General features: G+C 50.3%; 53 protein-coding genes and 1 riboswitch (2 of these 54 only partly in view). Of the genes, 42 read left to right on the top strand and 11 right to left on the bottom strand.

Annotated features, from left to right (window positions below):
* Positions 1 to 7, top strand: a riboswitch (TPP riboswitch); it begins 115 nt to the left of the window's first position.
* Positions 8 to 119: 112 nt separating this feature from the next.
* The 10 genes from thiC to B3007_RS11810 all read left to right on the top strand — a co-directional run bounded on the left by thiC (position 120) and on the right by B3007_RS11810 (position 9,654).
* Positions 120 to 1,937, top strand: coding sequence for a phosphomethylpyrimidine synthase ThiC (gene thiC / locus B3007_RS11765; RefSeq protein ID WP_301377384.1), 1,818 nt, complete (start codon positions 120 to 122; stop codon positions 1,935 to 1,937).
* A 3-nt stretch (positions 1,938 to 1,940) separates the two neighbouring features.
* The gene (gene thiO, locus B3007_RS11770; protein ID WP_301377382.1) at positions 1,941 to 3,095 is read left to right on the top strand and encodes a glycine oxidase ThiO; all 1,155 of its coding nucleotides are present in this window, start codon (positions 1,941 to 1,943) and stop codon (positions 3,093 to 3,095) included.
* Positions 3,092 to 3,304, top strand: coding sequence for a sulfur carrier protein ThiS (thiS, locus tag B3007_RS11775; RefSeq protein WP_076516169.1), 213 nt, complete (start codon positions 3,092 to 3,094; stop codon positions 3,302 to 3,304). Before thiO ends, thiS begins: the two co-directional genes overlap by 4 nt.
* Positions 3,297 to 4,115, top strand: a complete 819-nt coding sequence (locus tag B3007_RS11780; protein WP_301377380.1) for a thiazole synthase — start codon at positions 3,297 to 3,299, stop codon at positions 4,113 to 4,115. Before thiS ends, B3007_RS11780 begins: the two co-directional genes overlap by 8 nt.
* Positions 4,116 to 4,119: 4 nt before the next feature.
* Entirely contained in the window at positions 4,120 to 5,688 is a 1,569-nt protein-coding gene (locus B3007_RS11785) for a PfkB family carbohydrate kinase (RefSeq protein WP_301377378.1), read from the top strand.
* Positions 5,689 to 5,781: 93 nt separating this feature from the next.
* Positions 5,782 to 7,683: a molecular chaperone HtpG gene (gene htpG, locus B3007_RS11790; protein WP_301377376.1), complete on the top strand. Its 1,902-nt coding sequence runs from the start codon at positions 5,782 to 5,784 to the stop codon at positions 7,681 to 7,683.
* Between the two features lie 195 nt (positions 7,684 to 7,878).
* Positions 7,879 to 8,457, top strand: a complete 579-nt coding sequence (locus B3007_RS11795; RefSeq protein ID WP_068442861.1) for a YfaZ family outer membrane protein — start codon at positions 7,879 to 7,881, stop codon at positions 8,455 to 8,457.
* Complete coding sequence (locus B3007_RS11800) at positions 8,457 to 8,921, top strand: DUF6586 family protein (RefSeq protein ID WP_068442864.1); 465 nt, start codon at positions 8,457 to 8,459, stop codon at positions 8,919 to 8,921. Before B3007_RS11795 ends, B3007_RS11800 begins: the two co-directional genes overlap by 1 nt.
* Before the next feature lie 73 nt (positions 8,922 to 8,994).
* Positions 8,995 to 9,246, top strand: a complete 252-nt coding sequence (locus tag B3007_RS11805; RefSeq protein ID WP_068436843.1) for a hypothetical protein — start codon at positions 8,995 to 8,997, stop codon at positions 9,244 to 9,246.
* A gap of 135 nt (positions 9,247 to 9,381) precedes the next feature.
* A complete protein-coding gene (locus B3007_RS11810; RefSeq protein ID WP_068442867.1) occupies positions 9,382 to 9,654 on the top strand; it encodes a hypothetical protein in 273 nt (90 codons plus the stop codon).
* A gap of 38 nt (positions 9,655 to 9,692) precedes the next feature.
* Here the strand turns inward: B3007_RS11810 and B3007_RS11815 are convergent, their stop codons facing one another.
* Both B3007_RS11815 and lexA read right to left on the bottom strand, forming a co-directional pair.
* A complete protein-coding gene (locus B3007_RS11815) occupies positions 9,693 to 10,118 on the bottom strand; it encodes a cell division inhibitor SulA (protein WP_068436174.1) in 426 nt (141 codons plus the stop codon).
* Positions 10,119 to 10,168: 50 nt separating this feature from the next.
* Complete coding sequence (gene lexA, locus B3007_RS11820; protein WP_068436172.1) at positions 10,169 to 10,768, bottom strand: transcriptional repressor LexA; 600 nt, start codon at positions 10,766 to 10,768, stop codon at positions 10,169 to 10,171.
* 182 nt (positions 10,769 to 10,950) lie between these two features.
* Here lexA and B3007_RS11825 point away from each other — a divergent pair, with 182 nt between their 5' ends.
* From B3007_RS11825 to B3007_RS11840, 4 genes are read left to right on the top strand one after another with little or no spacing between them, the layout of a single operon-like run.
* Positions 10,951 to 11,592 (top strand): TetR/AcrR family transcriptional regulator, encoded by a 642-nt coding sequence (locus B3007_RS11825; protein ID WP_068442870.1) that lies wholly within the window; start codon positions 10,951 to 10,953, stop codon positions 11,590 to 11,592.
* Positions 11,593 to 11,607: 15 nt separating this feature from the next.
* A complete protein-coding gene (locus tag B3007_RS11830; protein WP_297532023.1) occupies positions 11,608 to 12,126 on the top strand; it encodes a L,D-transpeptidase in 519 nt (172 codons plus the stop codon).
* A gap of 7 nt (positions 12,127 to 12,133) precedes the next feature.
* The gene (nagZ, locus tag B3007_RS11835; RefSeq protein ID WP_297532021.1) at positions 12,134 to 13,222 is read left to right on the top strand and encodes a beta-N-acetylhexosaminidase; all 1,089 of its coding nucleotides are present in this window, start codon (positions 12,134 to 12,136) and stop codon (positions 13,220 to 13,222) included.
* A complete protein-coding gene (locus tag B3007_RS11840; protein ID WP_301377372.1) occupies positions 13,219 to 13,971 on the top strand; it encodes an S-methyl-5'-thioinosine phosphorylase in 753 nt (250 codons plus the stop codon). The genes nagZ and B3007_RS11840 overlap by 4 nt, the downstream gene beginning before the upstream one ends.
* Here B3007_RS11840 and B3007_RS11845 read toward each other — a convergent pair.
* Entirely contained in the window at positions 13,957 to 14,952 is a 996-nt protein-coding gene (locus B3007_RS11845) for a CsiV family protein (RefSeq protein ID WP_301377370.1), read from the bottom strand. The genes B3007_RS11840 and B3007_RS11845 overlap by 15 nt on opposite strands.
* Positions 14,949 to 18,410, bottom strand: a complete 3,462-nt coding sequence (gene mfd / locus B3007_RS11850; protein ID WP_301377369.1) for a transcription-repair coupling factor — start codon at positions 18,408 to 18,410, stop codon at positions 14,949 to 14,951. The genes B3007_RS11845 and mfd overlap by 4 nt, the downstream gene beginning before the upstream one ends.
* Positions 18,411 to 18,596: 186 nt before the next feature.
* Here mfd and B3007_RS11855 point away from each other — a divergent pair, with 186 nt between their 5' ends.
* The 12 genes from B3007_RS11855 (at position 18,597) to B3007_RS11910 (ending at position 29,868) form a co-directional block, all read left to right on the top strand.
* Positions 18,597 to 20,042, top strand: coding sequence for a glyceraldehyde-3-phosphate dehydrogenase (locus B3007_RS11855; protein WP_076516182.1), 1,446 nt, complete (start codon positions 18,597 to 18,599; stop codon positions 20,040 to 20,042).
* 289 nt (positions 20,043 to 20,331) lie between these two features.
* Entirely contained in the window at positions 20,332 to 21,666 is a 1,335-nt protein-coding gene (locus B3007_RS11860; protein WP_076516184.1) for a Na(+)-translocating NADH-quinone reductase subunit A, read from the top strand.
* A gap of 2 nt (positions 21,667 to 21,668) precedes the next feature.
* Positions 21,669 to 22,880 carry an NADH:ubiquinone reductase (Na(+)-transporting) subunit B gene (locus B3007_RS11865; RefSeq protein ID WP_273088976.1) on the top strand — a complete coding sequence of 404 codons (1,212 nt, stop codon included), beginning with the start codon at positions 21,669 to 21,671 and terminating at the stop codon, positions 22,878 to 22,880.
* A complete protein-coding gene (locus tag B3007_RS11870; RefSeq protein WP_076516188.1) occupies positions 22,870 to 23,667 on the top strand; it encodes a Na(+)-translocating NADH-quinone reductase subunit C in 798 nt (265 codons plus the stop codon). Before B3007_RS11865 ends, B3007_RS11870 begins: the two co-directional genes overlap by 11 nt.
* 1 nt (position 23,668) lies before the next feature.
* Positions 23,669 to 24,331 (top strand): NADH:ubiquinone reductase (Na(+)-transporting) subunit D, encoded by a 663-nt coding sequence (locus tag B3007_RS11875; RefSeq protein WP_068442891.1) that lies wholly within the window; start codon positions 23,669 to 23,671, stop codon positions 24,329 to 24,331.
* Entirely contained in the window at positions 24,328 to 24,945 is a 618-nt protein-coding gene (nqrE, locus tag B3007_RS11880) for an NADH:ubiquinone reductase (Na(+)-transporting) subunit E (protein WP_245820096.1), read from the top strand. The genes B3007_RS11875 and nqrE overlap by 4 nt, the downstream gene beginning before the upstream one ends.
* 10 nt (positions 24,946 to 24,955) lie before the next feature.
* Positions 24,956 to 26,179 (top strand): NADH:ubiquinone reductase (Na(+)-transporting) subunit F, encoded by a 1,224-nt coding sequence (gene nqrF / locus B3007_RS11885; protein ID WP_068442897.1) that lies wholly within the window; start codon positions 24,956 to 24,958, stop codon positions 26,177 to 26,179.
* 271 nt (positions 26,180 to 26,450) lie between these two features.
* Positions 26,451 to 27,596 (top strand): acyl-CoA desaturase, encoded by a 1,146-nt coding sequence (locus B3007_RS11890; protein ID WP_076516190.1) that lies wholly within the window; start codon positions 26,451 to 26,453, stop codon positions 27,594 to 27,596.
* A gap of 173 nt (positions 27,597 to 27,769) precedes the next feature.
* Entirely contained in the window at positions 27,770 to 28,441 is a 672-nt protein-coding gene (locus B3007_RS11895) for an SDR family oxidoreductase (protein ID WP_068442900.1), read from the top strand.
* 32 nt (positions 28,442 to 28,473) lie between these two features.
* On the top strand, positions 28,474 to 28,830 hold the full coding sequence (locus B3007_RS11900; protein WP_076516192.1) for a hypothetical protein: 357 nt from the start codon (positions 28,474 to 28,476) through the stop codon (positions 28,828 to 28,830).
* Between the two features lie 22 nt (positions 28,831 to 28,852).
* Positions 28,853 to 29,506, top strand: coding sequence for a hypothetical protein (locus B3007_RS11905; RefSeq protein ID WP_076516194.1), 654 nt, complete (start codon positions 28,853 to 28,855; stop codon positions 29,504 to 29,506).
* A 107-nt stretch (positions 29,507 to 29,613) separates the two neighbouring features.
* Positions 29,614 to 29,868 carry a hypothetical protein gene (locus tag B3007_RS11910; protein ID WP_068442909.1) on the top strand — a complete coding sequence of 85 codons (255 nt, stop codon included), beginning with the start codon at positions 29,614 to 29,616 and terminating at the stop codon, positions 29,866 to 29,868.
* Between the two features lie 26 nt (positions 29,869 to 29,894).
* On the opposite strand, the gene B3007_RS11915 is transcribed toward B3007_RS11910, so the two are convergent.
* Complete coding sequence (locus tag B3007_RS11915; protein ID WP_301377363.1) at positions 29,895 to 31,196, bottom strand: saccharopine dehydrogenase family protein; 1,302 nt, start codon at positions 31,194 to 31,196, stop codon at positions 29,895 to 29,897.
* A gap of 206 nt (positions 31,197 to 31,402) precedes the next feature.
* On the opposite strand from B3007_RS11915, the gene B3007_RS11920 reads away from it, so the two are divergent.
* The 5 genes from B3007_RS11920 (at position 31,403) to B3007_RS11940 (ending at position 34,550) form a co-directional block, all read left to right on the top strand.
* Positions 31,403 to 31,735 (top strand): ArsR/SmtB family transcription factor, encoded by a 333-nt coding sequence (locus tag B3007_RS11920; RefSeq protein ID WP_301377362.1) that lies wholly within the window; start codon positions 31,403 to 31,405, stop codon positions 31,733 to 31,735.
* Between the two features lie 10 nt (positions 31,736 to 31,745).
* Positions 31,746 to 32,228, top strand: coding sequence for an arsenate reductase ArsC (locus B3007_RS11925; protein ID WP_301377360.1), 483 nt, complete (start codon positions 31,746 to 31,748; stop codon positions 32,226 to 32,228).
* Entirely contained in the window at positions 32,228 to 33,238 is a 1,011-nt protein-coding gene (gene arsB, locus B3007_RS11930) for an ACR3 family arsenite efflux transporter (protein ID WP_301377358.1), read from the top strand. The genes B3007_RS11925 and arsB overlap by 1 nt, the downstream gene beginning before the upstream one ends.
* Entirely contained in the window at positions 33,225 to 33,761 is a 537-nt protein-coding gene (locus B3007_RS11935; RefSeq protein ID WP_301377357.1) for a DUF6942 family protein, read from the top strand. Before arsB ends, B3007_RS11935 begins: the two co-directional genes overlap by 14 nt.
* Before the next feature lie 63 nt (positions 33,762 to 33,824).
* Positions 33,825 to 34,550 carry a DUF599 domain-containing protein gene (locus B3007_RS11940; RefSeq protein WP_217693593.1) on the top strand — a complete coding sequence of 242 codons (726 nt, stop codon included), beginning with the start codon at positions 33,825 to 33,827 and terminating at the stop codon, positions 34,548 to 34,550.
* Between the two features lie 14 nt (positions 34,551 to 34,564).
* On the opposite strand, the gene putA is transcribed toward B3007_RS11940, so the two are convergent.
* Positions 34,565 to 37,768 carry a bifunctional proline dehydrogenase/L-glutamate gamma-semialdehyde dehydrogenase PutA gene (putA, locus tag B3007_RS11945; protein ID WP_301377355.1) on the bottom strand — a complete coding sequence of 1,068 codons (3,204 nt, stop codon included), beginning with the start codon at positions 37,766 to 37,768 and terminating at the stop codon, positions 34,565 to 34,567.
* 400 nt (positions 37,769 to 38,168) lie between these two features.
* On the opposite strand from putA, the gene B3007_RS11950 reads away from it, so the two are divergent.
* From B3007_RS11950 to B3007_RS11960, 3 genes are all read left to right on the top strand, one after another.
* A complete protein-coding gene (locus B3007_RS11950; protein WP_301392229.1) occupies positions 38,169 to 38,810 on the top strand; it encodes a hypothetical protein in 642 nt (213 codons plus the stop codon).
* Positions 38,811 to 38,871: 61 nt separating this feature from the next.
* Positions 38,872 to 39,813, top strand: coding sequence for a HamA C-terminal domain-containing protein (locus B3007_RS11955; protein WP_301377352.1), 942 nt, complete (start codon positions 38,872 to 38,874; stop codon positions 39,811 to 39,813).
* A 2-nt stretch (positions 39,814 to 39,815) separates the two neighbouring features.
* Positions 39,816 to 42,014 carry a DEAD/DEAH box helicase gene (locus tag B3007_RS11960; protein WP_301377351.1) on the top strand — a complete coding sequence of 733 codons (2,199 nt, stop codon included), beginning with the start codon at positions 39,816 to 39,818 and terminating at the stop codon, positions 42,012 to 42,014.
* Between the two features lie 20 nt (positions 42,015 to 42,034).
* Here B3007_RS11960 and B3007_RS11965 read toward each other — a convergent pair whose 3' ends face one another.
* A complete protein-coding gene (locus B3007_RS11965) occupies positions 42,035 to 42,217 on the bottom strand; it encodes a hypothetical protein (RefSeq protein ID WP_301377349.1) in 183 nt (60 codons plus the stop codon).
* Between the two features lie 410 nt (positions 42,218 to 42,627).
* Here B3007_RS11965 and B3007_RS11970 point away from each other — a divergent pair, with 410 nt between their 5' ends.
* The 6 genes from B3007_RS11970 to B3007_RS11995 all read left to right on the top strand — a co-directional run bounded on the left by B3007_RS11970 (position 42,628) and on the right by B3007_RS11995 (position 48,960).
* Complete coding sequence (locus B3007_RS11970; protein ID WP_301377347.1) at positions 42,628 to 43,074, top strand: hypothetical protein; 447 nt, start codon at positions 42,628 to 42,630, stop codon at positions 43,072 to 43,074.
* Positions 43,075 to 43,744: 670 nt separating this feature from the next.
* Complete coding sequence (locus B3007_RS11975; RefSeq protein WP_301377346.1) at positions 43,745 to 44,605, top strand: hypothetical protein; 861 nt, start codon at positions 43,745 to 43,747, stop codon at positions 44,603 to 44,605.
* Positions 44,606 to 44,707: 102 nt separating this feature from the next.
* Positions 44,708 to 45,592, top strand: coding sequence for a hypothetical protein (locus tag B3007_RS11980; protein ID WP_301377344.1), 885 nt, complete (start codon positions 44,708 to 44,710; stop codon positions 45,590 to 45,592).
* A complete protein-coding gene (locus tag B3007_RS11985; RefSeq protein ID WP_301377343.1) occupies positions 45,582 to 46,019 on the top strand; it encodes a hypothetical protein in 438 nt (145 codons plus the stop codon). The genes B3007_RS11980 and B3007_RS11985 overlap by 11 nt, the downstream gene beginning before the upstream one ends.
* A gap of 64 nt (positions 46,020 to 46,083) precedes the next feature.
* Positions 46,084 to 46,830 carry a DUF6882 domain-containing protein gene (locus tag B3007_RS11990; protein ID WP_076516990.1) on the top strand — a complete coding sequence of 249 codons (747 nt, stop codon included), beginning with the start codon at positions 46,084 to 46,086 and terminating at the stop codon, positions 46,828 to 46,830.
* Between the two features lie 555 nt (positions 46,831 to 47,385).
* Positions 47,386 to 48,960, top strand: a complete 1,575-nt coding sequence (locus tag B3007_RS11995) for a BCCT family transporter (protein ID WP_301377342.1) — start codon at positions 47,386 to 47,388, stop codon at positions 48,958 to 48,960.
* A gap of 64 nt (positions 48,961 to 49,024) precedes the next feature.
* Here the strand turns inward: B3007_RS11995 and B3007_RS12000 are convergent, their stop codons facing one another.
* Together B3007_RS12000 and B3007_RS12005 are read right to left on the bottom strand one after the other, a co-directional pair.
* Positions 49,025 to 49,759, bottom strand: coding sequence for an exonuclease domain-containing protein (locus tag B3007_RS12000; protein WP_068439556.1), 735 nt, complete (start codon positions 49,757 to 49,759; stop codon positions 49,025 to 49,027).
* Complete coding sequence (locus B3007_RS12005) at positions 49,752 to 51,599, bottom strand: DUF294 nucleotidyltransferase-like domain-containing protein (protein WP_068439554.1); 1,848 nt, start codon at positions 51,597 to 51,599, stop codon at positions 49,752 to 49,754. Before B3007_RS12005 ends, B3007_RS12000 begins: the two co-directional genes overlap by 8 nt.
* 427 nt (positions 51,600 to 52,026) lie before the next feature.
* Between B3007_RS12005 and B3007_RS12010 the strand changes: the two genes are divergently transcribed.
* The gene (locus B3007_RS12010; RefSeq protein WP_301377341.1) at positions 52,027 to 53,919 is read left to right on the top strand and encodes a hypothetical protein; all 1,893 of its coding nucleotides are present in this window, start codon (positions 52,027 to 52,029) and stop codon (positions 53,917 to 53,919) included.
* 169 nt (positions 53,920 to 54,088) lie between these two features.
* Positions 54,089 to 55,222, top strand: a complete 1,134-nt coding sequence (locus B3007_RS12015; protein ID WP_301377339.1) for a hemolysin family protein — start codon at positions 54,089 to 54,091, stop codon at positions 55,220 to 55,222.
* 156 nt (positions 55,223 to 55,378) lie between these two features.
* On the opposite strand, the gene B3007_RS12020 is transcribed toward B3007_RS12015, so the two are convergent.
* Both B3007_RS12020 and B3007_RS12025 read right to left on the bottom strand, forming a co-directional pair.
* Positions 55,379 to 57,400: an alkyl/aryl-sulfatase gene (locus B3007_RS12020; protein ID WP_068439548.1), complete on the bottom strand. Its 2,022-nt coding sequence runs from the start codon at positions 57,398 to 57,400 to the stop codon at positions 55,379 to 55,381.
* A gap of 104 nt (positions 57,401 to 57,504) precedes the next feature.
* Positions 57,505 to 57,671, bottom strand: the 3' portion of a protein-coding gene (locus B3007_RS12025) for an AraC family transcriptional regulator (protein WP_068439563.1). The gene runs 880 nt beyond the window's last position; the window shows 167 of its 1,047 coding nt (coding positions 881-1,047); the start codon falls outside the window, past its right edge — the gene reads right to left on this strand; the stop codon is at positions 57,505 to 57,507.

The following is a 57,671-nucleotide window of genomic DNA, read 5'->3' on the forward strand; positions in this document are numbered from 1 at the left end:
ACTGCCGGGACTCCCCGTGGTCTGCGTACGCCAATTCTTATGGTCACCTTCGTGTGATTCTGTGTGGTGTTCCCATCTATTCTCGTCGCTGCCTGCCTGATCCTTTTAAGGAAAAGAGCATGGCTGACAATACAAACAACGAATTTAACCTTACCTACGCTTATCCTGCGTCTGAAAAAATATACCTGAGCGGCAGTCGCGATGACATGCACGTTGGTATGCGTCAGATTAATCTTTCGGATACGACTCAGGCGGACGGCAGCAAAACGCCGAATTCTCCACTGCGCGTTTACGATACGTCAGGCCCGTACACCGATCCTGCAATCACGGTCGATGTGACGAAAGGGCTGGCACCGGTGCGTGAGCAATGGATTGAAGATCGTGGCGACACTGAGTTCAGCGCCATCACCTCACGAGAATCAAACCGCATAGCGATCAAAGAAGGCCAGCTTTCTCTGCGCCAGAAAGTACGAAAGGCCAAAAGCGGAAAGAACGTCTCCCAGCTCTGGTACGCACGTCAGGGCATAGTTACCCCCGAAATGGAGTACGTTGCCATTCGCGAGAACATCGGCCTGTCACAGGAGGGTATGTCTGCTGAAGTCGCTAAGCAGCATCCCGGCAAGCGTTTCGGTGCGAAGATCCCAGACTATATTACGCCTGAGTTTGTTCGTGATGAGATTGCCTCGGGCCGAGCGGTATTACCCTCCAATATTAACCATCCTGAAAGTGAACCGATGATCATCGGGCGTAACTTCCGTGTGAAAGTAAATGCCAATATTGGTAATTCTGCGGTGACATCCAGCATCAGTGAAGAGGTCGAAAAAATGGCCTGGGCTACCCGCTGGGGGGCAGACACGATTATGGACCTCTCTACCGGCGATAATATTCACGAAACACGTGAATGGATTCTGCGTAATTCACCGGTTCCGGTAGGTACCGTTCCTTTGTATCAGGCGCTTGAAAAAGTCGGTGGGGTTGCAGAAGACCTCACATGGGAGATCTATCGCGATACATTGATTGAGCAGGCAGAGCAGGGCGTCGATTACTTCACTATTCATGCGGGAGTGCGCCTGGAATTTATTCCGATGGCGGCAAACCGTTTAACAGGGATCGTCAGTCGTGGCGGGTCGATTATGGCGAAATGGTGCCTCGCACATCATAAAGAGAGTTTTCTCTATACCCACTTTGAAGATATCTGCGAAATTATGAAAGCTTACGATATCTGCTTTTCATTGGGGGACGGTTTGCGGCCGGGTTCCATTGCGGATGCGAACGACGAAGCACAATTTGCGGAATTACGTACATTGGGCGAGCTGACAAAAATCGCCTGGAAACACGATGTACAAACCTTTATCGAGGGGCCGGGTCATGTGCCAATGCACCTGATTGAAGAAAATATGACAGAACAATTAGAGCACTGTCATGAGGCCCCTTTTTATACGTTAGGCCCACTGACTACAGATATTGCACCGGGGTATGACCACATCACTTCTGGTATAGGTGCAGCTCTGATTGGTTGGTATGGCTGTGCGATGTTGTGTTATGTCACACCGAAAGAGCACCTCGGTCTGCCAGATAAAGAAGATGTTAAGCAGGGTCTGATTACCTACAAAATTGCAGCTCATGCTGCGGACCTTGCGAAAGGGCATCCGGCGGCGCAGATGCATGATAATGCGATGTCTGCGGCGCGATTTGAATTCCGTTGGGAAGATCAGTTCAACCTGGCACTCGATCCGGATACAGCTCGACAGTATCACGACGAAACCATGCCAAAAGACGGCCATAAAGTAGCGCACTTCTGTTCCATGTGTGGCCCAAAATTCTGCTCCATGAAACTGTCGCATGATATTCGCAACCAGCGACAGGGCATGGAGGAAATGTCTGAAAAATTCCGTGCGAACGGATCGGAACTTTACGTCGATGCAGTCGAGCCCTGAGCCATGTCTTCAATAGCCGTGATCGGCGCTGGTTTGATGGGAAGGCTACTCGCCTGGCGACTGAGCCGGAGCGGGATGCAGGTCACTGTTTACGAACGCGCCAGTGAAGAAACACCTGAATGTGCGGCATGGACTGCCGCTGCAATGGTTGCCCCTGTTGCTGAAAAACCGCTGTGTCATCCCGAGGTTTTTGATCTCGGTATGGAGTCTCTGACTCTATGGCCCGGGCTTCTGGAGGATTTATACAAAGACTCTGGTATCCGGGTGCCATACCGACGTCGCGGCACCCTGGTTGTTGCGCACCCGTCGGATCAGGCAGAAATGGATTTGTTTAAGCGTGATATGAGCGCCCCCGATATTTCGGGCGATTCTTATGCCGTTGCACTTGATAGTACTGGGCTTCGTCAGAAAGAGCCCGCGCTCTCTGGCGAATTTAAACAAGGCTTCTGGTTACCCGATGAAGCGCAGGTCGATAACCGTGTTTTACTCAGCACCTTACAGCTTGCTGCAGAAAAGCATGGTGCGGATTTCCATTTCGCCTGCGAAGTAAACAGAACGGACGGCCGCTATTCGCTTGACGTGCGCAGCACTGAATTATCCGATCCGGATTTCGATAAATTCGATAAAGAACTACAGCAGGCAGATCTCGTTATTGATTGTCGTGGAGCCGGAGCCCGAAGTGATGCTGAGCGGATTATTCGCGGAGTGCGTGGCGAAACGCTCTGGGTTTCCAGTCCGGGCACCGAATTTCATCGTCCGGTGCGTTTGCTTCACCCCAGGTATCATTTGTATATGGTGCCGCGTGGGAACGATTGCTATCAGCTTGGTGCAACAGAACTGGAGAGTGATGATTGCTCTCCGGTGAGTGTCCGTTCTGCAATGGAAATGCTGAGTGCGTTCTGGGTGCTTTCACCGGATTTTTCGGAAGCTCGGATTTTGTCTATGGAAACGAACCTCCGGCCTGCAACGCAGGACCACAGACCTTGCATAAAACTGCAGAATAATTCTGGGGGGCAGAAAACACTCTTTGTTAATGGTCTGTTCAGGCACGGATTCTTACTGGCACCGGCCTTACTGAAAAAGATCGAGTCACTGTTAACTGCTGAAGGGCTGGAGAGTATGAAAATGAGAGTATCTGAACAGGGAGGTGTGGCGTGATTGAGATCATCGTCAACGGTAAATCCATGGCCTGGACCAGTGAAAAAAATGTATACACTCTGATCATCGACACGCTGAACTATCCGGCTGAGAGCAGTCGTTTTGTCGTAGCCCTGAATGGCGAGCTTCTGCCAGCAGAGCAGTGGCCTTCAACCAGAGTAAACAACGGCGACATCATTGATGTGCTGGGAGCAATTACCGGTGGCTGATTCAGACGTATTTACTATTGCACGTGAAGAGATTTCAAGTCGCTTGTGGCTCGGGAGCTCAATGTACCCCTCGCCCGATATAATGGTGTCTGCCTTTGCCAGTGCGCAGCCGGGGTTTGTCACCATGTCGCTGCGCCGACAGACGGCGGGTGATCTTGCTAACAACGATTACCACGAGCGTGTTAATCAATGGTTGGGCGCCAGCCAGTCGCGTCTGTTGCCCAATACTGCCGGATGTCAGTCGGCAAAAGAAGCGATTCAACTTGCCATTCTCGCGCGTGAATTATTCAAAACTTCATGGATTAAGCTTGAAGTTATCGGCGATGAATACAGCCTGCAACCCAATGTTTTCGAGCTTGTGAGTGCTGCCCGGGAGTTGTCTGCTCAAGGGTTTTACGTCTTGCCATATTGCACGGATGATCTGGTGGTGTGCGAGTCATTGTTGCATGCAGGATGCCCAGCGGTTATGCCCTGGGGCGCGCCGATAGGGACAGGTAAAGGCATCATTAATCCATATCAGTTACGTACCCTTCGTGCACGGCTGCCTGATACCACGATTATTGTTGATGCAGGAATCGGTCGGCCATCTCAGGCGATGCAGGCGATGGAAATGGGCGCCGATGGCGTGTTGCTCAATACCGCGGTCGCAAAAGCAGCAAACCCAGTGGCAATGGCAGGAGCCTTCGCTGCCGCCGTCGACGCCGGTCGGGCTGCTTTTCATGCGGGTTTTATGACTGAACGTGATATGGCATCGCCGAGTACGCCAGTGGCGGGCATGCCGTTCTGGCACACCGCCATGCGGGGAGGGTAATCCCATGACTAGTGAAACTAAGCCTAGGTACTTAATGGCGATCTGCGCTTCTGACAGTCGTGGGGGAGCGGGTTTACAGGCTGCTCTGTCGCAAGCAGCTTTATCTGGGTGCGAATGCCGCAGTGTAGTTCTTGCAGTGACTGCACAGAGTCATCAGGGAGTGGAAGCCGTCAGTCATGTTTCAGCCTCTATGGTTGAAGCTCAGGTTCAGGCCGCGCTCAGAGACGGCCCGCCAGAAGCAGTCCTGATCGGCTGGCTGCCACCTGAACCAGAAGTGTTGGAATATCTGCGGACGTTCCTGAACGAGCTTCAGGCCAGCAGTCGGGTGCCGGTCATCTGGGACCCGGTGGTGTCAGCGACTCTTGGGGAGCTACCGGCGGCACACTCTGGCCTTACCGGTTTAATTCCGAACGTGTCTGTCATGACGCCATCACTTGACGAGGCTCGTTGGCTGTTAGGAGATCAGACATTGAGTGCCGCTGCGGCGGGCGCGGCTCTGCAGCATGCGGGTGCTCATACGGTGGTTATTACCGGTGGCGATGATGAGCAGCAGCAACACTCGGCCTGGGTTACAGACCTGATATTCAGCCGTTCTGATGAGAACTTTCCGGAGACGGCGGCAAAGCCCTCTTTTGCTCTTCATCAGCAGAGAGAAACAACCCAGGCGCACGGCACGGGAAGTCAGTTCTCGGCGGCCCTTGCGGTTCAGCTCACAAAAGGTACGCGCTTGTACGATGCGATTGTCATTGCCGCTGCTGCCGCACGTCAGGCACTGATTGCCAGCTCGGGAGTCCTTGGTATTGAGTTCGGAGGCACTGAGTCCGGAGGCATGGAGCCTGAGCGCTCTGTCTACAGAAACTGCATTGCCAGTGCATTGCCGCAAAGCGGAGACGAGTGGCCCTTGATTACCGATGTTGGGACGTATCCGCGTACTGATCGTTTTGAACCTTATAATCCGGGGCTTTATGTGCTGACAGAGTCGTTGGATCACCTTGAAATGCTGCTTGATATGGGTGTGGATACCGTGCAATGGCGAATTAAAGCGCCGGGGACTGATTACAAGGATCAGACTCGGCGGGCGCTGGCAATGTGTCGCAGTCAGGGGGTCAGTTTCTGGCTCAACGACGACTGGCCGTTAGCGCTTGAGCTGAAGCCAGATGGTGTGCATCTGGGTCAGGAAGATCTGGTCAGTGCGGATATCGACGCTCTTCACGCCGCAGGCGTCGCGTTAGGTATCAGTACTCACACCGAGTGGGAAATTGCCCGGGCACGCGCCCAAAAGCCGAGTTATATCGCCTTTGGCCCAGTGTTTACGCCACTGTCCAAGCGCCTGCGCTATCAGCCTCTCGGTATCGATTGTCTGACCGCCTGGAGTAAGCGGTATCATACTTGGCCTCAGACCTGTATCGGCGGCATTGTTCCCGAAAACGCCCGCCTTGTTGCAGAGTCGGGTGTGGGGTCTCTGGCCGTAGTGACCTGTATCGCCGGTGGTCCAGCCGACGAGCCTCTTATGCGCAGTAACATCGCCGACCTTCGCGCAGCCCTTGAAATGTTCTCGCCAGCCCCAAAATAGGTCATCAGTACATAGTCGATGGCCAGTCAGCAATGGGTGGCTGGCCATCGGCGATCACAGTAAAAGGGCTGACACGTCTGAAAGGAGAGATGAATGACTGCCGCAAGTAAAGAAACACTGGGATTTAAGACAGAGGTTAAGCAGCTTCTGCACCTGATGATTCACTCTTTGTACTCCAACAAAGAAATTTTCCTGCGTGAGCTGGTGTCCAACGCATCGGATGCCTGTGACAAGTTGCGTTTCCAGGCGTTAACTAACAATGACCTGTACGAATCAGAGTCAGACCTGAAAGTCGACATCACGTTTGATAAAGAGGCGAAAACCCTGACCATTGCCGATAATGGTATCGGTATGACCCGTGATGATGTTGTGAATCATCTGGGGACCATCGCCAAATCAGGGACTGCTGAATTTCTGAGCCAACTGAGCGGCGATCAGCAGAAAGACTCGCAATTAATTGGTCAGTTCGGTGTGGGTTTCTACTCGGCCTTTATTGTTGCTGACAAGGTGATCGTTGAAACTCGTCGTGCCGGTGAGAGCGCAGAGCAGGGCACGCGTTGGGAATCCGAAGGCGAGGGCGAATTCAGCCTTGAGTCAATTGAGAAAGCTGGCCGCGGTACAAGCATCACCCTGCATCTGAAAGAGGGCGAGGAAGAGTTTGCTGACAGCTTCCGCCTGCAGAACCTGATCAAGAAATATTCGGATCACATTGCGATCCCTGTATTTGTACAGCAGGACAGCAATGATGACGACGGCGAAGGTGAAGATGCCTCCGCTCCAGAAGCTGTGAACCAGGCGCAGGCGATGTGGACCCGCGCTAAGAGCGACATCAGCGACGAAGATTATAAAGAGTTTTATAAGCACGTTTCCCACGACTGGAACGAACCACTGACATGGATGCATAACACGGTCGAAGGCAAGCTGAACTACACCAGCCTGCTGTATATTCCGGCGCAGGCGCCGTTCGATATGTGGAACCGCGAAGCCAGCCGTGGCGTTAAACTGTACGTTCAGCGCGTCTTTATTATGGATGACGCCGAGCAGTTCCTGCCCGCGTATCTCCGCTTTGTTAAAGGTGTTCTGGACTCCAACGACCTGTCTCTGAACGTCTCTCGTGAAATCCTGCAGCAGGATAAGCAAGTCGATAGCCTGCGTTCAGCACTGGTGAAGCGAGTGCTGGATACACTCGAAAAAATGTCGAAAAAAGACGCTGAGAAGTACCAGACCTTCTGGAATCAGTTCGGTGAAGTTCTGAAAGAAGGCCCAGCTGAAGATTTCGCCAACCGTGAAAAAGTGGCAGGTCTTTTCCGCTTCGCGACTACTCAGAGCGAAGGCACGGAGCAGACCGTTTCTCTTGCTGACTACATTGCTCGCATGCGCGAAGGTCAGAAGAAAATTTACTACATCACTGGCGAAAATCACGACGCTGTTGCAGCCAGCCCGCACCTCGAATACTTCCGTAAAAAAGGTATTGAGGTACTGCTGCTGACAGATCGCGTTGATGAGTGGATGGTCGGCCACCTGAGTGACTTTGATGGCAAAGCATTCCAGGATGTTACCAAGGGCGAGCTGGATCTTGATGAGCTGGCTGACGAGTCCGAAAAGGAAGAGCAGAAGCAACTCGAAGAGTCGCACAAAGCACTCATTGAGCGTCTGGAAGCAGCGCTGAAAGACGACGTTAAAGAAGTCCGTGTCAGCTCGCGCTTGTCAGATTCTCCCGCATGCCTCGTGGTTGGCCAGTACGACATGGGTGGTCATATGCGTCGCCTGATGGAAGCTGCTGGTCAGAAGGTGCCAGAGCCTGAAGTTGCACTCGAAGTGAACCCGTCACATCCATTGATTGAGCGCCTTGATCAGGAAGCGGACGAAGATCGCTTCGCCGAACTGGCACAGGTCATTCACGCGCAGGCCCAGCTTGCAGAGGGCAGTCAACTGAAGCAACCCGCTCAGTACGTTACCCGCCTGAACAAGCTGCTGCTTGATCTGATGAAGTAAGCCTTGCCTTAACAAAATGCTCATGCGCTTCTGGTGTGTGAGCATTTTTCCTGACACTCCCGTACACTCCTCAACACCTAGGTCACCATGCCTGTCTCTGGCGTACTTTTCCCAACGACAGACACGCTGGTATCATAGACCGATAAGAATTCTATTACTGAACATCTATTACTAAAAACAGGACGCCGTACCACGATGAACACACTTACGTTGGCCCGTCGCATTTCTCTGGCTGCTATAGCGTCAGTCGCTGCAATTTCTACTTCTGCGATGGCTGGGGGATCTTTAGATATCAGCCTGGCGGACACTACTGCTCGCGTTGGCTGGGATGCCACCCGCATGGATACCGGTATGCACCTGAACCTGGCGGCTCTGCACGAGAGTGACCAGGGCGACATCATCTCGGGGGGCGTTCATGTGGTGGATGTCCGTAATCCGAATTCAGACCTGTATATCGGTGTTGGCGCCAATGCTTACGGCATATTCACTGATGACAATGACGGAGCCGCCATTGGTGTAGGCGGCTTTGCCCGTTACAACTTCCCGTTCAACCGTAACTTTGGTGTGAGTGGTCATGTGTACTACGCGCCGCCGGTTGTGTCATTCAGTGACGTGAATAACTTTGTCGATGCAGATCTGCGTCTGCACTTTAATATTCTGCCGACGGCCCACCTTTACACAGGCTTCCGCATGACCTCGGTTTCTTTTGATGATCAGAGCGGTCGTCATAAGATCGGCGATGGTCTGCACCTCGGCCTGAAGCTGAACTTCTGATGAGTCAGTGGCTGAGCTTCACCAACCAGAAACTCTATCAGGCACGATTGCTGTTGGAGCAGGCGCGTCGCGAAACCGGTAACCCGGCACTTGCTGAAGGGCTTGAGACCTCAGGCCTGTACCTTATGCAGGATGCCTTTATTTCGTATCTGAATGAGCTGGCGACGCTTGCTACTTACCGCGGCGAAGTCAGTTCATTTTCAGATCTTCTGAACAAGACACCTCTGGTGACCGGTGAAATGACCGAGATTCGGATTCTGGCCGAGGACCCTTACTCATGGTTGAGTGCATTTCTGCGTGAGGCAGAAACGCGTTGGCGTCCGGGCCCGGCTGGAAACCCGCAGGCAGCGGGTGCGGTCAACGTCATTGCCGTTGCACAGAGCGATGACATACAGCCACAGTCCTGGTGGCAGCATCTGTCTGACCTGATCGATAGTCAGCGTGAGAATCGGCAGGAAAGCTGATTCTCCCAGTGACTCTCGTATAAAGCGTCACCCCCCTGTGTTATCATCCGCGCTCAGAAACGAAGAGGCACTTATGGCTGGTTTTTTCGAAATTGTAGAGTTATCCAATGGTGACATTGCCCTGCGTCGTGCCGACGAACAGGACAGCGATGCGCTGGTTCGTATCTGTTTCTCTGAAGATGCGAAAGCAAGTCTCCAGGAGCACCATATGGATGTGGCCAGAGTAATGCTCGAGGCTGGCGTGCGCCTCGTGGGCGATCTGTCTGGGATGGAAGTCGAGAGTGACGACTTTGAGGTGCCGCAGAGCAGTCAGCACCTGCATTGATTTGTCCCTGGCAGACAAATTCATAAAAAAATCCGGTATCGGGCAACTGATACCGGATTTTTTTTTGAATTTCAGTATCCTAACTAAAGCCCTGTTAACGGGTGTACTTGTGAAAATTGACTTCTGAGGATGAGAATGAAAAAGCTAGTAGCACTCTCGACTGTAGTACTTTCCGCTTCACTGATCACCGCGTGCAGCGATGAGCCAGAAAGTTCTGAACTCGTTCAGGCATACACTGAAGCCCGTGAGCAGACGCGCACCGCGCTCGAAGAAACAAAAGATGCCATTAAAGCGATGGAGAACAACCAGGACGCGCTGGAAAAAGCCCTTGAGCGACTGGATCGTGTTGTTGAGTTGCACGAAAAAGGTGCCGTTGTGCACGTTCCTGCCGCTACTACTGCTCAGTAATTCGGGCGGATCAACTACCAGCTCCGGCTGGTAGTGTCTTATTCTCCACGCACAATGAACAGGTGTGATCCGTTTTCTTCTGCGACACGGCGTAGCAGTTGACGGGTATCTGCCGCGAGTTCGCCTGACCACTCAACAATCAAATGGCTTTTACCTGATCTCAGCGCCTTGATACACAAGTCAAACTGAGTAGCGACTTGAGTATTCAGGTGAAGTACCGGAGAGTCGCTGATGCCCGCTTTTGCCAGCCATTGTTTGTTCAGATTCTGGCTTGGGCTCAGCCACATCAACCAACGTTTCTGGTCGCTGCACAGAGCCAGCACAGGCAACAGCTGGAAGGGTTGTAATGCACTGCCTTCAGACACAATGACTTCCGTCATACTGCCTTTAGGCACGCTTCTGACGGGTGCCGCAGAGCTGAGTGGTGCTGCTTCTGGACATACTTCGAAAGATAACTGACGCATAACAATCTCTCCTGTCGTGTACCGTTTACCTGTTACTCTGGTCGGTCGCGTTACTGGCGACGAATAACACCTACGTATTTACCTTCAATCGCAAATTCCTGCTCTTTCAGGTTGACCTCAATCGGGGCGTAATTTTCGTTCTCAGCAAACAGAGTTACCTGATTGCGGCTCTTGTGGTATCGCTTAACGGTTACTTCTTCACCGACGCGGGCAACCACGATGTCACCATTGCGTGCGGTCTCTGCTTTATGCACTGCGATGTAATCGCCATCCATGATGCCGATGTCGATCATGCTGTCGCCATGCACCTCGAGCAGGAAGTTCGCTTCCGGCTTAAAGAACGACGGCGGAATTTCGCAGTAATCTTCAATATGCTCCTGAGCCAGGATAGGTTCACCGGCTGCAACGCGACCGATTACCGGCAGCCCCGGAGAGTCTTCACCTACGATGCGAATGCCACGGCTGGCACCTGGCATCATCTCAATGGCACCTTTTCGTGCCAGTGCTTTCAGGTGTTCTTCTGCTGCATTCGGTGAGCGGAAGCCAAGTTCTGCGGCAATTTCTGCTCTCGTCGGCGGGTAGCCTGTTTCGTCAATGGCTGAGCGAATCAGGTCAAGAACTTCCTGCTGGCGAGCCGTGAGCTTTTCCATGACATTTATCCAGTCTGTTGATTTATACAGTGTGTGTAAATATATACAGTACCTTTTACTGTGTAAATACCCAGTGCCGTCTAATTTTAGATCTGACGGAATTTTCCCCGAATTGCTGCAATTGTTGCGTGTTAAGTGTTTTAAACGTATGTTTGAAACACTTGTTAGTTGGATAAGGCACTATGGCGCAGAAAGATACCGCGCGCAGCATTCTCGATGCTGCAGAAGAGTTGTTTTCAGAACGGGGTTTCGCGGAGACTTCGTTGCGTAATATTACGACTAAGGCTGATGTGAATCTGGCTGCCGTGAATTATCACTTTGGCTCTAAAAAGTCTCTGATACAGGCTGTATTTGCCCGCTTTCTGACGCCCTTTGTCGCTGAACTCGATAAGGCGCTCAATACCTGCGATGCAGAGCAGGGCGAACAACCTGCTGACCTGATGTCTTTATTGCGGCTCTTATCTGACACCGCATTACGTTCGGGGGCAGACCGGCCTGAACGTCTGCGTATCTTTATGCGTTTATTGGGGCTTGCCTACAGTCAGGGTCAGGGCCATGTACGTCGTTTTCTGCGCGTGGAGTATGGTCATGTATTTCGCCGCTATTCGGATCTTCTTACCCGGGCGACGCCGGAGCTCTCCGACGAAGACCGCTTCTGGCGGGTTCATTTCATGCTGGGTGCGACTATGTTCACACTGAACGGGGTTGATTCTCTGACCGCGATGGCGGAGCATGATTTCGGTAAACCCACCGCCACGCCGGATGTTATCGATCAGTTGCTGCCGTTCCTCGCCAGCGGGCTGAAGTCACCTGCGGGTAACTAAGGAACGCGTCAGTAGATGTCAGATCTTCCGTTTATTGAGATCTCAGTCGAGGATCAACTCTTGCGGCTGACTGAGCGCGATGGCATTACTGAATATTCAGTGTCAACGGCATTGAATGGCATAGGTGAAGAAGAAGGCAGCGGCTGCACGCCGAGAGGCTGGCATCGTATCTGTGCTGTTATTGGCCGTGATCAGCCGGAAAACGCCGTATTCCGTGGGCGTCGTCCAACGGGTGAAATCTATTCTTCAGAGCTTTCCGAAGAGCATCCGGACCGGGACTGGATACTTTCCCGCATCCTCTGGTTACAGGGCCTGGAGAGTGGGCTCAACCGCTTTGGCAACGTCGACTCCCAGCGTCGTTTTATCTATATCCACGGCACACCGGATACTGAACCTATGGGGAAACCCTTGTCTCATGGTTGTATTCGCATGCGTAACAGCGATGTGATTGACCTTGCTGAACGGATTCAGGCCGGTACCCGGGTGTGGATTCAGGCGGCAAGTTTTCAGCGAATTTCCTGCATCAATTTGTGAGATGACGATGACCGAGTCTTCAGTTTCTTCCACTGATTCATACGCTGTGTCGGATGCGTTAGCACAGGCCGTCGGCGTGATTACCGATATTGAAGGAACGGCGTTGACGGATGAGGATCGTGATTTCTTAACTCAGCCTGAAATCGCCGGGCTTATTTTTTTCGCGCGCAATTACGAATCTCCTCAGCAGCTGAAAGCTCTGACGGGAGAATTAAACGCGTTGAGACCCGACCTCCTGCTCACCGTAGATCAGGAAGGTGGTCGTGTGCAGCGCTTTCGCTCCGGCTTTACGCTGTTTGAGCCGATGATGCGCTATGAAGCCATTTTTGTGGAATCACCTGAAAAAGCGCTTGAGCTCGCCCGTTTGGGTGGCCAACTTCTGGCTACTGAGTTAATCGCGCATGGTGTTGATCTGACGTTTGCCCCGGTTCTGGATATTGAGCGAGATCTTTCTCGGGTGATTGGTGATCGTGCCTTTGGTCACAGCGCAGACACGGTGACGTCATTGGCCAGAGCCTGGTGCGAAGGACTTTCTTCTGCGGGCATGATGTCCGTTGGTAAACACTTTCCGGGGCATGGTGCCGTTGAAGCGGACTCACATCTGGAGTTACCGGTCGACCCGCGCGATGCCGAAGCCTTAGAAGCCGAGTCGGTACCTTTTAAAACGCTGATCAGCGAAGGCGTGATACAGGGCATTATGCCTGCTCACGTCGTCTATCCTGCCATTGATGCAAACCATACCGCCGGTTTTTCTTCTGTCTGGTTGCAGGATATTCTGCGTAAGCAGCTCGGCTTCAGCGGCATCATTTTCAGCGATGACCTGTCCATGGAAGGCGCTGCCAGTGGCGGCGACTTTTATCAGCGGTCGATCGCTGCGGCTCAGGCGGGAGCCAACGCACTGGTGGTCTGCAATAACCGACAGGCCGCCAAAGATGTCGTCAGTGCCGTTGCCGATTTGTACCGTGCAGGCACTGGCGCTTTAAAGCTTGAATCACTAAAACCCGATAGCAAGGCTAATGCCCTTGATGAAAAGGGCATGGCCGAGGCCCGTAAAATACTGGTCTCGTATCAACTGATCAGAGACGACAACCTGTGAGTGCAACTTCTCGTAAAATCGCTGTTATTGGCGGCACCGGCTTAACCGAGCTTGATGGGCCGGAGATCAGCCAGACATTGGCTGTAACGACTGACCTTGGACAGCCGTCTTCACCGCTGTCAGTCGGGCGCTGGCGAGAGCAGGAGGTCGTGTTTCTTGCGCGGCATGGGCATCCTCACAAAGTCCCTCCTCATAAGATTAACTACCGCGCAAACCTGCTGGCATTAGAGGCACAGGGTGTTACTCATATCATTGCTGTGAATGCTGTGGGTGGCATTCACCCGGACATGGGTTCAGGCAAAATTGTGATTCCTCATCAGGTGGTTGATTACACCTGGGGCCGCGAAAGTACTTTTTTTGATGGTGAGTACCGTCCGCTTGAGCATATTGATCTCACGCATCCGTACGATGAGACGTTGCGCCAGGCGCTTGTTAAAGCGTCATCAGAATGTTCAGTCGACGCGCTTGATTTCGGGGTCTATGCGGCGACACAGGGGCCAAGATTAGAAACTATCGCTGAGATTAATCGTCTCGATAAAGACGGTTGTGATCTGGTCGGTATGACGGGCATGCCTGAAGCAGCCCTGGCGAGAGAGCTGGGTATTCCTTACGCGAGTATCTGTCTTGTCGTGAATCCGGCCGCCGGAAAGAGCGACGACCTGATTACCATGGATGAGATACGCGCCGTGATCGACTCAGGAATGAGTGAAGTCCGCGATATTATCGCAGCTTCATTATCCCTGATCTGAAGCTTCGCTCTCTGGGGCTTCTTCTGAGGCCTCTTCTGGCACCTCATAAGGCGTTACCTTGACGACCATACCTAGAAGGGGGTGATCAAGGTAGTGGACCTCACCGCTGCGCATGCGGCGGCTACGCTCGATTTTTGCTGCGCGCAGCGGAATCCATTCTGGCTCAGGTTCAGCCACAGGCTCATTGGTGATCCCTTGATCCGGGGGAAGGATCGTCATCTGACCTTCAACCCCGGGAAGGGCGTCTGAGTTACCTATGTTGTCAGATATGGTGTCAGAGGTGACGGCCATGGTCATGGCGCCTTCTTCGGTATTTTCAGTAGTCTCGCCAGACAGTGGTGCATCAGCCGGAATGGTGAAGATCAGCTGGTCTACTTCAAGATCCGGGCGGATATGAATGTAGCGGCTACGGTACAGGTTGAAGCTACCGCTGATATCGATGCGGAAGTTCTCTTCTTCGTAACTGGCGGTTACTTCGTGATCGTAGGCGTTGGCTGAATCCTGAAGTTCTTCGATCCAGGCCTGGTGCCACACGACTTTCATATCGCTGCGGTAGCCAAAGCGATTAACGGCGTTGGCGAATTCGAGGTCGTCGAGCAGCGTTACCGGAGGCGTGCTGTCAGTATCTTCTTCGGCGGAGTTCATCTCGTCTGAAGCGTCGGGATTAAGCTCTGACGATTCGTCAGCGGATACCTGCAGAACACCTGAATTGGCGTCGCCGGCAGTACCTTCCTCTGACTTCACAATACCTGGCTCTGATTCAGCAGTCGCTGCAGTGTCTTCCTCTAATGCAGCCGCAATTGCAGCTTCTTCCGCCTCTGCGCGCTCCTTCAGGAGGGGCCAGTGTTCCTCGCGGGCACTGTTTTCGTCCAGATAAGTGAACAGCATAACTTCGACACGATAATGTTCTGCCGCGTTTACAACGCTGGGCAGCATGCTCAGTGTCAGGCCTGCAGAGAGCAGGGCGGAAAGGGTCTTCACGAATTCGGGTCCTTCTGTAAATCTGTCAGAAGTTGATCAATAGTGCGGAAACGCTGGTCGAGTGTTTCCATGTTCGCGTAGAAACGCAGCGAGTTTCCGTCGTCCAGTTTATAGGCATCCGGTCGCGTCTGCACCAGCTTGATCAGAGTGAATGGATTTATCTCGGTATCACGGCTGAATTCAATTTTGCCCGTACTGTCGTTGGCATCGAGTCGGGCGATACCCAGCGGTTGCAGTTTGAATTTGAGTGACGCAATACGGAAAAGGTTCTTAACCTGTTCAGGTAACAGGCCGAAGCGGTCGATCATTTCTACCTGCAGCTCTTTCAGCTGGTGATCGTCTTTCGCGCTGGCAATGCGCTTGTAGAGCGTCAGGCGGCTGTTCACATCTGGCAGATAGTCATCCGGAATCAAGGCCGGAATATGCAGATTTACATCGGCGCCGTGCGTTGCTGCAAGGTCAACTGAAGGCTCTTTGCCTGCGCGAATCGCATTAACGGCCTGCTCAAGCATTTCCATATAGAGGGTGAAGCCAATCGTTTCAATCTGACCCGACTGTTCATCACCTAACAGTTCACCAGCGCCACGAATCTCAAGATCGTGCGTCGCAAGCATAAAGCCCGCTCCCAGGTCCTGGGATGCGCCGATAGCATCCAGACGTTTTTCAGCATCTTTGGTGAGCTGCTTCGGTGGTGGTGTCAGCAAATACGCATACGCCTGGTGATGCGAGCGACCGACGCGCCCCCGGAGCTGGTGAAGCTGCGCCAGACCAAACTTATCAGCACGCTCAATGATGATGGTGTTTGCCGATGGGATATCGATCCCCGTTTCGATGATGGTGGTACACACCAGCATGTTGAAGCGCTTGTGGTAGAAGTCGCTCATCACGCTTTCCAGCTCGCGCTCTGACATCTGGCCGTGGGCCACACCGATGCGCGCCTCAGGAATCGCTTCGCTCAGTTCGCGCGCGGTTTTCTCGATACTCTTCACTTCGTTGTGCAGGTAGTACACCTGACCACCACGCAGAATTTCCCGCAGAACCGCTTCTTTGGTGACCGCATCGTCCTGCTGGCGGATAAAGGTTTTTACACTTAAGCGCTTGGCCGGTGGTGTCGCGATGATCGACAGATCCCGGATACTCGCCATCGCCATATTCAGCGTTCGTGGAATCGGTGTGGCCGTTAAGGTGAGGATATCGACCTCTGCCCTTAAAGCTTTGATTTTCTCTTTCTGAGCGACACCAAAACGGTGTTCTTCATCAATAATCAGCAAACCAAGGTGGTCAAATTTCACGTCTTTCTGCAGGAGCTTGTGGGTGCCGACCACAATGTCGGTTTTACCTTCAAGCATCCGGTCGAGTGCGGCCTGAGTTTCTTTCGCGGATTTGAAACGCGACAGCACATCGACTTTGACCGGCCACTCGGCAAAGCGGTCAGCAAAGTTCTGATAATGCTGCTGTGCGAGCAGGGTAGTCGGTACGAGTACGGCGACCTGTTTACCACTCTGAACGGCCATGAAAGCGGCGCGCATGGCAACTTCGGTTTTACCAAAGCCAACATCACCACACACCAGACGGTCCATTGGGCGCGGTGAGCACATATCACCAATCACAGCTTCGATGGCTGCCTGCTGATCCGGTGTTTCTTCGTAAGGGAAGCCTGCTGCAAAACGCTCGTAATCGGTATCTGGCTCATCAAAAGCAAAGCCTTTACGCGCCTGACGGCGGGCGTAGATATCAAGCAATTCTGCGGCGGTGTCCCGAATTTTCTCAGCGGCTTTACGCTTCGCGGCTGACCATTTATCGGTGCCGAGTTTGTTCATTGGCGCGGTTTCTTCGGCGCCACCACCGTAACGGGAAATCAGGTGCAGGCTTGATACCGGTACGTAGAGCTTGTCGTTACCAGAGTATTCCAGCACAACGAACTCATTCACCTGGCCGCCTGCATCCAGTGTCTGAAGCCCGGTGTAGCGCCCGACACCATGATCGAGGTGAACCACCGGCGAGCCTTCCTTCAGCTCTGACAGGTCGCGGATCACCATATCGCTGTCAGTTTTCTGCTTCTGGCGGCGGCGGGTCTGGCGGATACGCTGACCGAATAATTCGTTTTCAGTGATCAGGTGAATCTGTCGACCGCTATCGGTCATCGATGCACCGGCCTCAAGTGGGCCAGTCAGCATCAGAATGCGCTTCTCCGACACCAGGGCATCGGGCCAGCGTTCAAATTCATCCGGCAGGACTTTAATGCGTTGCAGTAACTCTTTCAGGGCCTCACGGCGACCGGCGGACTCAGCGCAGAAGAAGACCTGACCTTCGGCGTCTGACAGCCATGCCTGCAGACGCTGTAGAGGTTGATCCAGTCGCGAATCGACGGTGAGATCAGGAAGAGGCTGAGTTTCGAATGCCACGGCGCCCGCGCGTTCCGGAAGCTCTTTATCGTGCAATTGAACACGAGGGTAGTTGTTCAGCGCGCTGAATAACTCGTCGTGCGCCAGAAATAGCTGCGCAGGTGGCACGATAGGGCGCTGAATATCGTAGCGACGACTTTCATAGCGGGCCTCAACATCGTCACGGAAATGTTTGGCAGCGTCTTCGATTCCCGCATCATGGATGACCAGCGTATTGGCTGGCAGGTGTTCAAACAGGTTGCCGAGATCATCACTGAAGAACAGTGGCAGATAGTATTCAACACCCGCCGGAGCAATGCCCTGAGCAACATCGGTATACACACTACAGGCTTTCGGGTCCTGTTCGAAGAAGTCGAACCAGCGGGCCTTAAAGGTGCGGATGGCCGTGGTATCTAACGGGAACTCACGCGCTGGTAAAATCCTGACCCGCTCAATTTTATCCAGCGTGCGCTGGTTGTCTGGGTCGAAGGTACGTAGTGATTCAATTTCGTCGTCGAACAGCTCTATGCGGAACGGCAGTGGCTGCCCCATAGGGAATATGTCGATGATCGAGCCGCGTACCGCGTATTCACCGTGTTCGTACACGGTATCAACACAATGATAACCGGCGTTCTCAAGTTGACGTCGGGTGTTGTCGACATCAAAAGTACTGCCGATATCCAGAACGAAAGTCTGGCCCTGATAGAAACTTGCAGGTGGAAGTCGCTGCTGCAGGGTTGAAACCGGAATGATCAACACGCCCTTGCGGACATCATGCAGCTGACTCAGAGTCGCAATACGCTGGGAAATGATGTCCTGGTGGGGCGAGAAAATGTCGTACGCCAGAATCTCCCAGTCCGGGAAGTGCATGACCTCAAGATCAGGCGCGAAGTAGCGGATCTCTTCTTCGAGGCGCAGCGCCGAGCTGGTATCCGTGGTGACAACCAATGTCAGCCCCGCGTGTTCAGTCGCAGCACTGGCGAGTGCCATGGCCTGGGTAGAACCCGTCAGCTGGCCCCAGAAACGGCGTTCACCTGCACGTTGGGGGAGTTCAGGGTGTAAAGGGCTGGACATTCGCGCTCCTGAGCGGTGTGTTCGATGCAAATAAGGTCGGCTAGTTTACCCAAAGCACCGGGCACTGTTAACCGAATGAAATCGCGCCGGCACGGCGCCTGCGAAAGATTTGTCGGCAGCCTCGAAAATCGGCATAATACCGCCCCGATTTTTCCTCTTAAATTAACTTCTTTGTAAGGTGACCCCGTGAGCAAAGACCAGCGCGACGCCTGTTTACAGGACTGGATGGACCGTGAAGCCATCGCCGAGTCAATGATTCCTCTGATTGGTACCCTGTACCGCCAGAAAAGCATCGTTTCTTCTATCTACGGCCGTCCGGTCATTAATCGCTCAGTCATTGAGCTCCTGAAAGCGCACCGTTTTGTCCGTCACATGGAAAACGAAGAACTGTCAGTTCAGGATACCTATCCTCTGCTGCAGGCTCTGACCGAGATGGACGTTGCTCAGGCGCACATCGATCTGGGTAAGCTGGCGGTTAAATATCGCACCGAAGGTAACGGCAAAGACGTTAAAGAATTCCTGGCTGAAGAATTGGCTAGCCTGAACGGCGAAGCGGGTGACAGCGAAAACCGTGACGTTGTTCTGTACGGTTTCGGTCGTATCGGTCGTCTGCTGGCTCGTATCCTGATCGAGAAAGAAGGTGGCGGTAACGGCCTGCGTCTGCGCGCGATCGTTGTTCGTCGTGGTAAAGGTGATGACCTGGTTAAGCGTGCATCACTGCTGCGTCGTGACTCTGTACACGGTACTTTCCGTGGTTCTATCAGCATCGACCACGAAAACGAAGCCATCATCGCGAACGGCACTTACATCAAAATCATCTACGCCAACAACCCGGCTGAGATTGATTACACCGAATTCGGTATCGAGAACGCTCTGGTTATCGATAACACTGGTGTATGGCGTGACGAAGCTGGCCTTGCTCAGCACCTTGAAGCAAAAGGCACCGCGCGCGTACTGCTGACTGCTCCAGGCAAAGGCGACCTGAAAAACATCGTTTACGGTATCAACAACAAAGACATCGATGCATCTGACAAGATCCTGTCTGCAGCATCATGTACTACCAATGCGATTACGCCAGTACTGAAAGTGATGAACGACCAGTACGGTATCGAGAACGGTCACGTTGAAACTGTTCACTCCTACACCAACGACCAGAACCTGATCGACAACTACCACAAAGGTGACCGTCGTGGCCGTTCTGCTCCGCTGAACATGGTAATCACTGAAACAGGCGCAGCAAGCGCAGTAGCGAAAGCACTGCCAGAACTGAAAGGTCTGCTGAGCGGTAACGCGATCCGTGTACCAACGCCAAACGTTTCTATGGCGATCCTGTCTCTGAACCTGAAGAAAGAAACCAGCGCTGAAGAAGTTAACGACTTCCTGCGTGATCAGGCGCTGCACTCATCTGTGCAGAAGCAGATCGACTGGGTTAACTCTCCAGAGGTTGTATCAACTGACTTCGTTGGCAACAGCCACGCAGGTATCGTTGATGCCAAAGCGACTATTGTTAACGGCAATCGTGTAAACCTCTACGTTTGGTACGATAACGAGTACGGCTACAGCCGTCAGGTGGTTCGCATCGCGCAGCAGGTATGCGGCGTTGAGTACCCGACTTACCCGTCTCGCGGTTAAGCCGGAAAAGAAAAAAGCCGTTGTCGTCTGACAGCGGCTTTTTTTTGTCTAGAATTTATACAAAACCAGTACGGGCGTGGCTGGCATTATCCATTAGTGTGAGATTGACCGTAACGTCAGTGGATAAAAGTCAGTTGCGTCATTATACTTAGCGCGATTTTTTACTTGGGAAATGGGTAGTCTCCGCACAGGTCCGTGCGTGAATCTACGCTTTGTGGTACCCGATACCTCAAAGTGTATTTCTGTACGCCTGAGGAAGACAGAATCCAAACGTGATTAGGCGAGGCATATGATCAACATTAAAAAAGGTCTCGACTTACCAATCACCGGTAGCCCTGAACAGAAAATTTCGGACGGTCCTAAGGTTACTCAGGTAGCCGTAGTCGGTCCGGACTTCGTTGGTATGAAGCCAACGATGGCTGTTCAGGAAGGTGATCGAGTCAAGAAAGGCCAGGTGGTATTTACTGACAAGAAGACCGATGGCGTTCAGTACGTCGCCCCGGCCTCTGGTGTGGTAAAAGCCATCAACCGCGGCGAACGCCGTGTACTCCTCTCCGTCGTTATAGAGATTGATGGCAACGACGAAGAAACCTTCGACAGTTATCCAGCTGACAAGCTTGCTACTCTGAGTGCAGGCGACATCGAGAAGAATCTGGTGGCATCGGGTCTGTGGACCACGTTGCGTACCCGTCCTTTCTCTAAGGTGCCAGAACTGGGTAGCCGCCCAGAGGCCATCTTTATCAATGCGATGGATACGAATCCTCTGGCCGCTGATCCTCAGGTTGTGATCAGTGCCGATGCCGAAGCCTACAAGCAAGGTGTTACGATCATCAGTCGCCTCACTGATGGTAAAACCTACGTGTGTAAAGCACCGGGCGCGTCTGTACCAAGCGCGGGTGTTGAGCAGGCTGAAGAATTTGGTGGTCCGCACCCAGCGGGCCTGACGGGTACGCATGTTCATTTTCTGCATCCAGTGAGTGAAAGCCGTACCGTCTGGAGCATTGGTTACCAGGACGTGATTGCGATCGGTAAGTTGTTTACTACGGGTAAGCTGAATACGGATTGCGTTATTGCGTTGGCTGGCCCTCAGGTGAAGAACCCGCGTCTGGTTCGCACTCAGGTTGGTGCTTCTCTTGCCGAGCTGACTAAGGGTGAGCTGAAAGACGGCGAGAACCGTATTATTTCTGGTTCTGTATTCGGTGGCCGCAACGCTGCCGGTGATCTTGCCTTCCTTGGTCGTTACCACACCCAGGTATCCGTGCTGGAAGAGGGCCGTGAGCGTCCGATGCTGCACTATCTGCGTCCAGGTTTTGATCGCTTCTCTGCGATGCCGATCTACGTTACCAAGCTGATGAAGAAGATGTTCGACTTCACCACGACCACGAATGGCTCTGAGCGGGCTATGGTGCCGATCGGTACGTACGAACGCATTATGCCACTTGATGTTCTGCCAACTCAGCTGCTGCGCGCGCTGATCGTTGAGGACATGGAAAGTGCCATTGCTCTGGGGGCACTGGAGCTGGATGAAGAGGACCTCGCACTGTGCAGTTTCGTCTGCCCAGGTAAGTACGAATACGGTCCAATTCTGCGTAAGAACCTCACCAGAATTGAAGCGGAGGGTTAATTATGGGCCTGCGTAGTATGCTCGACAGCCTCGAGCCTCACTTTTTGAAAGGTGGCAAGCTTGAGAAGATGTATCCGCTTTATGAGGCAATTGATACAGGTCTGTATTCGCCTCCAAGCGTGACCAATAACACTGCTCATGTGCGTGATGGTATCGACCTTAAGCGCATCATGATTACCGTTTGGGTATGTACCTTCCCGGCGATGTTCTTCGGTATGTACAACATTGGCCTGCAGGCGAACGACGCCATCGCAGCCGGTGCTGGAACGCCGCTTGAAGGCTGGCGTGAAATGCTCATCGCTATGCTTGGCGGTGGAGCACATGACGCTTCCAGCCTCTGGGATAATATGGTCTTTGGTGCGGCTTACTTCCTGCCGGTTTATGCCGTTACCTTTATCGTAGGTGGCTTCTGGGAAGTCCTGTTCGCGACTATCCGCAAACACGAAGTGAACGAAGGCTTCTTCGTAACCTCGGTGCTGTTTGCTCTGACCTTACCGCCAACGATCCCGCTTTGGCAGGTTGCTCTGGGTATTTCCTTCGGTGTTGTGATCGGTAAAGAGATCTTCGGTGGTACAGGTAAAAACTTCCTGAACCCAGCACTGACGGGTCGTGCTTTCCTGTTCTTCGCATACCCGGCTCAGATGTCAGGTAACGCAGTATGGACTGCAGCCGATGGCTACACAGGTGCAACTGCACTGGGTCTGGCGGCTGAGGGCGGCGTTCAGAACGTTGTTGAATCTGGTATCACCTGGATGGACGCGTTCCTTGGTTTCGTACCGGGCTCCATGGGTGAAGTAAGCACACTGGCCATTATGATCGGTGGTGCAGTACTGCTGGTGATGAACATTGCTGCATGGCGTATCGTCGCCGGTGTGATGATCGGTATGGTGGCAATGACGCTGCTGCTGAATGCCGTTGGTTCTGATACCAACCCACTGTTTGCTATGCCTTGGTACTGGCATCTGGTTGTTGGTGGTTTCGCGTTTGGTATGTTCTTTATGGCAACCGACCCAGTATCTGCCTCAATGACCAACAAAGGTAAGTGGTTCTTCGGTGCACTGATCGGTGTGATGGTAGTGATGATCCGTGTGATCAACCCAGCCTACCCAGAGGGCATGATGCTGGCGATTCTGTTCGCTAACCTGTTCTCACCACTGATTGACCATTTTGTGGTTCAGGCAAACGTTAAACGGAGGGTGGCACGTGTCAGCTAATAACGACAGCATCCAGAAGACACTCATCGTTGCAGTTCTGCTGTGTCTGGTGTGTGCAATCATTGTTGCAGGTGCGGCGGTTTCACTGAAACCTCTGCAGGTTGCGAACAAAGTTGAAGACAAAAAGAAAAACGTTCTGGCAGCTGCAGGTATGTTGCAGCCAGGCGTGAGCGTTGAAGAGCAGTTCAAGAAAATCACGACCCGTATCGTGAATCTTGAAGAAGGTCGTTTTGCGACGGAAGCCGAGCTGGCTGAAATCAAGGCCGCCGGTCTTGATCCGCAGAAGTACGATCAGCGTAAAGCCTCTAAAACGCCTGAATTGTCCAAGCCTCTGTCTGGTGATGAAGATCCGGCCAGCATTAAGCGCATGGAAAAGTACGCTGAAATCTACATGATCGAAAACAACGGTGAAATCGAGAAGATCATTCTTCCGATTCACGGCTACGGTCTGTGGTCGACGCTGTACGGCTTTATCGCACTGAAAGGCGACATGGATACCATCGTTGGTCTGGGTTTCTACTCTCACGCAGAAACACCAGGACTGGGTGGTGAAGTCGACAACCCATCGTGGAAAGCGATCTGGGAAGGTAAAGAGGTTTACGACGACAGCGGCGACGTTGCTATCAAAGTTGTGAAGGGGCCTGCGGAGCCGGGTAACCCATATCAGGTCGATGGACTCTCTGGTGCTACTCTGACAAGCCGTGGTGTAAGCAGCCTCGTGCGTTTCTGGGTAGGCGACCGTGCTTTCGGCAGTCTGCTAACCAAACTGAAAGAACAGGGAGCCTGAGATGTCACAGATTAAAACTGTTCTGACTGAACCGCTCTTCAGTAAGAACCCGATTGCCGTACAGATCCTTGGTATCTGTTCTGCACTGGCGGTAACCACAAGTCTGCAGGTGACACTGGTAATGTGTCTGGCACTGACTTCGGTAACGGCGTTGTCTAACACAGGTATCGCACTGATCCGGAATCACATTCCGAACAACATCCGTATTATCGTACAGATGACCATCATTGCCTCGCTGGTAATCGTGGTAGACCAGGTACTGAAAGCCTTCGCTTATGAAATCAGTAAGCAGCTGTCGGTATTCGTTGGTCTGATCATCACCAACTGTATCGTAATGGGTCGCGCAGAAGCCTTCGCTATGAAAAATGGCCCGGTTCTGAGCTTCTTCGACGGTATTGGTAACGGCCTTGGTTACTCGGTGGTACTGATCACGGTTGCGGTGATTCGTGAACTCTTTGGTGCGGGTAAGCTGCTGGGCTTCGAGATTCTGCCTCTGGTCACCGACGGTGGCTGGTATCAGTCTAACGGTCTGCTGCTGCTGCCACCTTCAGCCTTCTTCATCATCGGTGGTTTCATCTGGGTACTGCGTACCTGGAAGAAAGATCAGGTGGAAGAGTCTGAATTTAAAATTCTGCCAAACACTGAACACAGCGGAGGTCACTGATGGAACACTATATCAGCCTGCTGGTTAAGGCAGTCTTTGTTGAAAATATGGCGCTGGCCTTCTTCCTGGGGATGTGTACCTTCCTCGCGATCTCGAAGAAGATTCAGACGTCTCTCGGTCTCGGTATCGCGGTTGTTGTTGTACTCGCGATTACCGTGCCGGTTAACAACCTGATCTATACCTACCTTCTGAAAGAAGGTGCGCTGGCGTGGGCCGGTGAAGAGTTTGCTCAGGTCGACCTCAGCTTCCTGGGTCTGCTGACCTACATCGGCGTTATCGCGGCGATGGTTCAGATCCTTGAGATGGTGCTCGATAAGTACTTCCCATCACTGTACAACGCGCTGGGTGTATTCCTGCCGTTGATTACGGTGAACTGTGCGATTCTCGGTGCATCACTCTTCATGGTTGAGCGTGACTACAGCTTTGGTGAATCAACGGTCTACGGTGTGGGCGCAGGTGTCGGTTGGGCACTGGCGATTACTGCACTGGCAGGTATCCGTGAGAAGCTGAAGTACAGCGACGTACCGGCAGGCCTTGAAGGTCTGGGTATTACCTTTATGACGGTTGGCCTGATGTCTCTTGGCTTCATGTCATTCTCTGGCGTATCACTGTAAGGAGTCGGTTGTGGATATAGAAATCATACTCGGCGTTGTGATGTTCACCGTGATTGTACTGTCACTGGTGTTCATCATCCTGGGTGCTCGCAGCAAGCTGGTTAACTCCGGTAAGGTAAAAATCCTGGTGAACGGTGAGCGTACCGTTGAAACAGAAGCCGGTGGCAAGCTGCTGAACACACTGGCAGCCAATAATATCTTCCTGTCATCAGCCTGTGGCGGTGGCGGTACCTGTGCGCAGTGTAAGTGCATCGTGAAATCTGGTGGTGGTGAAATGCTGCCTACAGAAGCGTCGCACTTCACTAAGGGTGAAGCCCGTGAAGGCTGGCGTCTGTCTTGTCAGGCACCGGTTAAGCAGGATATGGAAGTGGAAGTTCCTGAAGAGGTCTTCGGTGTTAAGAAGTGGGAAACCACGGTTGTATCTAACCCGAACGTTGCGACCTTTATTAAGGAGCTGACGCTTGAACTGCCTGAGGGGGAGAACGTTGACTTCCGTGCCGGCGGTTACGTTCAGCTTGAGTGTCCTCCGTACGAGATTAACTTCTCTGACTTCGACATCGAAGAAGAGTACCGCGGTGACTGGGAGCGTTTCGGCTTCTTCGATCTGAAAGCGGTCAACAAAGAAGACACCATCCGTGCTTACTCGATGGCGAACTATCCGGAAGAGAAGGGCGTTGTTAAGTTCAACATCCGTATTGCTACGCCGCCTCCGGGCAGCAAAGGCATTAACCCGGGCATCATGTCGTCTTACGTCTTCAACCTGAAGCCAGGCGACAAAGTGACGGTATACGGTCCATTCGGTGAATTCTTCGCGAAAGATACTGACGCTGAAATGGTGTTCGTGGGCGGTGGTGCTGGTATGGCGCCAATGCGTTCACACATCTTCGATCAGCTGAAGCGTCTGAACTCTAAGCGTAAGATCAGCTTCTGGTACGGTGCACGCTCGCTGCGTGAACTCTTCTATCAGGATGAATACGATCAGCTTGCCGAAGAGAACGACAACTTCGAATGGCACGTTGCTATGTCTGACCCTCAGCCAGAAGATAACTGGGAAGGTCTGACCGGCTTCATCCATAACGTACTGTATGAAGAGTACCTGAAGGATCACCCGGCACCGGAAGATTGCGAGTTCTACATGTGTGGGCCGCCAATCATGAACCAGTCGGTGATCAGCATGCTGGAAAACATGGGTGTTGAACCCGAGAACATCATGCTTGATGACTTCGGTGGCTGATTACCAGTTGCCGTAAAGAGAACCGCGCTTCGGCGCGGTTTTTTTATGTCCGCAAATGGCACTGTTGTTGTGCATTCGGGCCTTGAACTGTTGATTAAATGGAAAGAGTTATTTGAACTGGGCCAATCTGACGCCATATTTACACTAAACAATGACTTAACACCGGATTCAGGACATCCATAACTGACTAATTCCGGTATCATGTCGCAACAGTGTAATGCTCCATCGCTACACTGCGTAGAGTAACTGACGTAAACCAACTGAGTTGTCTATGAGTAAATCAGTACAGAAAGAAAAAGCCCCCATTAACTGGACGGCGACCATCATGTTCATCGTGACGACAGGCGTTGCCGTCACACTCGTACCTTGGTACGGCATGACCTATGGCTACGAAACTTCAACCTGGGTCTCCTACCTGGTGCTGACCTGGATTACCGGCATGGCGATTACTGGCGGTTACCACCGTCTTTGGTCTCATAATGCTTATGATGCCCACCCGATTCTGCGTGTCTGGTATGCGCTGTGGGGTGCGGCAGCGCTCGAGAACACCATCCTCGACTGGTGTTCTGGCCACCGTGTACACCACCGTCACTGTGACGACGTGGATAAAGACCCGTACTCTGCGAAGCGCGGTTTGTGGTTCTCTCACATGGGTTGGATGATTCGCGAATACCCAAGTGGTCGCGTAGATTTCGCCAACGTGAAGAATCTGATGAAAGACCCAATCGTTATGTGGCAGTACAAGTACTATGTGCCTATCGTGTTTGCGATGAACATTGGTGTACCGCTGGCACTGGGCCTGATCTTCGGTGATGTATGGGGCATGCTGCTTCTGGCGGGCTTCCTGCGCATCGTGACGACTCACCACGTAACCTTTTTCATCAACTCGATTGCTCACAAGTGGGGCTCTCAGCCGTACACGGATGAAAACACAGCGCGTGACAATGCATTCTTCGCATTCCTGACGCATGGTGAGGGTTATCACAACTATCACCACATCTTCCAGACTGACTACCGTAACGGTATCCGCTGGTTCCACTGGGACCCAACCAAGTGGTTCATTAAAGGTTGCTCATACGTGGGTCTGACCAGCAATCTGCGCACGGTTCCGGATTTTAAAATCCGTCGTGCCATGGTGAAGATGCAATTTAAACGCGCTCAGGAGAAGCTTGCGAAAGCTGAAAATTCTGAGAAGTGGACTGAACTGCTCGAGAAAGAATACGAGAAGTACCACGCCATGCTGAATGAATGGGCAGAAGCACAGAGCGAAAAACTCGATGAGACGCGCAAGCAGCTCAAAGAGAAGTGGGAAAAGAACGCGATTCGTCAGCAGTACCACGAACTCGAAGAGCAACTGCACGAACAGAGCCAGCGTATTAAGTCTCTGATGGCTGAATATAAGGCATCTGTCGCTTGATACAGATCAGATTCTGAGTAAGTAAAAAACCGCGCCTCGGCGCGGTTTTTTTATTGCCGTTAAATTGTACCTGAATACAGGTTTCTGTATTTCGCTTGCAAAGTATCAGTAGGGAAGACGTGCGATTCCAGAATCGTTAGACTTGCGTCTATCAAATTGTGGAAGGGCTGATCATGGCAAACATCGTAATTACTGGGGCAAACCGGGGAATTGGACTGGCATTGGCGAAGCTTTACGAAGCGCGCGGTGACTCAGTTACAGCGGTTTGTCGCGAAACCAACGACGAGATCGAAGAGATCGCCGATCAGGTGCTGTCAGACATCGATATTACGAATGAAGAGCAACTGCCGGGCATTGCCATGGTACTGGACCGGATTCTCGATGATCCCATCGACGTATTGATCAACAACGCAGGCTTATTCACTAACGAGACTCTGCACGATCTCGACAGTGATCGCATTCGCGCACAGTTCGAAGTGAATGCCATTGCTCCACTAATGGTGACCCGTGAGCTCCTGCCGTTAATGGCTGAAGGCACTAAGATTGCGAATATCACCAGCCGTATGGGTTCAATCGAGGACAATACCTCAGGCGCGTACTACGGCTATCGTGCTTCAAAAGCGGCGGTCAATGCTATCGGTAAAAGCCTCGCGAATGATCTGAAAGAGCACGGCGTAATGGTGGCTCAGATTCATCCGGGTTTCGTACAGACACGTATGGTTGGGTTTAACGGCGATATCTCGCCAGAGCAGGCCGCAGAAGGTATTGCCGCCCGCATTGACGACCTGACCCTCGAAACAACAGGTAGCTTCTGGCACTCTAATGGCCAGCCGTTACCTTGGTAAGTCACCTTCAGGGATTCAAATAAGGATTCACTATGAAACCGCGTATTTTAAAAAAGCACCACAGCCGTTATCTTGCTGAGTTTCTGGTTGAGTGCAGCCAGAACCCTGAGTGGACGAAAAAACTTCAGGGATTAAACGAAGAAAACAAACTCGATACCGCCGTTGAAGGGTTACCGAAAGAATTTCTTGAAGACTTTCCGGAAGCCGAGCAATACAACCTGGCCTACAGTGTTGAGCGTGTCGACCTGAGCGAAGTCCCTCGCGCGGCTTCCTGCTGGTGGCCGGTCGACGAAGAAACGCATTACTACGTTGCGTACCCAACGGCGTTTCCTGAAGCGAAGCTGTATCTGGCCATCGACTTTGACGATCATTCCGACTGCTGTCATTAATTGATACCCGTAAGGAAGCTGCATGACACCCGATGAATTGCACGAGCGTTTGCGTGCACAGAGAGATCTGTTTAACGAAGAGCACTCGACGCGCCTTCACCGTGCAATCAGCTGGTGGCGTGCAGCCCAGGAGCAGCAGGGCAATGCAGACCTGCAATTCATCACAGCGTGGATTTCTCTCAGTGCCTGTTGCCTGACGGACGAAAGCCAGCCGGGTAACAGCAGCTTCCTGAAACTGATCGAACAGTTGGTCTCCCTCGACAAAGAACAAGCCATCTACGAAATGCTCTGGCACCAGTACTCTGGTTCAGTAAAAGCCTTGCTCAAAAACCAGTTTGTGTATGGCCCGTTCTGGGAAGCACAGCGTCAGGTTGCGGTGAATCCAACCGCAGAAAGCGATTGGAAAGAGCGCTTTGAACGCTCATCGGTCGAAGCATTGAACTGTCTTAGCCGAAAGAAGGTCCCTGAGTTGCTGGCACTGACGCTTGAGCGTCTCAGTGTACTGCAGGAGCAGGTGATTGGCGGTGGCGCGACCTTCAACAGTCGTGTGAACCGTGAGCAGGTCGAAACCGGCTCAAGTCTGCTGATGACACTTTTGCCTGTCGTTCTGAACATCATGCTTGAGCACCCGCATGAAGACTGGGGTACGTTGGCATTTCCTGTAGTTTCCAATTAGTCTCTCATTAGATTCCAGACAGTTTCAGGCTGAAAGCACTGAACCTGTTGCTCATTTCTTAGTCATAACAATTACCTTGTTGGGTATTCTCCCACTAAGGAGAGGTTATGAAACATAGAAACAGTGAGGAACATCGTATCGAACAACGTCTGCGCAGAATCGAAACACAACTTCAGGATATTCTGATGGCACTTGATCACCAATCGTCCGAGCGTCCTGGTGACGATGATCAGAGTCTGCTTGATAGTGCCCTGCGTGAACTCCAGAGCAACCGAGATGATATTGCTCTGAGACTTTTTGCCATGGAAGCGGCGAATGATCCTGAGCATGGACCGGAATCAGACCCAGAGCACGACATATAGAACACTCTGGGCCTGTGGCGTAATTCTTACGCCGCTTTCTCGTCGGCGGACTCCGCCGGCGTGATGTCTTCAAACGTCATATTGGCGTTCTTCTGAAGGCGCTCCATAAAGACTTCACCAAACAGAGAACCCGGCGTCCAGAAGCCACCTTTGCCCCAGCGTTTTTTACCACGGTTGTGGTAGTCGAGTGCCAGGCAAACAGCCGCTTCGCCCAGCATTTTGCCGGTGAAGCCGTAGCCCGGATCTTTGTCGCCGGTCACTTTGGTAGCAATCACGGGTTCTTTGCCGTGCTTGTAATCTTTATCGTAGCCGTAGAAACGGATATCAAAGTAACCGCTTTCCTGCTCTTTAGGAGATGGTCCCTGGCCTGGTTTAGGCAGAACGAATTTTTCCAGTAAAGCACGGGTTGGCTTGATGGCGGCACCCACGATAAAAGCACCCAGTCCGAGTGTCATGGCTTTGGCCATGCGACGACCTTTGGCGCCTTTGCCTGTCAGCATGCCCTCGTTATAAAGGAAGCGCTCACCGTATTCTTTTTCGAGTAACGCATTGGTGCGATGAACCACTCGGGTGTTAATCGCCGCCATAATGAAAGGCATACCCCAGGCATTCGAAGCACGATCAAAGAAGGCACCCTTGATATCAGGCTGTTTCGCGCGGAAACCATGATCCGGCGGACACAGCGAGTAGGGGTTGGCGAGTTCTTTTTTCAGTGATGGGTTTGCCATTACCTCTTTGGTCAGTTGCAGCATACTTGCGATGGTGCCGCCTGACATCCCGCCTTTGGCCGCCTTAACACGCATCTCAACTTTGCTGACGGTGTGGCCGACTTTTTCTTTAGCAAGCTCTTGCAGGTGGCGCACGCCCATATCTGATGGAATGGAATCAAAACCACAGCAGTGAACGATACGTGCGCCGGTTTCTACCGCCTGCGACTCGTATTTATCCAGCATACGTTTAATCCACTGTGGTTCACCGGTGAGGTCGCAGTAGTCAATGCCAGCGTCAACACAGGCTTTTACCAGTGGTTCTCCATACAGAGCGTAAGGGCCCACAGTAGACACCACCACGCGGGTTGAGTCGCAAAGCTCGGTGAGGCTGGCTTCGTCGGCTGCGTCGGCAATGATGTATTCAACGTCTCCGGCATCGTCACCGAGAATCGGCGCCAGTGTGCCGCGTACCTGCTGAAGCTTACGCTCAGAACGGCCAGCAATTGCCCATTTCAGATCTTTGTTCCAGCCGTATTGCGCAGCGATGTAGCGGGTGAGAATTCCACCCACAAACGAAGTGGCACCAAAAATAATGACGTCATACTTACCGCGTGGCATGTATCGCTCCTTAAGCTCAGTCAAAAGAGGGTTTGAGAAAGATGAGATAACACTAGCAGCCTTTTAGTTACTTGAAAAAGGGGCAATCCGGCCGTTTGGCAGAGGTAAAGTTTGCATATACGGAAAAACATATATATGGTTTGGCGTATGTATTGGCTGGCAACTTCTGGTAAAGGCTACGAGTCGAAATAGAAGGCTTAAAAACAATGACACCCGTTGAACTCATGAAACTGCTCGCCGATGAAACACGGCTGACCTCAGTGATTGCAATGAAATCAGGGCCAAGGTGCGTCTGTGACCTGATGGAGATACTGCAACTCAGCCAACCCAAAGTATCCCGGCATCTGGCGATTTTACGCGAAGCCGGTCTGGTCGAGACCGAGCGTCGCGGCCAGTGGGTTTACTACTCCTTAGTACCTCAGCTACCTGCGTGGGTAGATCAGACCATCAACGCGCTGGCACCTGTCGTCATCGAGTCCGTAATGGAATCCACCCCCGGAATAACGCTCACCCCTGGAGAACCGTCAGCGTGCTGCTGACGTCTGACTTATGAAAATACTTTTTATCTGTACCCACAACCGTTGTCGCAGCATCCTCGCTGAAGCACTGACGCGTCATATTTCTGAGGGCAGAATTGATGTCCGAAGCGCCGGTAGCCAGCCTGCAGGTGTCGTGTTTCCGGGCACATTGAAATACCTCGAAAGCCAGAATATTTCCACTGAAGGTCTTGTCAGCCAGAGCTGGGATGACCACGAAAGCTTTGCTCCTGATGTGGTGATCACCGTGTGTGACAGCGCAGCGGGCGAAACCTGTCCGGTCTGGTTTGGCAATGCAGCACGGGTACACTGGGGCTTACCTGATCCATCAAAACTACCAACAGAAGACATGCAGCAAGGCATGTTCAGAGAAGTAGGGGAGATGATGCAGCAGCGCCTGTCTCAACTGGCTTCTGCATCATTGAATGAGCTTACTGATAAAGAATCACTCGAAGCCGCGATCGGGCAGCTTCTCACACCGGAGCGTTTTTCCTGATGGGTATTTTCGAACGTTATCTTTCTGTCTGGGTCGGGCTTGCCATTATTGCAGGTATCGGTGCCGGTCTTTTTATGCCCGAGGTATTTCAGGTAGTAGCTGATGCTGAGGTTGCGAATGTTAACCTGCCGATTGCGGTACTCATCTGGTTGATGATTTATCCGATGATGATGCAAGTCGATTTTGCATCGATCAAAGACGTCACTAAACAGCCACAAGGTCTTGCGCTCACACTGGTGATTAACTGGCTGGTTAAACCATTTACCATGGCGGCACTGGGCTGGTTGTTCTTTCATCACATATTTGCGGATCTGGTGTCACCTGCCACCGCACAGGAATACATCGCAGGCATGATTCTGTTAGGCGTTGCGCCATGCACAGCCATGGTATTTGTCTGGAGCCACCTGACACGCGGCGATGCGAACTACACCCTGCTGCAGGTATCGGTGAACGACGTCATTATGATTTTTGCATTTGCACCGATTGCGGGTTTCCTGCTCGGCGTCTCCGATATTGAAGTCCCGTGGGAAACACTGCTGATCTCAGTCGCCTTGTATGTGGTATTGCCGTTAATCGCTGGCGTTATTACCCGTAAAGCGCTGGGCGCTGACGGTGTGGCACGCTTATCTGAAACCTTAAAGCCGCTGTCTATTATCGGTTTACTTGCGACCGTACTTATTCTGTTTGGCTTGCAGGCGCCGCGCATCGTTGAGAATCCTCTGGATATGCTGCTGATCGCCATTCCTCTGCTGATTCAGACCTACGGTATTTTCGCGATTACCTACTTTATTGCGATCCGTCTGAAGCTTAAGCACAACGTCGCTGCACCTGCTTGTATGATCGGTACGAGTAATTTCTTTGAGCTTGCGGTTGCGGTCGCGATTGCCTTATTCGGCCTGAATTCGGGTGCTGCACTGGCTACGGTTGTAGGTGTTCTGGTTGAAGTTCCTGTGATGCTCTCGCTGGTTGCTTTTGCTAATCGTACTAGGCATTGGTTTGAACCGTCCTGATATGACCAGAGCGCTTGCTGATGATGTCGGCTTAGGTGACCCGCAGGCGACATTGCGGGTATACCTTGCTAACCGACCGTCGCTCGAACCCTTCGCTTATCCGGGCGATGTCATGCCTCTGGCAGACGGTGACATTGCTCAGATCAATTCGCACGAAGGTAATCACTGGCGAAAAATTTTTAATGTCTTTGCCAAGTTTCTGTATGAACTGAAATTTGACGGTACCGAGGATTTCAGTTCCTGGCAGGATTACCGCGACTCCCTGATGCTCCAGCCGGGAAGCCAGGTTGCTCTCTGTTATGGAGCGCCTTGTTACGGGGCTCCTGGTAGCGAGGCGCCAGCCAGTCAGATTATTTTGATGGGCAAGCAGTTCGCTGAAGAATGCGGATTTTTCAAAACGAATGGTGCAAAATGGCTCGACAGCAGATTTGCGATCAATGATACCGGTGTGATTGTGTGCCCGTACTTTGATTACCGCCAGCTATCCGACGAACGTATTCGTTACCTGGTATCTCTGCTGTAGGGTTCAGAACCTACCTCAAGACAAGGGAGCACAGCTCAAATGGCAGGGTTTGCAGAAATAGGCATGTTGAATTTTATCAGCCTCGGCTGGTTAATCTTCTGCTGGTTTGGTTACGCTAAATTTGCTCACTATCGGGCTAAGCGTTCTGCGTCTTTGTCGTCGGTGCTGCACGTGCATCGTATTAACTGGATGCGGCGCATGCTCAAGCGCGAGATACGTGTTGGGGATGCAGCGCTTCTGGCAAATATCGAGCGTAACGTAAACTTCTTTGCTTCATCATGCGTGCTGATCATTGCCGGTCTCCTTACCGCACTGACCGCAACCGATAAAATCAGCGCTATGCTCAGTACCGTCTCGTTTGTTGAAGGCGATTCACTGACCGAGCTTGAGTTTAAACTGGCAGTGCTGGTAGTCATCTTTATCTACGCCTACTTCACCTTTACCTGGTCAATGCGTCAGTTTGGTTTTGCCTCGGTTTTAGTGGGCGCTGCACCTATGCCTGACGACAATTCGGTGACTCCCGGTGATCGTCGCAGTATGGCGCTATACAGTGCAAAAGTGATTGATCAGGCCAGTCACAGTTACAACAACGGGCTGAGAGCCTTCTACTTTTCGATGGCCGCACTGAGCTGGTTTGTCTCTGAGTGGGTGTTTATGGGCACCGCAGCATTAATTACCGCTGTGCTGTATTCACGCGAGTTCCGTTCCAGCTCTCTGAAGGCGCTTAAGCAGGCTGAAAACGTGGGCGATAAAATCTTTACTGACGACAAAGAGCTTTATCGTCAGTAATCCTACCTGCTGCTTCAGCTTTGATTCTTTTTCCGCAACAGCTCAGCGTTACCACCAATCGCACTGGTGTTAACACTGACAGTACGTTCGCAGGCAAAACGTTTTACATAATCGGGCCCACCCGCTTTCGGGCCAGTGCCTGAGCGACCCAGGCCGCCAAAGGGCTGTACACCCACCACGGCGCCGATCTGATCGCGATTAATATATACGTTGCCTACGCGAGAGGTGCGCGCAATAAAGCCCGACACTTCAGGATTGCGGGAATGCACAGACAAGGTCAGACCGAATCCCGTGTTATTAATATCTTCAATAACTTTCGGCAGGTCAGCATTCTGGTAACGGATGACATGCAGGATCGGCCCGAAGTGCTCGTCGTCCAGTTCTGAAATTGATCCAATCTCGTACGCAACGGGGGCTAAAAAGAAACCTTCTTCGGGAATGTTATCGACTTGAGCCAACAGCTCGCCATGACTTTTTAAATGGCGGATATGAGCAAGCATACTGTTCTTTGCTTGCATCGAAATCAGCGGACCGACATCGGTTGATACATCGCCTGGATTTCCTACCACTAACTCATTCATAGCGCCTTTTAATAAGCGGATGACTTCATCGGCAATATCGGATTGCAGATACAAGGCTCGCAATGCTGAGCAACGTTGCCCGGCACTGCCAAAGGCAGAGCGTAAGACGTCTTTAACGACTTGCTCAGGCAGTGCGGTCGAGTCAACGATCATCGCATTCTGACCTCCGGTTTCGGCAATAAATGTCGCGATGGGGCCACGACGATGGGCGAGATCCATCGCGATTTTATGGGCTGTTTTATGAGAGCCTGTAAAGGCTACGCCAGCAATGCGAGCATCGTTGCAGAATACATCGCCCAGTATCGGGCCAGCCCCCGGTACACACTGCAGTAATTCTTGTGGTACGCCCGCAGAATAAGCAAGTTCAACAGCACGTGAGGCAATCAGACTGGTGGCTTCTGCAGGTTTGGCGATGACGGCATTGCCAGCGGCGAGTGCTGCGCTGATCTGACCGATAAATATCGCCAACGGGAAATTCCAGGGGCTGATACAAAACCACACACCGCGACCTTCATAGTGCAATTGGTTTAATTCGCCGGTCGGGCCGGGCAGGGCTATTGGCTCGGCAAAACCTTCATCAACAAAGCCCGAATAATAGCGACAAAAATCGACGGCTTCGCGAATCTCATCCAGGGCGTCCTGCAGGGTTTTACCAGCCTCACGCACACATAACATGATCAACTCATGTCGGTGGGTTTCGAGTAAATCAGCCAGGGTCAGCAGCCAGGTTTTTCGTTGGGCGGCAAACGCAGGACGCGGTTCGTTGTTCCAATGAGTAAAGGCGCGTTGGGCAGTATCAATAATGGCGTACACATCGTCTGGGTGCGTCCATTGCACCAGACCCACTTTGTCGTGTGCAGAGAAGGGGCAGCCCACTACGATATCCGGCTGATAAGTGGTCAGACTGCTGATTCTCACCTGAGGGCGAGCTTGCCACTGGTGAGATTTCCAGCGCTCTAAACCTGCGAGTAATGAATCGGTTTCATCGCGGTTATTCAGGTTGAGCCCGGCCGAGTTTTGGCGCGGTGCAAGAATATTGGCCGGCGCGGGAATGTCCGCTGCGGGCGCAAAATGGTGCTCGCGGGCAAGCTCCAGCGGTGACTGTGCCAACGATTCAGGGGTGATTTCAGACTTCCATAAGTGATGCACAAACGAAGTGTTGGCGCCGTTTTCTAATAAGCGCCGCACCAGATAAGGCAGCAGTTCTTTGTGCTCACCGACCGGAGCATAAGTACGCACGTAGTCTTTGCGTTTGCTTTGCCAGGCGTCATACAAAGGCTCGCCCATGCCTTGCAGGCGTTGATACTCGCAGACGTCGCTCTTGTTCTCGCTGCTGTCTCCCGACGACAGTGCATCCGCCATCGCTGATACGGCCATTAAGGTGTGTGCATTATGAGTGGCAAACTGCGGATAAATGCCCGTGCTCTTCAGCATAAAGGCGGCACAGGCCAGATAAGAAAGGTCCGTATGTTCCTTGCGGGTGAATACCGGGTAACCGGGTAAGCCACGTTGCTGCGCCAGTTTGATTTCGTTATCCCAGTAGGCACCTTTCACTAAGCGTACAGGGATCTTCACCGCGTGCTCTCGTGCTAACGCATCAAGCCAGCCCAGCACGGGCAGAGCACGCTTGCTGTAAGCCTGCACTGCGAGGCCAAACTGACCCCAGTCAGCGCCTTCGCTACGCAGTACCTGTTCAAATAATTCCAACGACAGAACCAGGCGATCGGCTTCTTCGGCATCAATGGTGACAGGCACCGAGAGTTCACGGGCTTCACGTACCAGAGTTGCGAGGCGATCATAGAGCCTGACCTTAACGTCTTTGCGTTGGGTATCTTCATAGCGTGGGTGCAGGGCAGAAAGCTTAATTGAAAGCGAGCAGGGGCGTTTAGATGCACTAGTGGTTTTATTAGAGTCTTCGTTCTGAAGTGCGATCTCTTTTAACGCCGCGCGATAGCTGGCCAGATACTTCTCGGCATCGTCATCACAGAGTGCCGCCTCACCCAGCATATCGAACGAGAAGGCATTCAACTCAGAGTGCGTGCGCTCGGCATTGGTACGAGCACTGGTGATGTCTTCACCCAGCACAAACTGATTGCCCAGCATCTGCATGGCGTACTGTAGCGCATTGCGGATAACAGGTTCGCCGGGGCGGGTAATCAGGCGACCGAGTGCGTTCTTTAACCGCGCCATGCGGCCACTGACCGACAAGCCACGCGTTGCCATATTCACCCAGTGGGATGGGCTATGGCTCAGATGCTTCTCCCAATCCGCCTGAGAGATCTCCGCGCGGATAAAGGCATCACGTGATGACTTATCAGGGATGCGCAGCAAAGCCTCGGCGATAATCATCAGTGTCAGGCCTTCGTCGTTATCCAGGCTGTACTCCTGCATAAACTGATCAAACAACGACAGCTCATCGGTATGCTCGCGCAACTCAGTGATCAAGCGACAAGCCTCACGCGACGCATGGGCCAACAAAGGCTCAGACATCTGCTCGGCCATCGAACGCACCAACTGAGTCTCGTCGGTGCAACCGCCTGTGTAATACCCTGCACGAATCAACGCCATCCAGCCCGACGCTGGCACCGCCGCCATCTTGCCCGTGAGCATACGTTCTGCACTGAAGCTCTCAGCCATAAGCCACCTTAGTTATGTGTTCCTTTTATAAGTCTAGGGCCAGATGGCAGGGGCTGCATCCTAGCAGTTGGCAAAAACTAGTAATAAAGTGCTAGATCGGCGATTAGCGATGCGGACAATCTGAATGTAAAGAGAAGGGGAACATACATACAGTATATTTCGGCGTTTTCGGGCAAAACTGGCACGCTTTACATTCGCGCTTGCGCGTTTTACCGGTGGGTAGTACGGTAAACCGTATACGAAACAGACAGTTACAGACTTGGTTTACAAGTTTATGTGCGCAGGACTATCGAAATAACAGGCGTGCGCGTTTTTCTGGAAAGGAGATCTGAGTTATGGAAGATTCTTCAACGACGTCAATGAGTTACCTGGGAAACCTCGAAAGAGTGTCCCAGGATAAATGCGCACGCACACTAACAAGCTGTTAGAGCTAGGAGTTGTTGTGGAGCTAATGACTAAGGTTTTGGCTTTCTGGGGTGCAATCATTTCCACAATCGCTTTGATTTGGAATGTAAGGAATTCGCTTACTGATCGTGCCAATTTAAAGTTAGTTGGTGAGCGAGGGTATATCATGCGATTCCAACTAGAGGAAAGTGAAAAAAAATCACATAAAGCAATTCTTGGGAACCTAAAGCCAGAGGAAGATAAGGCAGATAGGCTAAAAATATATGCATACAATGTTGGTAAAAGGCCGATTGTAATAAGCAAAGTAGAAATTAAGTACCGGAAACGTGCTGGAGAAATAAAATGGCAGTTCTGGAGGAAATGGCGCAATGGAACAATGACTATGACTTCGGATTTCCCCAGAAAACTTGATGCTGGTGACTTTGCCCTCTTTGAATATGGCTGGCACGTTGTTAACGAAGATTTTCATGATGTCATTTTGACGACTGCAGATGATAGGAAATACCGTCTAACAAAAACCAATATTAGAAAGATGAAAGAGAACCATGATAGAGAGCTCAAGGTTTTCCTAATAGGCAGAAAAGGCTCTAACAAATCAAGCAAACAGGACGCGCAAAAGCCGCGCGCCTCTTCTTGAGGCGTTAAACGTCTTTGTGTAAAACCTCTAGATCATTAATCAACAAAATTATGGAATTTATATGGAAAATGGACCGTTCGGTTCAAAGAATGTAATTGAATCGAAAATATCAGAAGACACGCTTAAGAGCTTTCTAGTTGGTTTTGATTTAGATGACGATGGAGTTAGCAAATATAGGTGGTCTCAACTTGTAACAAAAATCACAAATGTAATCCATGAATTTTCATTTGGATTTCATGAAGGTACAAGCACTGAAAACACACAAACTCTAGAAAAAATTATTGAAGCTGCAAATTCAATTTATAAAATAGATGAATTTCAGAGAGTAAGAGACATCTATCAAAATAATGGCCATATTGACGATGAGCTTGATGATAAGTACCTCAGAAGAGGAGAGTTTGGAGAGCTAATCCTTCATTTGATACTAAGAGATCACTTCAATACAATACCTCTTCTCTCAAAAATATATTTTAAAGACTCGCTTGGTCATACAGTCCATGGTTTTGATTGCGTACACATTGAGCCAGAATCGAAAACGCTCTGGCTAGGAGAGTCCAAGCTCTACCTTGATCCGAAGCGTGGATTGAGCGAACTCATAAAGGATATAGAAGAGCATTTTAAAGTTGATTACTTAGATTCAGAGTTTGGTTTGATTGCAAAGAAAATAAAACATTTTGACAATGTACCAGAATCTGAGCACTGGAAAAAATTATTCTCTTCATCAACAAAGCTTAAAGACAAATTAAACGAAATCTATATTCCATTGTTATGCACATATAGTTGCGACTTATTCTCAAAGTACGATGATGAGGAAAATCCTAGATTTATTGATGAATATGAGAATAAAATCAGGGAATTACAAAAATATTTTAATGACAGAAACAATCATCCACTGAAGTCAAGATTACGAATAATAGTAATACTTCTCCCTGTCCAGTGTAAGAAGACACTTGTAAAAAAACTGCACCATAAGCTCTCCCTATTACAATCCGTTGGAGAGTAGAAATGACTGAAATACTGGAGAAAATACAAACAGCAACTGAATTCAATAGTTCAGAAACATTTGATATTTATCGTCATTGTGCAGCAACTCTGATTCAAGATGAAGAAGAAGGTATTAATCTTTTAATTCACGTATTAAATTCAAGAGAAAAGTTTTCAATTTCACTGGATGAAATGCTAGCTGACTTGGTAGAGTCTATCGGCTTCTATCCATACCTAAAAAAAGAAAGCTTAAATCTTTCATCAACCAGTTCCAGGATCAGACAAGTAGCTAGTTTATCTTCAAACATAGAAGACAAGTATTTTCATGAAGAACAAAAATATGTTCTCGATTTATTGAACTCAGATAAGAATGTAATTGTAAGTGCTCCTACAAGTTTCGGTAAAAGTTTGCTCATTGAAGAGATTGTTGCATCTTATAAATATAAGAATATTGTTGTAATACAACCAACGTTGGCGCTATTAGACGAGACCAGAAAGAAACTCTCGAAGTATGAAGAACATTACAAAATTATAGTTCGAACATCACAAGAAGCATCTACAGAGAAAAGTAATTTATTCCTTTTAACCTCAGAGAGGGTTAACGAATACCAAAACTTGCCAGATATTGATTTTCTTATCATTGACGAGTTTTATAAATTAAGTTCAAAGAGAGACGATGAAAGATCGGATTCTTTGAATAATGCATTTAGATATATTCTAGAAAAGTTTAACCCTAAGTTTTATCTGTTAGGACCTAACATAGAGGGAATATCTAAAGGGTTTGCAGAAAAGTATAATGCTGTTTTTTACAAAACAAACTATAGCCTAGTTGGGTGTGATGAAATTAATATATACCAAGAGCACAAAGGTAAATTCGGTGCGCAAGGAGAAAAGAAAAAGTATAAGGAAAGAGTACTATTTGACTTGCTATATGACCTCAAAGAACAGAACACTATAATCTATTGTTCGTCCCCAGCTAGAGCCAGATATTTATCAGCTGAATTCTTAAAATACTTGATCGAAAAAAATGAGTCTCCTCGAAATCGTGATCTGTCAATCATAGACTGGATAGAAACCTATGTCTCTGAAGACTGGACTCTTGTTGATTGTTTAAAATATAGAATTGGAGTTCACGATGGTGCTTTACAGAAGCATTTAACATCATCGATCATTGACTATTTTAACAGCGGAATATTGAAGACTCTATTTTGTACAGCAACAATAATCGAAGGTGTCAACACAACTGCAAAAAATGTAGTCTTTTTTGATCACAAAAAAGGAAGAAATACACCAATTGACTTTTTCGATTATTCAAACATTAAAGGTAGAGCTGGACGGTTAATGGAGCATTATGTTGGTAGAATTTTTAATTTCAACCCAACACCCAAACATGACCAAATATATATTGACATTCCTTTTTTCGAGCAAAACCCTATTTCAGATGAAGTACTTATAAATATCAATAATGAGAACATTCTAGATAAGGAAAGTGAACAATATCAATATTTATCAAAAATACCAGAGAACGAAAAGGAGATATTTTCTAGGAATTCTCTCTACATTCGAGGCCAAGATTTGCTGATCTCAAGAATCAGGCAAGACATAAGAGAAAATTATGAACTGATATGTTGGGATTCCACCCCAAGATACAGACAACTTGAATATTGTTTAGGACTTGCTTGGGATTACCTTATAAAGCCAGGCGAAAATGTTAACCCAATGACAAAGAAAAAAATTGTTAAGGTTACTTTTGACTATGGCATCAATAAAAGCATAATCGAATTAGTAAAAAACAACTTTGTTTATAAGAAAAAGCTTGAACGCTATGATAGTTGGAGTGACAAAGAAATACTCGATGAATCAATACGAGATAGCTTTCAGATATTGCGTCACTGGTTCCAATATAAAATTCCAAAATGGTTGCTTGTTGTAAATGAACTTCAAAGATTTGTTTGCAGTGAGCTGGGTGTAAGGCCGGGAAATTATACATTTTATGCAAGCTCAATCGAAAGTGATTTTGTTCGAGAAAACCTTACCATTCTTGCCGAGTATGGTGTACCAAGGTCAGCAATAGACAAAATAGAAAAATATATAGATAAAGATCTCAATCAAGATTTGGTAATAAAAGAAATTATCAACAAAAAAATACATGAGAAGCCTGAGTTCTTAAGCTATGAGCGTGAAAAATTAATATCCAACTATACCGAAAGAGACATTTAACAAGTGGTTCCAGGTGACGCCTACGGCGCACCTGAACCAAACGTTATGAGAAAATCGAGCATGAAGTACCTTCCCATCTTTTGGGGCCTCGTCTGCTGTATTTTGCTTTGGTCGATCAGCATGGTGAAAGCCCTGACGTTTTCAAATGTTTTTGGTTTGTTGGCATTTTCTGTTGCCATTGGTGCAATGGTATTCTTTTCCATTTTTTCACCATATGGCTACGTTCATCTACAACTGTCTTCGGCCGTGAGCAAAAGTATCGATTTCCAGTCTCTGAAATACCGAAAAAAGTGGCTATTCTTATTATATTTACAGTTTGCATTCTTTCTCTAATCAGTTTTGGGTTTTTCGTCTATGGCATGTAATACTCATAACAAACCGTTCAAATCCGTTCCGGCCACAAAAAGCGTGGCCTCCATAAGTACGTGCTGAACACTGACTTTATCGATCGGCGAAGTAAGATGATGATTTCAGCTCTGTATCCGCACTGTATCTGACGAGAGTTGATCGATTAGCGATGCATTGACCTTCACTCCGCTTAGACTAAACTGAAGTTCGCCCTCCCAAGGCGAATATCCCAATTGGAAAAGAACAATAAAACGGAGTTGTACCTATGAAGCTTAAATATCTGGCGTTTACCGCTCTCGCTGTTTCTTCAAGCACATTTGCCGGTGCTATGGATATGGTGTTCAAAGATGGAAACGGTTCAGTGCTTACCATCGATGATTTTCAACCGGCAGGAACTGCACCAATGAGAGTCCCCGGGACTTACACAGATGCTGTAGGTTTAGGTGGTTGCCAAAAGGGTAAAACCTACAATGTAGACCTTACAGTGACCGGTGATCCTGAAAATAGTACTGTTTCATTCGATAGCCCTTTATGTGGTGGCTTAACGCTATCGTTCTCGGGTGCTTTTAGTATGGAACCGCCACAAGGTGTTGCCCCTGGCCAGATTCCGCCGCCGGGAAGTAATGCAGGTCTACCGACGATGGATATCAAAGCCATCCTTGATGTGAGCAGTTCTACAAAGAGTACCTTTGTAGCGCAGCCACCGATGTAATTGATGGCCCCGAGCAGGGTAATTCTGCTCGGGGCTTCAGACCGTTAATTTTCTGCTCCTTACTTCTTCGAGCTGGCTCTTTATCTGATTCTGTTGCTATCACGCTCCTCACATACTTCTAGCAAAAGCGCACTTTGGAAACCCGCTCTGGCCCGTCTGGTAGTAAAGCTTTTACGTCGGCTCGTATATTCTAGCGGCACCATTAACTCTCGATGATAACTCTCAAGGCTGAGAACATATGACAACCCCAAATTACCGTTTGAGTAAGTTGGCGTCTTTCTCATTGACGCTGGTCATTATACCGTTAACTTTCATGGCTTCTTTTATTGCCCCTATAGCATCTGCAGAAATCACCATTCAGGGGGCTATGTACGGCAAGGTACAGACGCTTGCGGTCCCTGGAAGCCGTTGCTACACAAAAGGGCCTATCGATCTTACGTCTGCAGTTACTGAGTTCTGCAGTCAGAGTAGAAGGGACGATTACTGTATATATACAGTGCCATGGCCAACGCCAGAACAGGACCCAGGTTATGGCTGTTATAAAAACTTCCAGGCTGTTTACAAGTGTTCGGGGTTTCAGAATCCAAAGACAATAGATATTGGTGGCGTGACTTATGAGGCTGCAAACCAGAAGGTAACGTTTGATTGTGCTCCGATGAGGGTGGGTAGTGTGACGGTAACCGAGGATAAGAAAGGGTCTCAGCGGTTCTCGTCTAACGGTAACAAAGCCACTGCATGGTATATGGTTCAGGCAAAGAATACCTATGGGGCGGAATTTGAAGGTTCTATTAATGTCAGTACCCGCGTTAAGCCAGTCACTGAGGGTGCAGATTTAGATAAAACCTCGAATTACCTCACATGTTCAGGGACTCCTAAGGTCACAACTAACTCAAAAGGTACTGGCTCTCTTGGAGCGGAGTATCAGGTAACTGGCTATCCGCAGGTGATTGGCGGTTTGACTGATCCTACTTCTGCTAAAGTAACCTTCTCACTAGAAGTTAATGGCACGCCTTGCTCAGGTGGCTTTCAATACAGCAGAGATCGCTACCCGACCGAAGTAGTTCAGGGTAAGTTCTTTCTGGTTGTGAATAATGAAGAGGTTCCCCTGAATATAAATTTCGTTAAGCCGAAATCAGCAACTCCCAGTTTGAAAATGACAGGCGGGCAGCTGCTGAGTCGAAGTGCTTTCAGTAGTGTTATATCTACCAAGGGCAGAATGTACTTTTATTACAACTTTTACTACCTTAATCAGTACGAACTTCCGACCCGTGCAGGCGTGACCTGCAATTTTGGTGAATCCGGTGATGTTGCATTCACTACGGATTCAGAAGGGCGCTTGAAAGTGTCTGGTTACCTGACGGTCACCAAAGGTGAGCCAGATGCAAATGGCACTGTCACCTGGGTTGCGTCAACAACCCTTGACACGGACGGGCCTGCGTTCCATTTACAGCGCGGCCAACCCATTGGTGAGGTGACCTGTTCTGTTGATGGGACTGGTGCAAGCTACACTCAGAACCTCGGCAACTGGTGATTTATTAGTATGCTTTTCAATACCCCATGGTAATCGAGTCTTGGGGTGTTGCGTAGCATCGCTATCTCATGAAGCGAAGACCTACAACGACAAGGATTGTTAATGAGCATCAGGCCTGATTGGGCGGCTATCGCAGATAGCATGCCCCCCGAACTGAGTGACGAAGAGCAACAACAGCTTTGGTTGATTGAGTGTAAGAAGTGGCTCGGGTCCATAGCAGACGAGTTTGGTGGAAGTTATCGTATTGCCGAATCGGAAAACTTTTTAATCCTCTCGGATGAGAGCGATCGCTATGTAGATGTCTTTTCATCTTTTCTCGAACGAACACTGAAACGTATTCTTAAAACCCTGGACGGGATCGCGGCGGATGATGGTTTCGGCAAGCACGTCGCAGTGATTTTCAAAGACAGTGATGAGTACTATCGCTACGTGAGCCTCTTTTATCCGGAAGAGGGTGAGTTTGGTATGAGCGCTGGTATGTATATTAATGAGGGGTATGGTCATTTCATATTCCCTTCTCAAGACATCACCTATGCTGAGCCAACGGCCGTTCATGAACTGACTCATGCCTGTTTGTCCCATCTCCCAATTCCGCTGTGGCTGGATGAAGGTCTGGCTGTCCTGATGGAAGATGCTCTGGCTGGAAATCACCTTTATCTGGATCAAGAAATCGTGAGCAGGCATCAGGCTTTCTGGAATCTGCAGACAATTCAGGAGTTCTGGTCGGGCGATAGCTTTTCGAGAATCGACGAGGGGCAGGAGCTGAGCTACAACCTGGCACATGTGCTTGTACGCAACCTTGTTCAGAACTTTGAAGTGTTCGCTCAGTTTTGCAATCTGGCGAATTATAGCGATGCCGGGGAGCAAGCTGCTCAAGAGGTTCTTGGTTGTTCACTTGCTCATCTTGTTGGTAGTTTTCTTGGCGAGGGCGACTTTAAGCCGAGAGACAAGGTTGGATTTCGAAAAGGTTTAATGGATGAGCATTGATTACCAATATACTTTAAGCCGGTGGATGCTGCTTTTTGGCATTGCCCTGGCACTCGCTTTTCAGGTGCTTGGTTCAGGAGGCACTATTTTCATCCTTTCATTAGCTGCTTTTCAGCTTTATTTTCTCTACCTGATGTTGATTGTGAAGCCACAAGTTATCCGTCTCGATGATAAGGGGCTCACTATCCCTTCACTCTTCTTTCAGGGGCTTTCTTTCAGGCGGGTTAATTGGTCCGACGTTAAGAAGGTATATACCTGGGGTGGTCCTCATAAGGCACCAGTGATCAGGATTGAGCGCTACAATGGAGCTGGTATCGATATTAATTCAGCTTGGGTAAACCGAGAGGGAATAAGAAGTCGGGGCATAGAGCCGTATCAGCAACTTCTACGCGATATTGAAAGCTATACCCGTCCACCTAACGAGTAATTCAGTGTAGTCAGAACCTACCCTGAAGAGTCGACTCTAGTAGCAAGCTAAGAAGGAACATCGCATGAGTAGTAAAACGGTTGAGTGCAACATCCATGGAGAAAGATCACCCACATTCGTATGCCATCACCTCCTTAAAGGAGAGGGTGTAGGATTCAATGTTGGCTATGATCCAGATGAGCCGGATGCGTTGTATCCCGATGCTTGGTGCGATGCTTGTGAGGAGGTAGTTGATAGTGAAGGCGAGTGGAATGATAGGTCAGAGGCCTTTGCCGATATCAGATTGCTATGTTCCGGGTGTTATTGTGAAACCCGCGAGCGGAACTGGAAAGAAGATGAGCAGGCAGTTATCGATCTGATTACCCAAAGTTTTGAATATCTGCAATCTGTTCAGGAGTCGTTTAAGAAAGACTTCAGATTGGACGATTATGAACGCTGGGACTGGAATGAAGACGACTGCAAGCTGATCTTCTCTAATGGTGGTCAAGCTGTTGTTGAATGCGATATCGATTTTGTTGGTAGCTTTTCCCATGCTGGAAACTCTTGGATGTGGGCGTGGGCTAATGGGTCATTTTCCGAGGCTATCAAGTCGAGATCACGACAGATCAGAAACATCGGTGAAGATCAGAATATGCTTAAATTAGCCTCCGCGGTTTGGTATGGCGATCAGATAGATGGCTGGGAAATGACAGCTATTATGGCAGCTCACTTAAAAGCCATCGGTGCTTATCGCACGGCATCAGATATGGGGTATGTGTATATGATTATCAAGAATGCACGCTGGGTCGGGAGTAAACAGCACAACCTATGAATACCTGCCCGTATTGCTCGAATAGACTGCCTTTTTTTAACCTGATATGGCAGCGTTTAAAGGCTAATCGAGACAGCGCTATTGTTTGTAAGCACTGTACTTCTCTCATTTCTCAGAACGGTGGCGCCAGCTGGATTGATGGGACGTTCAGTTGCATCGCGGGTGCGCTATCTTTTTATTTGATAGATTTTGATACAGTTTATTCAGCCGCTGTTGCTTTCTTAGTCGCATTTCTTGTTCTGTTGGTTTCTTCATATTTCACGGCTCCGATTCGAAAGAGCTGATGCGTAATGGCAGTCATTGATTTATTTTCAGAAAGACTGTCGGGAAGAAGCTTCCCTCCTACAGGGTGACTATGTAGAGGGCTTCGTGCATAGCCAGGCATGCTGGCTGAAGCGTTCCTATAGCTTTGGTGTGGTGCATCAGGCTATTTAAGTACGAAATATCGCTGAATTTGTGTCATAAATGGTGCTTATCGGCCGCTCGTTTGAAATTTTCGTCTGAACCTATACAGTGTATAAGTTATATACCAGTCGTAACAAAACGGGAGATATCGTGTCTGAGCCCAAAGACAAGTACAGTATCGACAACACTGACTACTCCGTTGGTCAGGATAATATTCAAAAGTGGGGCTTCGATGTCCACAATCCCGTGTTCGGGATCAGTACCGCTCTTATTCTCGCTTTTCTCATTGCAACCCTCGTCACTGACGCCTCTGTGGCTAAAGAAGCGCTTGACGGTCTGAAGTGGGACATTATCGGTAGCTTTGATAAGTTCTTCGTGTGGTCTGCCAATATTTTTGTGGTGTTCTGTATTGTTATTGCGGTGTCGCCCTGGGGGAAGATTCGCCTCGGTGGTGCGGATGCTGAGGCAGAGTATTCGCGGTTATCCTGGTTGGCGATGTTGTTCGCTGCCGGTATGGGTATTGGCCTGATGTTCTGGGGCGTCGCTGAGCCAGTTGCGTATTTCACTGGCTGGTACGAAACACCGCTTGGCGTCGAGCCGAAAACACCAGAGGCTGCCAGCCTTGCTCTGGGTGCCACTATGTATCACTGGGGTCTTCACCCTTGGGCGATTTACGGTGTTGTTGCGCTGTCTCTGGCGTTCTTCTGTTACAACAAAGGTCTTCCACTTTCTATCCGTTCTGCGTTCTATCCGATTCTGGGTGATCACGCGTGGGGCTGGCCGGGTCATATCATCGATATTCTGGCGGTGCTGGCTACGCTGTTTGGCTTAGCAACTTCCCTCGGTCTCGGTGCAAGCCAGGCTGCTGCAGGTATCAACCATGTGTTTGATATTGAGTCCGGCGTTGGTTTGCAGATCGGTGTGATTGTTGGTGTTACTCTGCTAGCGATTGTTTCGGTTGTTCGTGGCCTGGATGGTGGGGTTAAGCTGCTTAGTAACGTTAATATGCTGATTGCGTTCGTGTTGCTTATCTTCGTTGCAATGGTCGGAGCCGCGGTAGCTTTCGGCTCGATTCCTACCACGCTGATGGCGTATGTTTCGAATATCATCCCGCTGAGTAACCCGCACGGTCGCCCTGATGAAGCATGGTTACAGGGCTGGACTGTGTTCTACTGGGCATGGTGGATCTCCTGGTCGCCATTCGTCGGTATGTTTATCGCACGTGTTTCTAAGGGCCGCACCATTCGTGAGTTTCTGATTGCAGTGCTCGCTGTTCCAACGCTGGTTACCGTTATCTGGATGTCTGTCTACGGTGGTATTGGTATTGATCAGGTGGCCAACAAGATCGGCCTGCTGGGTGAAAACGGCCTGACTTCTGTTCCTCTGGCGATGTTCCAGATGTTTGATGCCCTGCCTATGAGTATGGTTCTTTCTGTCATCGCGATCGTTCTGGTGCTGGTGTTCTTCATCACTTCATCCGACTCCGGCTCGCTGGTTATTGATAGCATTACCGCAGGTGGCAAGGTGGATGCGCCAGTTCCTCAGCGTATTTACTGGGCGTCAGTCGAAGGTGCCATTGCTGCAGCGCTGCTGTGGATTGGCGGTAAAGAGGCGATTGAGGCGCTTCAGGCCGGTGCTATTTCAACGGGCTTACCGTTTACTTTCGTGCTGTTGTTGATGTGTGTGAGCTTAGTGATGGGCTTACGCACTGAGCCGAAAGGTTAAGCGCTAGCTTAATGAAAAGCCCAGCATTTGCTGGGCTTTTTTATGGGCGTTTTCCGGGAGTTTTTTACAGGCACAGCTCTTTGACGGCGTGATTTGCTAATTTCCATTTCTGGATCTGAGCTTGCAGTAATTCGGCCGTTGCAATCGCGTCAACCAACGCATTGTGATTTTCGTATTCGGGTAGGTTATAGCGCTGGCGTGTATCTGGCAGTCGTAAGGAGGGCAGGGGTTTTCCCAGCAGACGGTTATACCAGCGCTGGCTATGAGTGAGGCAGCTTGCCTCCAGTGCAAAGGTATCGATAACGGGGAAAAGCCAGGGTTCAGACCAGAGGTGGAATCCCAGTTTTCTGAAAAACTCACGTTCCATCGCCCGGTAGTGCACAACGCACAGGCGCCCGGCCATCGCATCTAGCAACTCCGGCATGATCGAATTAATTCTGGGTGCAGTTGAGACATCGGTATGTGTAATGCCGTGAATTACCACTGAGGTGTCGCTCAGTTCACCCGGATTAACTAACCAGTGTTTTGCGGTTGGCAGATATACGCGTTCGGCATCAAACTCAACGACCCCGACACTGACGATCTTGTCTTCCTCGGGGTTCAGCCCTGTGGTTTCTATATCAATGGCCAGGCAGCGCGTCTGGTTTAAATTCCGTTCTAAGTATGAAAAGCCCGCATCGTAAAAGCGTTTGAGGTCGGCTACGTCGGTTTTCGACGTATCGGTTGATTCCGACATTGTGTTCTGAAATTCTGGCCAGCCACGGGGCACAGAACCAGGTACTTTTAATGATTCATCCATTCGCGGTGTACCGGTACTTCAGAAAACGTTGTGCCTGAGCAACCACGTTAAATGCTTCTTTCAGTGAACGCTGCCGGGTGAAGCTCAAGGTGTCAGGGGCGATGTTGTTGTTGGGTTCTCTTTTGTCGCGGATGGCCAACATCTGTTGATGTGCGCGTAAGCTATAGAGCAGTTCCAGAGCGTTCGTCAGCTCATCGTATTTTTCTTGCGGGAGCAGTTTGGTTTTTGAAATATCCTCTAGGCGCTCGAAGGAGTTCTGTGACATCGACCCGGTTGCCAAAGCATGAACCCGAATAATGTCCGTCAGGGGAGCGGTACCGCGGCGCTTAATATTCAGAGACTTACCTTGTCTGCCGTCTTCTTCCAGTACAAAGTTTTTAAATACCCCTAGCGGAGGGGTGCGCTTCAGTGCATTCCGAGCCAGCAAGGCCAGAAACGGTTTGCTGTTTTTGGCTTTCGTTGAGATAAATTTCTGAAGTTCTTTAGCCCATATCTTGGTGCCATGTACAGCGACCAGGTCGAAAAATATGCAGGCGTTGAGCAGGGCTTCTGGTTCAGGTTTTTCAATCCAGTTGGTGAACTGGGCGCGCCACTCCGACCGGCGCATCCGCCATTTCGGGTTTGAGGCCATGATCAAGCCTTCGCATAAGGGGTAGCCACAGCGATCAAGGCCTTCGCACACCATTTTACTGAACTGCTCGAAATAGGTACCGTGCGCTGCTTCGTCGTAATCATCGGAGAGAATCAGAGCATTGTCCTGGTCGGTAACTAAAAGTTGTTCGTCCCGGGCTAATGAGCCGAGTGCAATTAAACAATAGGGCACAGGCGGGGGCCCCAACTCCTCCTCTGCCAGCTTTGCCATCTGTTGCATAAAGCTGGCCCCGATGACGGACATGGCTGAGCCAATCATGTGGGATGTCGCGTGCTCATTGACCAGGCGCTCATAGACAGCAGGAAGCTGTTCCGAAAGCTGAGCCAGAGCATCGATACTTTCAGATGACAGTATGCTGCGCACCAACAACAGGGAGTTCTGGGACTCATGTGCAACTACGTCGAGAAGGGAGACGATCCCGAGTACGCGGTTGTCATCAACGATAGGGACATGGTGGGTATTATTACGCAGCATCACCAGCATAACTTCATGAAGGTATGCGTGGTCGTCCATGACCAGCGGTTCGGTACTCATGATCTCACCCACGGGGGTATCATATGGCAGCGACTTGGCGATAACGCGCGCGCGCAGGTCACTGTCTGTAACTATGCCCAGAAGATTGCCCTGGTCGTCCTGAACTAATGCGGCGGCAATGTAGTTATCAGAGATACGCATTGCACACTCTGCGACGGTTGTATCGGGAGTGATCAGAAGGGGCTCTGCTTTGATGACCTCAGTCACAGGCACAGTCGTCATGTCGTCGGTGCCGACCTGAGTCGCCTGCTCCAGAATGGAGTGTTCGTTTACTTCAAAAAAGTCGCCGAACTCAGAGTATTTTTCACAGTAATCGATAAAGAGTTCGCTGGGGATCAGGTAGAAGAGGCTGTCTTTACGGGTTGTTGCCGGAAAGCGCACCTTACCCTTCATGAGTAGCCCCATTTGACCAAATACATGCCCCGCAGGCAGGCGGTTATAGAGGCTGCCATCCCGACGAAACAGTTCAACTTCACCTGAGCGTATAAAGTGAAGGTGGTGTATGGGTTCATCCAGAACCAGCACATCTTCACCGGCTTGTTTGTAGCTCACTTCGATTGAGCGTGCCATATCAGACAGGGCATCTGCAGGAAGCCATGAGAAAGGTTCATGCTCAGCGAGTGCTCGTTCAATATCAGGAAGCTCAATGCTCATTCGTTAATCCGTCACTCAATATAAAAGGATAGCTGGGCCTAGACTGGCATAGCCAGTAATGGGTGATCAAGCTCAAATGGTCTTCTCAGCTTAAGCTTTATGACTTGCTGCAATGCGCCATTCAGAGTGTCTTGGTCATCTTCGGTGATTAATGCTCTGTAACGCCATTTGAAAGCCTTATGGCGTGGATTGACAGTATCGATGGAAATATTTTTAGAGGGCAGGAAATGCTTACTGATCAGTGTATCAACTCTCAATACAGCGGTGCGTAAGAGCTTCAGGCGTATGAACTGGAATTGGCTTCTGACTGAAGCGTGATTTCAGCTCTGGCGCAGTCGGTCAATGATGCCCTTCATCACTTGATGCACTGCACAAAACTCGATACGAATAGTTCTCAGTTTTTTTATAGTTTAACAAGGAGTGAGTTATGGGTGATTCAGCAATGAATTCAAACGTGGATTTCGAAATATGGAACCATAATGATCGTGGTGGCTTGAGCGATACTTTCAAAAATGCTCAGGGTCAGGACAGCATCACGGGCAATACCGATTCGTTAGAAACTGCATCAAACACTTGGGTGATTGTTTTCAACGAAACCAATTATTACGGCGACTCAATGCAGGTCGGGCCCTCTACCTACCTCGATGATCTGAACCATACTACCCGTTACAACTCATCAGGCAGTGATGAGGGGGACTGGAAAAATCAGATTCAGAGTTTTGTGCTTTATAAGACCAAGCCCTCTTACTGGGGAAGAAATCCAACGAGGGATGAGCTTTTTGCTCCTCCTTCCGGGCATGCTGTGTTCACGGAGAATAATAATTTCCTCGGGGACAACCGTACCTTTACAGCACCCTATAACGCCCTGAATCTGGGGGTTGTCGGATACACGACCAGCGGCACAGAAATGTATCGGACGACGGGCGGCACGATCAATTCATTACGCACAGGTCCAAATGCCTGGCTGATTGTATTTAACGAGGCAGATTGCCGCGGTTGTGCCCTGAGAGTGACGCCAAACACGAAACATGGCGACCTGAATAATATCACCCGCTATAACCTCCAGGGAGAAGACGAAGGTGATTGGAAGAATCAAATAGAGTCTTTCCTGCTCTACAACAAAGAACCCGAATTCTGGAGTACTGGATATCCGCGCCCGTACATCGATTTCACAACTCTGTTCAACCTATATCCGGGGACGACCAACACCAGTAGCGACGACAAAATTACGTATGTCATTGAAGATGCGACCTATAAAATTGATGAGCCAGAAGTCGCTGCGCAGGCAACAACACAGGTTATCAGTGATTACTACATTAATGATGACTTCAGTGTGTTGCCTGAGGATGGCTGGACGAAGTATCACATTTCAATGAGCCACGAAAATACCGGCGGCCGCAATGACAAAGCTGAGTTTGACATGTTCTTCGATAACTCAGGAAAGCTTGTCAGCATCCAGCACTTCGAGTGGTCATCGAATGGCGCGTATAACATTTCTCAAGCTTTGATAACGATTGTCGATGATGAGGCCTGGTTGTTGGGTACCATTGGTGCGCTTGAAACTCTGGGGATTTCCGAAGAAGTCGCAGATGGTTTCGTACAGGTTTTCGATTTTTTAACGACAGCCTTCAACGATATTTCATCGCTGGTTTACAGAAAGACAGACAACGGTGGTAGTTACTATTTCCTGCCCGTGATCTGCCATACGATTAATCGTGTTTACTCGACGATTGCGGGCACATTTAACCGGCCTGCTTATTCTTCTTCGTCAGACAGTCGGGCCAATTATGCGTTGGATTTCAATTACGACGGCTACACAGATGCGTTGTCGGGCACGGGTTCTGGTGTCTCAAACGTCGGCGCCTGGGGCCTGAAGTCGGGCACAAGCGGCGCGATGCCGTTCAGTCAGGTGATTGAGTTTGAGTACCAGGGATATAACTTCCGTGTCTGGTACCCGGAAGTTTCGTTCTCGACTGAGCTGGGTATGGTCATGTCTTGTAAGATCGACTACGAAATCAGTGATAACAAGGATGATCACGTCATCCTGTTGATGGGTGTCAGTGTGCCAGCCAATGCAGGTGATCAGCCAGTATTGAGTTTTGCCCAGGCCACCATCCAGTTCACGGACATGTCAGACTCAAACATCATGACGTCTCCGTGTGGTGGTAACAATATCATTAACGATGTCTACGACCAGCTCAGTAGCCAGCTGACAGGTACCAACATCGACAGTAACTCAGGTGGGCGTGCTTACCTTGCAGACGTCGCTAAGGCCAATATGCAAGCTATGCTCGACTGCGCTGTGTTTACTCAGAAGTAGCATCTACAACCACGTGGCAGCGTTGTACGTTGCCACGTTTATTCGCTTGCTTCCTGCCAGAACTGGCATATATTAAGCGCTGAACCCCGTACCCTCCCAACGCTTGCCACGAGAAGGCGGCTCTGCCGGTTCACCTGTGTTTACTTTTTCTTTGACGGGTGATGACTCCATGAATGAAATGTTAGCGATTGCGCTGTTAATCGGCGCCAGCGCGTGCTTTGCGATGGCCGAAATTGGTATCGCAGCCTCACGCAAAATTAAGCTGCGTGTACTGGCAGGCGAGGGAAGTCATAAGGCTCAGGATGTGCTGGACCTCCAGCAGAACCCCGGCGCTTTCTTTGCCATGATTCAGATTGCGTTAAATGCTATCTCGATTCTGGGCGGTATCATCGGTGAGGAGGTGCTGACGCCTTACGTAAAAGAAGCGCTGAGCATGGTGTACCAGGGTGCCGCGTTGGATCAGATCAGCTTCGCTCTGTCGTTTTTCTGTATCACCGCGCTCTTTATCTTGTTTGCAGACCTGCTGCCCAAGCGTATAGCCGTGAATCTGCCGGAAGCCACTGCCGTACGTCTGGTGACCCCGATGCGCTGGGTGACTTATATGGTGATGCCTCTGGTTGTGCTGTTTAACGGTGTGACCAATGCCGTGCTGCGCTTACTGAAGCTGCCTACTGAGCGTGAGGAGCAGGTCACGACTGAAGACATCGTTGCCATGATGGATGCCGGTGCAGAAGACGGAAGCCTGCAGCAGCAGGAGTATGAGTTAATCGGCAATGTTTTTGATCTCGATACTGCACTGATAAGCAGCGTGATGACGCCGCGTGATCAGGTTGTGTACTTTGATCTGTACGAGTCGGTCGAGTCGATTTCTCAGAAGGTGGTCGATCATCCGCATAATGATTTTCTCGTTTGCGATGGTTCACTGGAGAAAATCAGCGGCTCAGTTGAATCCAAGATGATCCTGCAGCAGGTGTTGAAAGGTGAAATGTCGGGCCTGTCGGCGCTGAACTTCTCAAAGGACGTGCTTTATCTCCCAGAGACACTAACCCTCGGAGAGGGCCTGAATGCCTTCAAAACGGCGACTCAACCCTTCGCTGTCGTCGTGAACGAGTACGCGACTGTCGTGGGGCTGGTCACAGTGAAAGACATGCTCAGTGGTTTTATGGGGCAGCTGATCACTCATGAGGACGATCAGTTGATCATCCAACGCGATGAGCAATCCTGGTTGATGGATGGTATGACGCCCGTTGGTGACGTGATGCGGGCTCTGGATATCGCTGCAATGACGAGCTGTTCGGCATAAACGTGAGTGCTAATGAGTACCCATAGAAGGAGTAGGCTTGTCAGAGGGTGCTTAGGGGTCATGTTATAACCCTAGTCAATATTGCAGAGATCACCAAAGATCAAAGCGCCTTATGGTCGAACCATTGGGCGCTTTTTAGTTTTATGAAGACATTGGCTAAGGCGTCACAATATTAAATGTGCCTTCCGGCTTTTCGATTAGGCTAAAGAACTTTACTAAATCCAATACACTGCCATCCACGGTGAGATCATCCCCAAACAAGGTGTCCTTGATGCCAGCATGACCGACGATCATATCGACAAACAGAGGCTGCGTAAGGGTTAGGGTGGCGTCAGCAATGGTATCTTTGGCCACCGCCTTGTGGTGCAGTACGCTGTTTTTAAGGGTTAGAAGGTAGCTCTGATCTAAATCGCTAAAGGTGACCTTAATAGCCAGTTCGGTATCGGCTGCTTTGTCCGCGTTGAGGTTCACCGCCATGCTATTGAAGAAGAGGTGCACGGGGGTTTTTAACAGGACTTCTTTCATGACCGCTGGGCTGATGCCTTCATCCGGTCCGCCGTGGCGCAGTTCGTAAGCGCCTGTGAGATAGAAATCACGCCATGGTGCAGATTCGGCCTGATACCCCAGTTGGTCGTACACCTTAGCTAATAGGGCTTTGGCTTCTGCGTGGTCAGGATCGGCGAATACGGCATGGTTGAGCAGTTCTGCCAACCAGCGATAAGTCTGGGTGCCATCGGTTGCGGATAGGTTGGCGGTGCCGTCGAATTGCGTCTGCGCTTTGGCGACGACTGCGTCCACGCCACCCATCATTTCAACATAACGAATCGCAGCTTCTTTTTCGGGTAAAGGGTCTAGCTTAGCTGGGTTGGCGTTATACCAGCCTAGATAGGCTTGGTACACCGCTTTGGCGTTGTGCTTGAGTGTGCCGTAATAGCCTTGGTTATGAAACTGTGTGTTAAGCGCCTCAGGTAGGGTTAAGCTTTCCGCAATTTCGTTTGGGGTATAGCCCTTGTTGAGTAGGCGAACACTCTGGTCGTGTATGAATTTATAAGTGTCGCGTTGTTGTTCCAAGAAATGGTTGATTTTTTCTTGCCCCCACAGTGGCCAGTGGTGACTGCCAAAGTACACGTCGGCTTGGTTAAAGCGCACGCGTGCTTCGTCGATGTAGCGGCTCCAGATATTCGCATCACGAACCTTCGCGCCTCGTAATGTGTAGAGATTGTGCATATTACGGCTCAGCATTTCAGCGCCACAGAACGCTTTTTGTTTTGGAAGGTAGAAGGTAAATTCAGCGGGGGCCTCTGAGCCCGACACGGTTTGAAAAACGAAGGGCACACCATCAATGCTCAGTTCGGTGATGGGCTCGGAAATGTGAACGGTGGCTTCTTCAAAACCGAAGCTGCCAAACGCTGGGCCCTTGCCTAATCCTGTGCCCACATGCCCGCGCTCCTCTCTGGCGAGTCGCTTACCGTACATGTACATGGCACGACGACTCATGGCCGTACCAGCAATGATATTTTCACTGGTGGCTTCTTCTTCGAAGCCTGCTGGAGCAACGATGGTTAGACTCTGTTTTTCTTCGTCGCTTAGGTTCTGCAGTATGCCCTGTATGCCGCCAAAGTGATCAATGTGACTGTGGGTGAACAAAATGGCCTTGATGGGGTATTTGCCTAAATGTTGTTGTGCAAAAGTGAGGGCTTTATGGGCGGTTTCTCTTGCGGTGAGAGGGTCCACTAAAATCCAGCCTGACTCACTTTCAATGATGGTCATGTTGGCCAAATCGAATCCACGAATTTGATAAACGCCGTCGGTGACTTTAAATAAACCGTGAATGTTATTCAGCGCCGCCTGGCGCCATAAACTGGGGTTGACTGAGCCGGGTGCGTTTTCACCATTGGCATCGACAAAGCCGTATTCATCCATGTTCCAGACCAAGCTTTTGCCAGTTAAATGAGCAATTTCAAGATGGTCTTCACTGGCGATGAGGCCTTTGCGAGCAAGCTCAAAATCCTCTGTGTTGCTGAATGGCCGTTGTGCCAATACCGCTTGGTTGGCTTTTACCGTGGTGGGGGTGGGCGCACTGTGCCCAAGTGTGTTCGCGTCAGATTCAAATTCAACCGAGTTGTCGCAGGCCGCTAATAAGGCAGCGGATAGGGCGAGCAGGGCAATACGAAACATAAAAGAGCCTCATGTATTCTTATTTTTAGATCAGTGTAACCCTGAGATGCAGGAATGCCTTGGTCTTAAGCGGACAAAGGTGTGTCATGTTTAACCGTCAATGACTAAAGCAGGTGTTTTTTGCGAAATGCCGATGGGCTTTGACCCGTTAGCTTGGAAAAGGCTCGCGTAAAGTTACTATGATCGGCAAACCCCAAGCGGAGCGCGATATCTGTAATGGGTAACTGAGTGTCTTTTAGGTATTGTTTAGCCAGTTGAACTTTGCAATCTT

Source organism: Thalassolituus sp. UBA675 (assembly GCF_002297765.1).
GTDB lineage: Bacteria > Pseudomonadota > Gammaproteobacteria > Pseudomonadales > Oceanobacteraceae > Thalassolituus.

Bases quoted from the DNA above. Each gene is read 5' to 3' on its own strand.
- arsB (WP_301377358.1), top strand. From the start codon at position 32,228: ATGGGTATTTTCGAACGTTATCTTTCTGTCTGGGTCGGGCTTGCCATT.
- B3007_RS11955 (WP_301377352.1), top strand. From the start codon at position 38,872: ATGGAAAATGGACCGTTCGGTTCAAAGAATGTAATTGAATCGAAAATA.
- B3007_RS11810 (WP_068442867.1), top strand. From the start codon at position 9,382: ATGAAAAAGCTAGTAGCACTCTCGACTGTAGTACTTTCCGCTTCACTG.
- B3007_RS11895 (WP_068442900.1), top strand. From the start codon at position 27,770: ATGGCAAACATCGTAATTACTGGGGCAAACCGGGGAATTGGACTGGCA.
- B3007_RS11785 (WP_301377378.1), top strand. From the start codon at position 4,120: ATGACTAGTGAAACTAAGCCTAGGTACTTAATGGCGATCTGCGCTTCT.
- B3007_RS11960 (WP_301377351.1), top strand. From the start codon at position 39,816: ATGACTGAAATACTGGAGAAAATACAAACAGCAACTGAATTCAATAGT.
- B3007_RS11825 (WP_068442870.1), top strand. From the start codon at position 10,951: ATGGCGCAGAAAGATACCGCGCGCAGCATTCTCGATGCTGCAGAAGAG.
- B3007_RS11925 (WP_301377360.1), top strand. From the start codon at position 31,746: ATGAAAATACTTTTTATCTGTACCCACAACCGTTGTCGCAGCATCCTC.
- B3007_RS11875 (WP_068442891.1), top strand. From the start codon at position 23,669: ATGTCACAGATTAAAACTGTTCTGACTGAACCGCTCTTCAGTAAGAAC.
- B3007_RS11860 (WP_076516184.1), top strand. From the start codon at position 20,332: ATGATCAACATTAAAAAAGGTCTCGACTTACCAATCACCGGTAGCCCT.
- B3007_RS11950 (WP_301392229.1), top strand. From the start codon at position 38,169: ATGCGCACGCACACTAACAAGCTGTTAGAGCTAGGAGTTGTTGTGGAG.
- B3007_RS11830 (WP_297532023.1), top strand. From the start codon at position 11,608: ATGTCAGATCTTCCGTTTATTGAGATCTCAGTCGAGGATCAACTCTTG.
- B3007_RS11815 (WP_068436174.1), bottom strand. From the start codon at position 10,118: ATGCGTCAGTTATCTTTCGAAGTATGTCCAGAAGCAGCACCACTCAGC.
- thiC (WP_301377384.1), top strand. From the start codon at position 120: ATGGCTGACAATACAAACAACGAATTTAACCTTACCTACGCTTATCCT.
- B3007_RS11940 (WP_217693593.1), top strand. From the start codon at position 33,825: ATGTTGAATTTTATCAGCCTCGGCTGGTTAATCTTCTGCTGGTTTGGT.
- B3007_RS11965 (WP_301377349.1), bottom strand. From the start codon at position 42,217: ATGGAAAAGAATACCATTGCACCAATGGCAACAGAAAATGCCAACAAA.
- htpG (WP_301377376.1), top strand. From the start codon at position 5,782: ATGACTGCCGCAAGTAAAGAAACACTGGGATTTAAGACAGAGGTTAAG.
- B3007_RS11900 (WP_076516192.1), top strand. From the start codon at position 28,474: ATGAAACCGCGTATTTTAAAAAAGCACCACAGCCGTTATCTTGCTGAG.
- lexA (WP_068436172.1), bottom strand. From the start codon at position 10,768: ATGGAAAAGCTCACGGCTCGCCAGCAGGAAGTTCTTGACCTGATTCGC.
- nagZ (WP_297532021.1), top strand. From the start codon at position 12,134: ATGACCGAGTCTTCAGTTTCTTCCACTGATTCATACGCTGTGTCGGAT.
- B3007_RS11990 (WP_076516990.1), top strand. From the start codon at position 46,084: ATGAGTAGTAAAACGGTTGAGTGCAACATCCATGGAGAAAGATCACCC.
- B3007_RS11800 (WP_068442864.1), top strand. From the start codon at position 8,457: ATGAGTCAGTGGCTGAGCTTCACCAACCAGAAACTCTATCAGGCACGA.
- B3007_RS11890 (WP_076516190.1), top strand. From the start codon at position 26,451: ATGAGTAAATCAGTACAGAAAGAAAAAGCCCCCATTAACTGGACGGCG.
- B3007_RS12000 (WP_068439556.1), bottom strand. From the start codon at position 49,759: ATGGATGAATCATTAAAAGTACCTGGTTCTGTGCCCCGTGGCTGGCCA.
- B3007_RS11920 (WP_301377362.1), top strand. From the start codon at position 31,403: ATGACACCCGTTGAACTCATGAAACTGCTCGCCGATGAAACACGGCTG.
- putA (WP_301377355.1), bottom strand. From the start codon at position 37,768: ATGGCTGAGAGCTTCAGTGCAGAACGTATGCTCACGGGCAAGATGGCG.
- thiO (WP_301377382.1), top strand. From the start codon at position 1,941: ATGTCTTCAATAGCCGTGATCGGCGCTGGTTTGATGGGAAGGCTACTC.
- B3007_RS11980 (WP_301377344.1), top strand. From the start codon at position 44,708: ATGAGCATCAGGCCTGATTGGGCGGCTATCGCAGATAGCATGCCCCCC.
- B3007_RS11865 (WP_273088976.1), top strand. From the start codon at position 21,669: ATGGGCCTGCGTAGTATGCTCGACAGCCTCGAGCCTCACTTTTTGAAA.
- B3007_RS11970 (WP_301377347.1), top strand. From the start codon at position 42,628: ATGAAGCTTAAATATCTGGCGTTTACCGCTCTCGCTGTTTCTTCAAGC.
- B3007_RS12020 (WP_068439548.1), bottom strand. From the start codon at position 57,400: ATGTTTCGTATTGCCCTGCTCGCCCTATCCGCTGCCTTATTAGCGGCC.
- B3007_RS11915 (WP_301377363.1), bottom strand. From the start codon at position 31,196: ATGCCACGCGGTAAGTATGACGTCATTATTTTTGGTGCCACTTCGTTT.
- B3007_RS11910 (WP_068442909.1), top strand. From the start codon at position 29,614: ATGAAACATAGAAACAGTGAGGAACATCGTATCGAACAACGTCTGCGC.
- B3007_RS11795 (WP_068442861.1), top strand. From the start codon at position 7,879: ATGAACACACTTACGTTGGCCCGTCGCATTTCTCTGGCTGCTATAGCG.
- mfd (WP_301377369.1), bottom strand. From the start codon at position 18,410: ATGTCCAGCCCTTTACACCCTGAACTCCCCCAACGTGCAGGTGAACGC.
- B3007_RS12015 (WP_301377339.1), top strand. From the start codon at position 54,089: ATGAATGAAATGTTAGCGATTGCGCTGTTAATCGGCGCCAGCGCGTGC.
- B3007_RS12010 (WP_301377341.1), top strand. From the start codon at position 52,027: ATGGGTGATTCAGCAATGAATTCAAACGTGGATTTCGAAATATGGAAC.
- B3007_RS11985 (WP_301377343.1), top strand. From the start codon at position 45,582: ATGAGCATTGATTACCAATATACTTTAAGCCGGTGGATGCTGCTTTTT.
- B3007_RS11905 (WP_076516194.1), top strand. From the start codon at position 28,853: ATGACACCCGATGAATTGCACGAGCGTTTGCGTGCACAGAGAGATCTG.
- B3007_RS12005 (WP_068439554.1), bottom strand. From the start codon at position 51,599: ATGAGCATTGAGCTTCCTGATATTGAACGAGCACTCGCTGAGCATGAA.
- B3007_RS11805 (WP_068436843.1), top strand. From the start codon at position 8,995: ATGGCTGGTTTTTTCGAAATTGTAGAGTTATCCAATGGTGACATTGCC.